Here is a 57671-nt window from a genome sequence, read left to right on the forward strand (position 1 = left end):
CGCCGCAAGGGCCCTCCCGGACCGGTGCGGACGTCGTCGTCCGCACCGGCCGGAAGGGCCCTCACCGGGACCGGCTCAGACCCCCTGTGCCTGCGGCAGCGGGGCGAACCGGCTGAGTCCGTTGGCGACCAGCCGGTCGAAGAAGGACTCGTCGAGCGCCACCGGCTCCGGGAACGAGCGGCGCAGGGTGTCGTAGGTGTGGTCGCTGTGGACCGGCGGCGGCGGGTACGCCGGCTCCAGCCCCAGCATCCGGCGGCCGATCGCCCCCAGGTGGATCAGCGGGGCGACCTCCGGGTCCTCGCGGCGCTGCGCCGCGAGCTCCCACCACGTGTCGCGCGGAACCTCCTCCAGCCGGTACCCGGCCCGGCGCAGCGCCTCGATGCCGTGCATCAGCGACACCGGCCGGGGCCTGACCAGGTGGTAGGCCTCGTCCCCGCGCGCGTCGACGGAGAGCCGGGTGATGTGGCGCGCGACGAGGTCGACCGCCTCCCCGGGCACCGCCTCCGCGTCGTCCGGCGCGCAGCCGATCGCGACGGCGGCGCGCAGCACCGGCATCAGCAGGTCCGAGGTGGAGGTGTCGCCGGTCACCGAGTGTCCGGTGACCAGCCCGGGGCGGTAGATCGTGCCGACGACCCCGTTGTCGGCGGCACGGCGCACCGCGCGTTCGGCGGCGACCTTGGAGCGCGGGTAGCCGAGCTCCCCCGCGGTGTCCATGGACGGCCGGGTGGACTCGTCCACCACGTCGATCCCGGCGCGGATCGCGTCGAGGAAGACCGCGAGCGTCGAGACGTAGTGGAACCGGACCGCGGTGCCCCGGCGTTCGCCGACGGCCGTGGCCAGCTCCAGCAGCTCCCGCGTGCCGCCGACGTTGGCGGGCGCGAGCTGCTGGTACGGCGCGGTGAGGTGGACCGAGGCGGCGCAGTGGAACACCTCGGTGACCTCGTCGGTCAGCCGGCTCCAGGCCTGCGGAGCCAGGCCCAGCCGGGGGGCCTCCAGGTTGGCCGGCACGGCGACCAGCCGGGCCGGGTCGTCGGTGCCGACCTCGGCCATCCGGGCCCGCAGCCGCCGGTCGGCGGCCGCGGGGTCCTTGGCCCGGACCAGGCAGTGGATGACGGAGTGGGGCAGGTCGAGCAGGGCTGCGGCCAGGTGGCCGCCGAGTGATCCGGTCGCACCGGACAGGACGATCGCGGTCATGCTTCCCCCAGGGGTTGCGCCGACGGGGACGGCGGCTCAGCTGCCGGCCGGCGTGTTGCCGATGAGGTCCGCCAGGTGCTGGGCCAGCGCCTGGGCCGAGTTGTTCTCGGCCACCGCCTTGGGGGCGATGCGGATGCCGAGGTTGGTCTCGATCCGGGTGCGCAGCTCCAGGTTGCCGAGCGAGTCCAGGCCGTAGTCGTTGAACGGCCGGCTCGGGTCGACGGAGCCCCGGACGATCGCCGCGGCCTCGCCCGCGACGAAGCGGCGCAGCCAGCCGAGCCGCTCCTCCGCCGGGAGCGCCTCGAACTCCAGCCGCAGCTCCGAGGACTGCGCCTGGTCGCCGCGGTTGTCCTGGAACGCCTCGGCGAACGGGCTGCGCTTGGCGAGCGCGGTCAGCCACGGCGCCCGGGCGAGCGGGAGGTAGCCGGTGTGGACCCGGGTGTGGCGCAGGAGGGCGTCGAAGGCGTAGGTGCCCTCCTCCGGGGTGATCATGGTGGTGTCCCCGGCCTCCGCGAGGACGGCGCCCTGGCCGATCTCGCCCCAGGCGCCCCAGGCGATCGTGGTCGCCGGCAGGCCCTTGGCGTGCCGCCAGGCCGCGAAGCCGTCGAGCCAGCTGTTGGCGGCGGCGTAGGCGCCCTGGCCGGGCGAGCCCAGCAGTGCGGCGGCCGACGAGAAGGTGCAGAACCAGTCCAGGTCGTCCTCGGCGGTGGCCTGGTGGAGGTACCAGGCGCCGTAGGTCTTCGGCGCCCAGTCCCGGTCGAGCAGTTCGGGCGTGATGCTCGGGACGGTCGCGTCCTCGACCACGGCCGCGGCGTGCAGGACGCCGCGCACCGCCAGCCCGGTGGCCCGGGCCGCGGCCGCCAGCCGTTCGGCGGTCCCGGGGTCCGCGATGTCCCCGCGCTCGATGTGCACCTCGGTGCCGGCGTCGCGCATCGCCTGGATCTCGCGGAGCACCGACTCGCCGGGCGCGGACCGGGCGTTGAGCACCAGCCGGCCGGCGCCGGCCGCGGCGAGGTGGCGGGCCAGGCGCAGGCCGAGGCCGCCCAGGCCGCCGGTGATGATGTACGCGCTGTCGGCACGGAACACCGGGACCCGCTCCGGCGGGAGCACCGCCGCCGTGCCCGGCTCCACCGCCGTGGTGAGCACGAGCTTGCCCATGTGCTGGGCGGAGGCCATCTGACGGATCGCGGTCGCCGCGTCGGCCAGCGGGAACGCGGTCGCCATCGGCGGCGCCAGCTCCCCGGCCGCCATCCGCTCGGAGACCTCCCGCAGCAGACGGCCGAGCCGGGCCGGGTCGGCGACGGCCATCAGTTCGAGGTCGACGCTGAAGAAGGCCAGGTTGCGGCGGAAGGGCGCCAGGCCCAGCTTGCCGTCGCGGTAGATGTCCCGCTTGCCGATCTCGACGAAGCGGCCGCCGAAGGCGAGCAGGTCGAGGCTGGCGCGCTGCGCGGCCCCGGTCAGCGAGTTGAGCACCACGTCGACGCCGGCGCCGCCGGTGTCCTCGCGGATCTGCTCGGCGAACTCCAGGCTGCGGGAGTCGTAGACGTGCTGGACGCCCTGGGCGCGCAGCCACTCCCGGCGCTCCTCGCTGCCGGCCGTCGCGTAGATCTCCGCCCCGACGTGGCGGGCGACCGCCATGGCCGCCTGCCCCGTGCCGCCGGTGGCCGAGTGGATCAGCACCCGCTCGCCGGCGCGCAGCCGGGCCAGGTCCATCAGCCCGTACCAGACGGTGGCGTAGACGGCGGGGACGGCCGCGCCCTCCTCGACGCTCAGGCCGGCCGGCAGCGGTGCCGCCAGCGCCGCGTCGAGGGTGGCGTGGGTGCCCCAGGCGCCCTCGGTGGCGGCGCCGGTCATCACCCGGTCGCCGGCCCGGAACTCGGTGACGCCCTCGCCGACCCGCACGACGGTGCCCGCGCAGTCGACGCCGAGCGCCGGCGTCACCCCCTCGAAGGCGAAGTAGTTGCCGTGGGCGAACAGGACGTCGTGGAAGTTGACGCTCGCGGCGCCGATCTCGATCTCGATCTGGCCCGCGCCGGGGGCGCGGCGGCCGACCAGCGTCAGTTCCAGCGTGTCCAGGTCGCCGGGCCGGCGGATCTCCATCCGCACGCCGTCGTCCTCGCGGCCGACCGCGGCCGACCGGCGCTCGTCGGCGGCGAGCGGCGTGTGCTGGAGCCGCGCGGTGTACCAGCGGCCGGCGCGCCAGGCGGTCTCGTCCTCGGCCGTGTCCGAGGTGAGCTCCGCCGCCAGGCTCTTCGCCACCGAGCCCCGGTCGGGATCGGCGTCGACGTCGATCTGGGTGACCCGCAGGTCGGCGAACTCGGCGCCGATGACCCGGAACAGGCCGCGGATCGCGGCGTGTTCGAGGTTGACCTGGTCGCCCGGCAGCACCGGCTGCGCGCCCTGGGTGATGCCGTAGAGCCGGGGCGGGGCGCCGTCGCCGGCGGCCAGCTCCTGCGCCACCTCGACGACCGAGCCGATCAGCTCGCGGCCGCGGGCGATGGCGTCCGCACCGGCGAGCCCGGTGGGCGGCGGGCAGAGCAGGACGACGCCGTGCCAGGTCGTGTCGGACACCGTCGGCCGGGTGCCGGCGGCCGGCCACGGCCGGACCACGCACGTGCCGCCCTGGTCCCGCAGCGCCTCCGCGAGCTCCTCGGGCGCGCTCCCGGCCGGGGCCAGGATCAGCCACGGCGCGGTGGCGGCCTTCGCCGGGGCGTCCGACAGCTCCGCCTGCTGCCAGCCGATGGTGAGCAGGCGCTCGTTGAGCAGCTGGCCGGCGTTCTCCTCGTCCCCGGCGCTGGTGCCCATGACCAGGCCGTCGACGCTCAGCAGCACCGAGCCGTACTTGTCGGTCAGCTGGAGGTCGGCGATCACCCGGTTGCTGTCGCTGGAGCGCAGCCGGACGAAGCAGTACCCGGCGGTGCCGGCCGGCGACCAGACCTGGAGCCGCTGCACCTCCAGCGGGAGCAGCAGGCCGCCCCCGCCCTCGCCGGAGACGGCGGGCAGCGCGGCGACGCACTGGAAGCAGGCGTCCAGCAGGGCCGGGTGGACGAGGAAGCCGTCCTGCGAGCTGCGCAGCTGGGACGGGAGCGCGACCTCGGCGAGGACCGTCTGGTCGCCGTCCGGCGTCGCGCGCCGGTGGGCGGTGACGGCGCCCTGGAAGGCGGGGCCGTACTGGATGCCGCGCTCGGTCAGGGTGCTGCGCAGCTCGTCGCCGGAGACCTGCTCGGTGTGTTCCTCCAGCAGCAGGTCGATGTCCAGCGGGACGGGCTCGACCCGGTCCGCCGGCGCGCTGTGCAGGGTGGCCGAGGCGAGGCGGGAGCGCTCGTCGTTCTCGGTGATGGACGCCTCCCACTGCGCCCGCCCCGGGATCTCCACGGCCGCGGTCGTGGTGACCTCGGTGTGGCCGCTGAGCAGCAGCATGCGCTCGAAGCCGAGGCCGTGGACCTCCGCGCCGGGCCCGAAGGCCTCGGCGGCGGCGCTGAGCGCGGACTCGCAGTGCCCCGCGCCCGGGTAGGCGGCGACGTCCCGGACCCGGTGGTCGGTCATCCAGGGCAGCACGGCGGTGCCGACGTCGGACTGCCAGGCGTGGCGCTCCTCGTCCTCGTCGAGGCGGACGTGCACACCCAGCAGCGGGTGGATCTTGACGGTGTGGGCGGGCCGCGACTGGCCGGTCCGCACCAGCAGGTGCTGGCGGGTCCAGGTCGGCAGCGGGGCGTCGACCAGCCCGCCGTCCGGGTGGAGGGTGGCGAAGTCGACGCCGCCGCCGGCCGCGTGCACCTCGACGAGGGCGTTGAGCAGGCCGTTCGGGGTCTCCTGGCCGCGGCGCATGCTCGCGATGGCGGCGGCCGGCAGGCTGGCGGAGCGGGCGCACTGGTCCACCGCGCGGGTCAGCAGCGGGTGCGGGGAGAGCTCCAGGAACACGCGGTGGCCGTCGTCGAGCGCGGCGGTCACCGCGCTGCCGAAGCGCACGGCGCGGCGCAGGTTGTTGACCCAGTACTCGGCGTCGAAGGACGGCCGGGCCCGCGGGTCGTCCAGGGCGGTCCCGTAGAACGGCACCGTCCCGGTGGCCGGGTCGAGGTCGGCGAGCACCTCGGCGAGCTCGTCCAGGATCGGGTCCACCTGCGGGGAATGCGAGGCGACGTCGACGGCCACCTCGCGGGCGAGCACGCCGCGGCGCTCGTACTCCGCGACCAGGCCGCGCACCCGCTCGGTGGCGCCGCCGATGACGGTGGACTCCGGCGAGGCGATGACGGAGACGACGACGTCGTCGAACGCGGCGAGTTCCTTCTCCAGGGTGGCGGCGGGCAGCTCGATGGAGGCCATCGCGCCCGCGCCGGCGAGCCTGGCGCACAGCTTGGAGCGGCGGCAGATCACCTTGACGCCGTCGTCCAGCGAGAGCGCTCCGGCGACGACGGCGGCCGCGACCTCGCCGAGCGAGTGCCCGATGACCGCGCCGGGGCGCACCCCGGCCGCCCGCCAGGCCGCGGCGAGGGCGACCTGCATGGCGAACAGGGTCGGCTGCACGCGGTCGATGCCGGTGACCGTCTCGGGCCGGGTCATCGCCTCGGTCACCGAGAAGCCGGACTCCCGCTGGACGAGCGGCTCGACCTCGGCCACCATCGCGGCGAACTGCGGCTCGGTCTCCAGGAGCTGGGCGCCCATGCCGGCCCACTGGGAGCCCTGGCCGGAGAAGAGCCAGACGGGGCCGCGCGAGTCGTCGCCGACCACCGGCGCCGGGGGGCGCTCGGCGACCTGCTCGCCGATGCCGCGCAAGCCGGCGAGCAGCTCGGCGCGGTCGGTGGCGATCACGGCGGTCCGCACGCCGCGGTGCTCGCGGCTGCGGGCGAGGGTGCGGCCGAGGTCGGCCAGCGCCGTGTCCTCGTGGGCGTCCAGCCAGTCCGCGATGCGCTCCGCGGTCGGCGCGAGCTCCTCGGCGGAGGTGGCCGAGAGCGGGAACAGCCGCCGCTGCGGGCCGTCCTCCGGCTCGGGGGCCGGCGCCTCGGCGACGGCCGGCGCCTCTTCGAGGATCACGTGGGCGTTGGTGCCCGACATGCCGAAGGAGGAGACCGCCGCGCGGCGCGGGCCCTGCCCGACCGGCCAGGACTGCATCCCGGCCGGCACGAACAGCTGGGTGTCGAGCGGGCTGATCTCCTTGTTGAGCTCCTTCAGGTGCAGCGTCCCCGGCACCACGCCGTGCTGCAGCGCGAGGACCGCGGTGATCAGGCCCGCCGCGCCCGCCGCGGACTCGGTGTGGCCGATGTTGGACTTCACCGAGCTGACGGCGCACGCGTCGTCGCCGCGGCCGTACACCTCGGCGAGGGCCCGGAACTCGATCGGGTCGCCGACCGGGGTGCCGGTGCCGTGGGCCTGGATGAGGCCGACGCTCTCGGCCGCGACGCCCGCGTCGGCGAGGGCCGCCCGGTGGACGGCCACCTGGGCGGACTCCGAGGGCATGGTGACCGTCTCGGTGCGGCCGTCCTGGTTGGAGGCGACGCCCTTGATGATCGCGAGGATGCGGTCGCCGTCGGCCACCGCGTCGCTGGCGCGCTTGAGCAGCACGATGCCGCAGCCCTCGGAGCGGACGAAGCCGTCCGCGCCCTGGTCGAACGGCCGGCAGCGGCCGGTGGGCGAGAGCATGCCGAGACCGGACGCGGACGTCGCCGCCTCCGGGACGAGCATGAGCATGCAGCCGCCGGCGAGCGCCATGTCGCTCTCGCCGCTGCGGATGCTCTGGACCGCGAGGTGCACCGACATCAGGCCCGAGGAGCAGGCGGTGTCGATGCTCAGGGCCGGACCGGCGAGGTCCAGCGCGAACGCGATCCGGCCGGAGCCCATGCTCAGGGCGGGGCCGGTGAACCCGTACGGGTGGACCTGCTCCTGCTCCTGGGGCCCGTGGCTGGCCAGCGCGTAGTCGATGTGGGCCATGCCGACGAAGACGCCGGTGCGCGTGCCCGCCAGCGCGGACGGCTGAATGCCGGCGTGCTCGACGGCCTCCCAGGCGGTCTCCAGCAGCACCCGGTGCTGCGGGTCGGTCGCCAGCGCCTCACGCTCACTGAGCTTGAAGAACTTCGCGTCGAATCCGGCGATGTCGGTGAGGAAGCCTCCCCACCGGGACACCGAGCGGCCTGGCACGCCCTGCTCGGGGTCGTAGTACTCCTCGGCGTCCCACCGGTCGGCCGGGATCTCGGTGATCGCGTCGCCTCCGCGCTCGATCAGGTCCCACAATGCCTCCGGCGAATCCACTCCGCCCGGAAATCGGCACCCGATGCCGATGACCGCTATGTCCCTCGGGTCCGACACGACGACTCCTTCTCAGAATTCATCTGTGGTCTGTACGTTGGGGTGATGCAGAAATGCCACAGCGATGGAGAGTTCCGGCTCGGAACGGACCCATACCGGCACCCGCGCGCCGCGGTAGGACGCTTCCAGTGCGTCGCCGGATCGGCTGAGCCCGACATGCCAGAACAACAGGTCGTTTTGGGTCTCCGGGCCGTGGAGCGCTTTGAAAGCGGCTTCCTTGGCGGCGAAGAGCTCACGTGAGGTGAATCCCGCCCGCGGCGCGAGCAGAGCGTGCCGCTCGGATTCGCGCAGCACGAAACGGGTGACGCGGGGGCCGATGACCGCGTCCTCGATGTCGACGCCGACCGCCGCGGCGGCGGGGGCGACCACCGCGACGGCCAGCCGGCCGGTGTGCGAGATCGAGCCGGCGAATCCGCGCGGGAAGCGCGGCCGTCCGTCGGGATCCCGCGGCACCACCCGGTCGGCGGCGCCGGCCGCGGCCAGCGCCGCCGAGGCGGCACGACGGCCGGCCGCGAACTCCTCGGCCGGCCCGTACGGCGGCCGCACCGGGCTCCAGGCGGCGCGGAGGTCTGGGGGCACTCCGGCCGGGAGCTCCAACGCGGCCACCGTCGGTCTCAGACCCGCAGCGCCAGCACGTGGTCGGCGAGCGAGTCGATGGAACGCAGGACCTCCGGGCGGACGTCGTCGTCCCACTCGAAGCCGAAGTCGTCCTCCATCGCCACCAGCAGGCTGACCAGGGCGTTCGAGGAGACCCCCGCCTGTCGCAGCGATGCGGAGTCGGGGACGGCCGCCAGGAAGCCCGCGTCGGTGAACAGCCCGACGAGCAGCTCCCTGATGCGCAGCCGCACCTCGGCCGCCTGCTCAGGCATCCGTGTCCACTCCCTGGATGAAGGCGTGGACCAGGTCCTGGAACGTCTCGGCGTCGTCCACGTACGGCACGTGGCCGGCGGTGGGCATGACCTCGGCGCGGCCGTTCGGGAACTGCTCGGCCAGCTGGCGGGCACCGGTGGGGCTGAGCAGGAAGTCGTCGTCGCCGACGACGACCAGCGCGGGCGCCTCGATGCCGGCGAGCAGCTCCGGCTTGTGGTCGTCCTTCATGGAGCGGCGCAGGCCGTTGCCGAGGTCCTCGACGGTGGAGAGCGCCGAGAAGGCCTCGCGGAAGCCGAGGAAGCCCGGGGAGCCGAGGAACTCGTTCATCTCGGCGCTGAAGACCTCCGGGTAGAGGTGCTCGTAGAGCGCGGCGATGCCGTGGGTCTCCAGGGTGCGCAGCCACGCCCGCTGGATCTGGCGCTGGCGCCGCATGCCCTTGGGGCCGAAGACCGGGCCCGCGAGCACGATGCCCTTGATCCGGTCCGGGTGCTTGATCGCCATGTCGCGCGCCAGGATGGTGGAGGTGGACACGCCGACGAGGTACGTCGACTCGATCTCCAGCGCGTCCAGCAGCCCGATCAGGTCGGCCATGTGCTCGTCCCAGGTGGGCTCCTCGGCGACGTGCGAGGACGCGCCGTGGTTGCACAGGTCGTAGCTGACGAGGCGGTAGTCCTTCTCCAGCTGCTCGGTGAAGACCCGCCACGAGGGGCTGGTCAGGAAGAAGGCGTTGAGCAGCGTGATCGGGGTGCCCTCACCACGGGACTCGTAGTAGATCTCCACCCCTTCCCGCGTCCGGACCCGAGGAACGTCCTCGCGGTACGTGAGGTCCAGGCGGGACAGGTTCTCGTACCCTGGCATGGTTCTATCCTTTCCCTGCTTCGAGGGCCCCGGGGCCCGGGAGCGTGCGAGCGAATCCGGCGACGATGTCGGCGGCCGGAACCTCCTGTGCGATGTCGCCGCAGGAGAGACCGCAGTACATCGCCATCTCCTCGATGCGGCCGCTGGTGGCGACGGTCGGCACCGCGGCGCTGAACCGCGGCACCACGTAGGGCTTGCCCTCCACCACGGTGCGGCCGATGAAGTTCTTGGGCTGGTCCGGGTCGCGGGTGACGTCCGTCGCGAGGACGCGGTGCCGCCGGCCCGGCCACCCGATCTCGTACACGTCGGTGATGACCGTGTCGTCCTCGACGGCGTCGCAGACCGCCGACTTGAAGTACGGGTGGGCCATCGACTCGCGGGCGACCACGAAGGCGGTGCCGAGCAGCACGCCGTCGGCGCCGGCGGCGACCGCCTCGGCCGCCGCCCGCGGGGAGCCGATCCCGCCCGCCGCGACCAGGCAGGCGTCGGGCAGCAGCGTCCGCAGCTCGCCGACCAGGGCGTCCCGGTGGGCCGTGCCGAGGAGGTGACCGCCGGCCTGGGTGCCCTGCACCACGACGACCGCGTCGTGCCCGGCCGCGCGCAGCCCCTCCTCGACCGTCCCGACCTGGACGACGAGCCGGCGCCCCGCGTCGGTGATCCGCTTCAGCACGGCGTCCTCGGCCGGGCCGAAGAGCGAGAGGTACACGTGCGGCGGCGTCTCGTCGAGCACCTGCTCGACCTGCTCGACGAGCGTCCGCGGCCCGACGACCTCCTCGATCAGGTTCACCCCGACCGGCAGGCCGGTCCCCGCGACCAGCCGCCCGAGCATCGCCGACAGCGCGTCGCCGACCAGCTTGTAGCCGCCCGCGCAGCCCGCCGCGCCGGCCTCGGACACCGCGCAGGCCAGGTCCGGGCCCGCGACGCCGCCCATCCCCGACTGCAGCAGGCTCACCCGGATCCCGAGCTTCTCGGCCAACGTGACGCGCATCAGCCCAGGCTCTCCACGGCGGCCAGCGCGGCGGCGGTGTCGCCGAAGCGCTGGGTCAGGGTGTGCACCCAGCGCTCCAGCCCGAAGGCCAGGCAGCTGGTGTGCGCCGTGTCGTCGCCGGCCTGGATGGAGCACCGCTCGCCGAAGAAGTTGCGGTGGTAGTTGATCGAGCCGATCGCGAGGCCGTTGACGACGAACTCCTCCTTGACCGGGAAGAGCCGCTGCATCTTGGCCTTGCCGCTGTTCTTGTCGAAGAACGGGTCGGTGGCCACCTCGACCCGGACGTCCAGGCCGAGCCGGTCCAGCAGCGCCAGCACGGTCTCCTTGGCCCGGCGCAGGTGCTCCTTGGCGCCGTCCTCCGGGCCGATGAAGACGATCTCGCGCATGGAGAAGCCGAGCAGCCGCTGCAGGCCGTCGTAGTGGTCCTCGTTGCGGAAGCAGGTGGCGACGGTGGTGCGCAGCACCCCGGCGTCGGGCAGCGTGCGGCCGGCCAGGTCCAGGTAGATGGCGTAGCAGGCCGCGGACGGCAGCGCGAACGCGGTCGGCTCCATGATCCCGGGCGGGACGCGGTCGAGCGGCCGCTCGGCCTCGGCCAGCAGCTTGCCGAGGCGCGCCGGGTCGAGCCGGGTGGCGGCCAGGCCCAGGTGCGGGAAGTTGTCGAAGTAGTCGAAGCGGTCCAGGTCCTGGGCGCGGATCAGGAACGGGAACCGGAACTCCGGTGCCTGCCAGCCGTCGGCCAGGCGCAGGAACGCCGCGTCCAGCGCCCTCAGCAGGCGCAGCTGGCCCGCGTCGAGAACGCCCAGGCCGTTGTCGGATACCGTGGTCATCAGGCCGCCTTCCGGCTGAAGAAACGCGCTTCGATCGCGTCGAGGGTGCGGAAGTCGTCCAGGTCGACGTCCTCGGGGTCGATCTGCTCGCCGGTCAGCTCCTCCAGCAGGAAGATGAACTCGACGAAGGCGAGCGAGTTGATCGCCCGGCTGTCGATCAGGTCCAGGTCGCCGTCGAGCTTTTCGAGCCCGGGGTTGCGGACCAGAATGAACTCGTGCACGCCCTTCATGGCTTCGGCACTCACTCGACCGGCTCCTTGAGGCTCACGCCCGACTTCGCCAGGAACTTGCGGGTCCGCTTGAGAATCCGCTCGTGCGCTTCCTGGCGGGCGGGGTGCTCCAGGGCGCGGCGACGCAGCGCCAGCGCGTCCGGGATTCCGGCGTCGCGGTAGGCGGCGGGGTTGTAGAGGGTGGCGATGCTGTACTGGAGGTAGCCCTCCAGGTACTCGGCGATCAGCGGGACCTCGTCGGGGTTGTTCCGCTTCACCTGCTCCAGCAGGTTGGTGAACATCATCCGGCCGAAGGCGACGTGACGGCTCTCGTCCTGGTGGTGGACCCGGTTCACCTCGCGGGCGATGTGGGGCAGCGTCATGTCGGTCGCCATGTGGGCGTTGAAGTGGTCGACGATCTCCTCGAAGATCAGGACCCGGGCGAACACGACCAGTTCACGGGCGAGCGGCGAGAGGTGGTCCACCGAGTCGGCCTGCAGCTTCGGCTGCGCCGGGTACAGCTTGCCGCCGTAGCGCAGGCAGAACTGGGCGAAGAACCACATGTGCTCGTTCTCTTCGCCGATGAAGTGGTGGAGGAACTCGGAGACGCCGGCGTAGGTGCGCTCGTGGATGCGCATCACCACCTCGCTCAGCAGCTCCCGGATGCCGTGGATGTTGAGGCTGAAGAAGTTGACGGCCTCGAACCTGGTGAGCGCGAGCTGCTGTTCGCGGGTCAGCTCGTCCCACATCTCCGTGCCGGCGAGCGTGGTCAGGCTCTCGCTCATCCACGGCATGTCGGACTCGATCGCGTCGGGCCACTCGAAGATCGTGTAGGGGTTGTAGTAGCCGGACTCGGCCATCTGCTCCAGCCGGTCCAGGTCCAGTACGACCGGCTCGATTTCACGTATCGCCATGTGCAATCGTCTCCTCAACGCACCGATCGGATGTCCGCGCGCACGTGGAGCGGCGTCCGCGAGCCGCACTCGTGATGGCCCAGGGGGGCGTTGCCCTGCGCCGTGGACGGAATGACTTTGTTGTAGATCGACCCGAGGCACAGCTCCCGGAACTCGCCGGTGTTCCCCGGGAGCCGGGCGGCCAGCTGCGACTTCGCGATGTCGATGGTCTTGACCTTGCCGTCGTCGTCCTCCAGCTCGACGCTGGCGTGCGGCAGGTCGAGGGCGCCGCCGAGCACCCCGCAGAACCAGCCCCGCCGGGCCTCGGCCCGGTAGCCGGCCTCCCGGAACCGCTCGGCCAGCAGCAGGCTGGCCGCGATGCAGCTGGTCGCGCCCAGCTGGTGCACCAGCCGGTAGTCGGCCTGCATCGGCACCGGGATCATCTGCCAGCGGTAGCCGGCCGCCAGGTAGTCGGCGGTCAGCTCCCGCAGGACCGGGGAGACCACCGGGGTGTGGGCACCCGTGGTGGTCACCGTGGCCGTCCAGGTGGCCGCCCCCGCCCCGGGCTCCGGCCGCGTCACGTCGGCGACGACGCCGCCGAAGCGCGCGATGTCCGGCTCCTCCAGGCGCCAGGGCGCCTCGCCCTCGCAGTCCGGGCACTCCAGCCGGACCTGGAAGTCCCAGGTCTTGTCGCGCAGCAGGGCGTCCACGGGCCGGCCCGCGAAGCGGAACAGCATCCGGAACGCGAGCTCCGGCTGCGTCTGCGAGGTGTCGGAGTACATGCCGAGGTTGTAGAGGTCGTTCGGGTCGAAGCAGCGGACGCCGTCCCGCTCCTCGAAGGGGAGGCCCGCGGCGACGAGCCGGTCGATCTCCGCAGGCCCGCAGCGCAGCATCTCCTGCGCCACCGATTCCGGCTGAATCCGCTCGGAATATTCTGCGGGAATGAATTCGATGGAGTTCGCGACCCTTTCCCAGGGTACTTCCACCACTACAGGCTGGCCCGGCACAGTCCATCTCCCCAAGGCAGGTTCGACGCTCGGATCCTCAATGACTCTTCCGACGATACAGCGCGCGGATAATTCCCGAAAGATTCATCCCGCACATTGACCCGTGCATTCTTCACAATGAAAAAGGAAATGGCAGAACGCCCCACCGGGACAGGGTCCCGCCGAGGCGATCAGCATTTTTCGGAACGTCGGATTCAGTTCGCCGACCGTCGGACGATCGTGCAGGAGAAGGTGAATCCACCGCCGCCCTGGACGAGCATGCCGACCTCGCCGGGCTCCAGCGCCTCCGCGATCTCCGCCAGGTCCGCCAGGTACTCCGCCGGGCCCAGGCAGCCGGTGTCGTGCTCCAGGTACTCCGGCCGGCGGCCGAGGAGCAGGTCGATGCCGGGCTTGAACACGTTCTCGCGCATGTGCCTGGTGAGCCGCGGGATCGTGACGCAGCGGATGTCCTCCGGCGTGACGCCGGCCTTGGCCATCGCCCGCTGCGCGGCGCCGAACAGCTTCTCGACCCCGCTCTTGCCGAGCTGCGCCGCCTGGCCCGAGGCCCGGAAGACGTTGTTGGGACGCACCAGGTCCACCGGGGCGCCGTGGTGGAGCGGGGCGGGGCCGAACGCGTCGTCGCCGCGCATCTGGATCTCGAACGCCGGGTCGGCGCCCATCTCCAGCGCCAGCAGGTCCAGCAGGTCGTTGCCCCCGCCGCTGCGCCCGAGCACCACCGCGACGCCCGAGTCCCCGTAGACGGCCTCGTCGTCGCTGCGCCAGCGGTCGAAGCCGGGCCCGCAGAACCGGTCCGCGGCCGTGACGAGGGCCGCGTCCGAGTCCGGCGTGGCGCTCAGCAGCACGGCCGCGAGGTGCAGCGCCAGCGCGGCGCCGTTGCAGGTCTGCTGCACGTTGATCGGCAGGCCGGCGACGGCCCCCGACTCCTGCGCGATGTAGTGGGCCGGCGACCAGACGTCGAAGCCCTGGTGGTAGAGGTTCGAGTGCAGCAGGTGGCCGATGGCGCCGGCCTCCACCCCGCTGCCCGCGATCGCCTCGCGCGCGGCCAGCACGGCCATCTCCGGCGCCGCCAGCTCGTTCGAGACGGCCAGTTCGGTCACACCGATGCGCTCGATGTCCTCCGGGCCGAACCCCTCGGGCACGGTCTCCTTGTCGGCCGGGTACCAGGCCACCGCCGCCTTGATGCTCAGCCCATTGCCCTGTTCAGCCATCGGCTTTTCGCCCTCTTCTCCCACTTGAACGCCCTGATGAAATACCCCGCGGCGACGATCCGCCGCGACTATCTCTTGCTACCCGGCCGCCGATGCCCGATCAACCCCTAACACACCCTTAGCCGTCCAGGTGAGAGCCGCACGTAGGGGTAACGGTGGGGTATCAGGGGGCAGGCCCGCGCAGTACGTTCGACGGGGAATCCGCGCGAGCGTGAACCATTCCCTCCGGGTGCGCCAATTGGGCCGGACAATTCACAGGGGAGCCGCACGACCGATGGCTGATGAAGAGAAGCTGCGTCAGTACCTGAAGAAGGCCACCGGTGAACTCCAGCGCGCCACCCGGAGACTGCGCGAGGCCGAACTCAGGGAGAACGAACCGATCGCGGTCGTCGGCATGGGCTGCCGCCTTCCCCCCGGTCTGCGCTCCCCGGAGGAGCTGTGGCGGTTCGTGGCCGGAGAGGGCGACGGCATTTCGCCGTTCCCGCAGGACCGGGGCTGGGGCGCCGTCGGCCTGTCCGGTCCGGACGCCGGTGCGGCGCCGGCCGCGCACCAGGGCGGGTTCGTCGCGGGCGCCGACCTCTTCGACGCCGGGTTCTTCGGCCTCGGCGAGCACGAGGCGCTGGCGATGGACCCGCAGCAGCGGCTGCTCCTGGAGACCGCGTGGGACGCGGTGGAGCACGCCGGGCTGGATCCGGCCGCCCTGCGCGGCACGCAGACCGGCGTCTACGCCGGCGTCTCCTACTCCCACTACGGTGCCGGCGCGCAGGCCGCCCTCCCGGCGGACGTCGCGGGCCAGCTGGTCGTCGGCGGCGCCCCGAGCACGACCTCCGGCCGGGTCGCCTACCACCTGGGACTGCACGGGCCGGCCATCAGCGTCGACACGGCGTGCTCGTCCTCGCTGGTCGCCGTCCACCTGGCCTGCCAGGCCCTGCGGCGCGGCGACTGCGAGCTCGCGCTGGCCGGCGGCGTCACGATCATGGCCACCCCGGACGTCGTCGTGGAGTTCGCCCGCCGCGGCGCGCTCGCCGGGGACGGACGGTGCAAGCCCTTCGCGGCCGCCGCGGACGGCATGGGCTTCGGCGAGGGCGCCGGACTGCTGGTGCTGGAGCGCCTGTCGGTGGCGCAGCGCGAGGGCCACGAGGTGCTCGCGGTGATCCGCGGGTCCGCGGTCAACCAGGACGGCGCGACCAACGGCCTGACCTCGCCGAGCCGTTCGGCGCAGGAGGCGGTCATCCGCCGGGCGCTGGAGACCTCCGGACTCACCCCCGACCAGGTGGACGCGGTGGAGGGGCACGGGACCGGCACGGCGCTGGGCGACTCGATCGAGGCCGAGGCCGTCATCGCCACCTACGGCGAGTCCAGGACGGCCGACCGGCCGCTGCGGCTGGGGTCGGTCAAGTCGAACATCGGCCACACCCAGTGCGCGTCCGGGGTGGCGGGCGTGATCACGACGGTGATGTCCATCCGCGCGGGAGTGCACGCGCGGACGCTGCACGTCGACCGGCCGTCCACCCATGTCGACTGGTCCGCCGGCACGGTCGTGCTGGCGAGCGAGGCGGCGCCGTGGCCGGACCGGGGCCGCCCCCGGCGGGCGGGCGTCTCCTCGTTCGGCATCAGCGGCACCAACGCCCACCTGATCGTCGAGCAGGCCCCGGCGGCGGAGGAGCCCGCCGCGGCGCCCGGCGGCGCGGCGGACCTCGCCACGCCCTGGGTGCTGTCGGCGAGGACCGAACCGGCGCTGCGCGCCATGGCCGCGGAGCTCTCCGCCGTCGTGTCCGCCCGGCCGGACCCCTCCGCCGCGGACATCGGGACCTCGCTCGCCCGGACCCGGGCCGGCCTCCGGCACCGCGCGGTCTGCGTGGGCACCTCCCGCGACGGCCTGCTCGCCGCGCTCGCGGCGCTGGCCCGCGGCGAGCAGGCACCCGGCCTGGTCACCGGCACGGCCGCGACCGCGACGCCGGCGGTGCTCTTCACCGGCGGCGAGCCGGGCTCCGGCGACCAGGCCCGGGCGCTGGCCGGGCGCTTCCCCGTCTTCGCCGAGGCGTACGAGGACCTGCGCACCCGGCTGGAGGCCTCGCTCGGCGGGCCGCTGACGGCCCACCGGGGCGCCGCGGCGTTCGCGCTCCAGCTCGCGCTCCACCGGCTGCTGTGCTCGTTCGGGCCGGCGCCGCAGATCGTCGCCGGCGCGGGGATCGGCGAGATCGCCGCGGCCTGCGCCGCCGGCGTGCTGTCGACGGAGGACGCCGCCGCGCTCGCGGCCGCGGCCTCCCGGGCGGCGGAGGGTGCGGACGGCGCCGCGGACGGACTGCGGGCCGTCGCCGACCGGATCGGCTACGCGGCCCCGGACCTCACCGTCGTCTCCCCCGCCGCGCCGGACGACCCGGGCCACTGGGCGAAGGGCGACTTCCTGCACGCCGCGGCCGTGGACCTGCCGGCCCTGGCGCGGGAGCGCGGCGCGACGGTCTGCCTGGTGCTCGACCCGGGCGCCCTCACCACCCCCGAGGCGGTGCTGGACCTGCTCGCCGGGGCCTGGACGGCCGGGGCGGCGGTCTCGTGGCAGACCGCCTTCACCGCGACCGGCGCCCGGCGGACCGGTCTGCCCGGCTACCCGTTCCGGCGCAGCCGGTACTGGATCGACCCGCAGAGCGCCCAGGACCCCGCGCTCCCGGCGGCCCCCGGGCCGCGGGACGCCGAACCGCAGGAGACCCTCCGGTGGGACGCCGACGCGCTGTCGCGGCTCGCCGTCGAGGAGCCGCGGACGGCCGGGCAGGCACTCACCGACCTCCTGTTCGACCGGGTGTCCGCGATGACCGGGCCGGCCGCGGCCGGCCGGGACGAGCTGCGCGCCCGGTTCCCCGACTCCCGGCTGGGAGAACTCGGCCTGGACTCACTGCGTGCGATGCGGCTCAGGGACCAGTTCCGCACGGAACTCCTCGTGGACGTCCCGCCGCAGCGCCTGCTCGGTGACACCACCGTCGCGGACATCGTCGACCTGGTCTGCCGCTCGCTCGCGGCCCAGCGTCTCGTCGTGTCCGGCGACGAGGCGCCCGAGGCCGCCGGCGACGTCGAAGAACTCATCCTCTAACGCCAGGAAGGCAGGCATGTGAGCACGGACCTCTTCGCCGAGTTGTACCGCCGCGGCATCAGGATGCGAGTGGTCTACGGCCAACTCCACCTGACGGCCCCACCCGGCGCGCTGACCTCCGAACTGCGCGAGGAGATCAAGCTCCGCCGGGACGAACTCATCGAGATCATCACGCGTTCCCAGAGCCGGGACGAGCCCGCGCGGATCGAACCGCAGCCGGCGCAGCGGCACGAGCCCTTCCCGCTGACGGACATCCAGCAGGCGTACTGGGTCGGCCGGACGCCGTCGGTGGAGCTCGGCGGCAACTCCACGCACTGCTACCTGGAGTTCGACGCCGCCGACCTCGACGTGCCGAGGCTGAGCCGCAGCCTCGACCAGCTGGTGCGGCGCCACGACATGCTCCGGGCGGTCATCCAGCCCGACGGCCGTCAGCGCGTCCTGCCCGAGGTCCCGCCGTACGACATCGCCGTCACGGACCTGTCCGGCCTCGACGGGGCGGCGCAGGAGGCGGGGATCGAGCGGATCCGGGAGCGGCTGGCGCACCAGGTGCTGCCCGCCGACCGCTGGCCGCTGTTCGAGGTCCACGCGACCCGGCTGGACGAGCGGCGCTGGCGGCTGCACCTGAGCCTGGACATGCTGGTCATCGACGGGTACAGCTTCGGCATCTTCCAGCGCGACTGGTTCCGGCTCTACAGCCGGCCGGACTCCCCGCCCGACCCCATCGAGGTCACCTTCCGCGACTTCGTGCTCGCCGAGCAGCGCCAGCAGGGCGAGGCCCGCTTCGAGGCCGACAAGCAGTACTGGCTGGACCGGCTCGACCAGCTGCCGCCCGCCCCGGAACTGCCGCTGGCCGTCCAGCCCGGGCAGCTCTCCCGCCCGCGGTTCGCCCGGCACCACGCCCGGCTGTCGCGCGAGCAGTGGTCCGCCGTCAAGGAGACCGCCCGCCGCCGGGGGCTCACCCCGTCCGCGGTGCTGGTCACCGTCTACGCCGACGTGCTGCGGCGCTGGTCCAAGCGGCCCGAACTCACCCTGAACCTGACGCTGTTCAACCGGCCGCCGCTGCACCCGCAGCTCGGCGAGGTGATCGGCGACTTCACCTCGCTGGTGCTGCTGGAGACCCGGGCCGACGCGGGCGACTCCTTCACCGCGCGGGCCAAGCAGCTGCACCACCAGCTGCTGGACGACCTCGGGCACTCCGCCTACTCGGGCATCCGCGTCCTGCGGGAGCGGGCCCGGCGGCTCGGCGGCCGGCCGGGGGCCGCGATGCCGGTGGTGTTCACCAGCATGATCGGCTTCGACTCCGCGGACGGGCCCGCCGGGACCGCCCAGGTGTTCGGCGACGTCGTGTACGGCGTCAGCCAGACGCCGCAGGTCTGGCTGGACTACCAGGTGCTGGAGGACCGCGGCGAGCTGCTGGTCAACTGGGACTTCGTCGAGGGGCTGTTCCCCGACGGCATGGTGGACGAGATGTTCCGGGCCCACCACGCGGTCCTGGAGCGGCTCGGCGACGAGGCCGCCTGGGACGAGCGGGAGCTCGTCCTGCTGCCGCGGGCCCAGGCCGAGGAACGCCGCCTGGCCAACGCCACCGCCGCGCCCATCCCCGACCGCACGCTCTGCGGCCTGGTCGAGGAGCAGGCGGCGCGCACGCCGGACGCGGTCGCGGTGATCGCGGCCGACGGCGAGCACACCTACGGCGAACTGCTCGACGACACCCATCGGCTGGCCCACGCGCTGCAGTCGCTCGGCGCGACGCCGAACACCCTGGTCGCGGTCATCGCCGAGAAGGGGTACGCGCAGGTCGCGGCGGCCCTCGGTGTCACCCGGTCCGGGGCCGCCTACCTGCCGGTCCAGCCGGGCTGGCCGGCCGCCCGGCGCGAGCAGCTGATCCAGCAGGGCCGGGTCGAGGTGGTGGTCACCACCCCGAAGCTGCGGGAGGAGCTCTGCTGGCCCGAGGGCGTGCGGCTGGTGACCCTGGACGACGAGGAGGTGCGCTCCGCACCGGCCACCGCGCCGGCCACCGGTCCCGCCCCGGACGACCTGGCGTACGTGATCTTCACCTCCGGCTCGACCGGCACGCCCAAGGGCGTCATGATCGACCACCGGGCCGCGGCGAACACCGTCCAGGACCTCAACGACCGCTACCGGGTCACGGCGCAGGACCGCGTGCTGGCGCTGTCCGCGCTGAGCTTCGACCTCTCGGTGTACGACGTCTTCGGCCTGCTGGCGGCGGGCGGCGCGGTCGTCCTGCCGGAGCCGGGCCGCTCCCAGGAGCCGCAGCACTGGTCGGAGCTGGTGGAGCGGCACGGGGTGACGCTGTGGAACAGCGTGCCGGCGCTGATGCAGGTGTGGATCGAGGCGCACGACCCGGCCGCCGCCCCGCCCGGCGACCGGCTGCGGCTGGTCATGCTGAGCGGCGACTGGATCCCGGTGGCCCTGCCGGACCGCATCCGCGGGTTCTACCCGCAGGCCGTGGTGATGAGCCAGGGCGGCGCCACCGAGGCGTCCATCTGGTCGATCGCGTACCCGATCGGCGCGGTGCCCCCGGAGTGGTCTCGGATCCCGTACGGCAAGCCGCTCGCCAACCAGACCATGCACGTCCTCGACCAGTGGCTGGAGCCCTGTCCGGTCTGGGCGACGGGTGAGATCCACATCGGCGGGGTGGGCGTGGCCCGCGGCTACTGGGCCGACCCCGAGCGGACGGCCGAGCGCTTCGTCACGCACCCGCGCACCGGGGAGCGGCTCTACCGCACCGGCGACCTCGGCCGCTACCTCCCGGGCGGGGACATCGACTTCCTGGGGCGCGAGGACTCGCAGATCAAGCTCAACGGCTACCGCATCGAGCTCGGCGAGATCACCGCCCCGCTGCGGCAGTACCCGGGCGTCCAGGACGCGCTGGTCGCCGTGGACACCAACCCCCGCACGGGCAGCCGGCAGCTGGTCGCCTACCTGGTGCCCGAGCAGGGGGAGGCCACCGCGGGACGGACCCACCCCGAGGCCGCCGCGCTGCGCGCCGCGCTGGAGGAGGTCCTCCCCGAGTACATGGTGCCGCGCCACTACCTGCTCATCCCGAAGCTGCCGCTGAGCGCCAACGGCAAGGTCGACGTGTCGGCCCTGCCCGCCCCGCGCGAGCAGCAGGCCGGCACCGGGCCGGCCGCCCCGCAGGACGACCTGGAGCGCACCCTGCTGCGGATCTGGCAGGAGGCCCTGGAGCGTGACGACTTCGGGACCGGGGACAACTTCTTCGAGCTCGGCGGGGACTCCCTGCACGCGATCGGCGTCCTGGAGCGGATCGGCCGGGAGTTCGGCATGACCGAGGGCCAGGAGGACGGCCTGCGCAAGCTCTTCGACAACCCCACGGTCGCCCGGCTGGCGGCCGCGATGCGCGCCGGCGTCTGAGCGGAGCGCCGCGAGAGCCCCGCCCGGTTCCGGGCGGGGCTCTCGCACGGGCTCTCGCATCGGGTCCGGCACGGGCTCCCGCGTCGGGGCCGCGCGCCGGCGGGGCCGGGCGGCGTCAGCCCTGCTTGCTGTAGAGGCGCAGGGTGACCGGGGCGCAGACGAGGACGATCAGGGCGGTCGCGGCGAGGGACCAGAGGACCGCGCCGCCGGCGTCACCGGTGTCGTTCATCAGGTCCCGGGCGGCGGTCGCGAGGTGGCTGAGCGGGTTGACGTCGACGAAGGCCTGGAGCCAGCCCGGCATGGTGGTGGGCGTGACGAAGATGTTGCTGGCGAAGGAGAGCGGCATCAGCACGGCGTTGGCGATGCTGAGGACGACGGCCGGGTCGCGGACGACCAGGGCGAGCATGGACCACACCAGGGACAGCGCGACCCCGAAGGCGATGACCAGGCAGACCGCGGCGAGCACGCCCACCACGCCGCCGTCGGGCCGGTAGCCCATGAGCAGGCCGAGGCCCACCACGATGGTGGAGGCGAAGAGGTAGCGCCCGGCGTCGCTGAGCAGTCCGCCGAAGACGAAGGCGCCGCGCCAGACCGGCAGGCCGCGGAAGCGGTCGAAGGCCCCGGTCTGCATGTCCTGGGCCAGCCGGGCCCCGCCGTACATGGTGACGATGGAGATGCTCATGCCCAGCACGCCGGGCAGCAGCGCCTTCAGGTACTCGCTGGTCGAGCCGCTGATCGCACCGCCGAAGAGGTAGGTGAACAGGACGGTCAGCAGGATCGGGATCGCGGTCGCGTCCACCAGCTGCTTGGGATCGTGCTTGATCTTGAGCAGGGCGCGCCGGCCGAAGGCGGCCGAGGCCGTCAGCGCCCCGGCGTGGTGGCGTTCGCGGCCCTCGGCGAGCAGGACGTCGATCGGGTCGGCCTCCGCCGTGGCGGGGCGGACGGGGACGGCAGGGGCACTCATGGGCCCGGCTCCTCACGGTCGTCGGCGCCCTGGCCGGCCCGGTGGCCGGTCAGGGTGAGGAAGGCCTCGTCCAGGCTGGGCTGGCCGAGGGAGAAGTCCGCGACGCCCACGCCCGCGTCGGCGAGCCGGGTCATGGCGTGCCCGACCAGCCGGGCCACGTCCGTGGCGTGCGGGCGGTCGGCGAGCAGCACGGACAGGCTGAGCGGGTCGGCGGCGAGCTGGACGGCGCCCTCGACGGTCGCGGCCAGGATCTGCAGCGCCTGCGGACGCTGTTCGCCGTCGAGCAGTCGCAGGTGCACGGTTCCGGAGCCGACCTGGGCCTTCAGCTGGGCGCTGGTGCCCTCGGCGACGATCCGGCCGTGGTCGATGACCGCGATCTGCTCGGCGAGCTGGTCGGCCTCCTCCAGGTACTGGGTGGTGAGCAGCACGGTGGTGCCGGCCGCGGCGACCCGGCGGACCAGCTCCCAGACCTGGTTGCGGCTGCGCGGGTCGAGGCCGGTGGTGGGCTCGTCGAGGAACAGCAGGTCGGGGGTGATGATCAGGCTGGCGCCGATGTCGAGCCGGCGCCGCATGCCGCCCGAGTAGCCGCCCACCGCGCGGCCGGCCGCCTCGGTCAGGTCGAACGCGGAGAGCAGGGCGTCGGCGCGCCGGCGCGTGGCGGCCCGGGACAGGCCGTGCAGCCTGCCGAGGATCAGCAGGTTCTCGTAGCCGGTCAGGTCCTCGTCGAGGGAGGCGTACTGCCCGGTCAACGCCACCCTGGAGCGGATCGCGTCCGCCTCGGTCCGCACGTCGTGGCCGAGGACGCGGGCCGTGCCGCCGTCCAGCCCGGTCAAGGTGGCCAGGATCCGGATCGTGGTGGTCTTGCCCGCCCCGTTGGGGCCGAGGAACCCGAAGACCTGACCGCGCGGGATCGTGAGGTCGATCCCGTCCAGTGCCCGGTTGCCCTTGTAGACCTTGACCAGACCGTGTGCCTCGACCGCCGGATGATCTCCACCCAAGCTTTTCTTTGACATGACGTAAGACTTGGACATCTCTTACGTCTTGTCAAGTCTTCGGTGGAACGCTTACCGTCGATCCATGGACGACCCGCACCAGACCGCCCCCCGACGCCGCCTCCGGGCCGATGCCAGGCGCAGCATCGCCGCCATCCTCGACGCGGCCGGAGTGCTGCTCGCCGAACGGCGCGACGCGAGCATGGAGGACATCGCCGCCAAGGCCGGCGTCACCCGGCAGACCGTCTATGCCCACTTCGCCTCGCGCGACGCCCTGGTGTCCGCCCTCGCCGAGGCCGCATCGTCCGAGTACCTCGCCGCGCTCGACGAGGCGGACCTCGACGCCGGCCCGCCCGCCGAGGCCCTGGCCCGCTTCCTCGGCGCCGGCTGGCAGTTCCTGCTGCGCCATCCCCTGCTGCTCGACCCCACCGTCCCCGGGGCCCCGCGGCCGGGCCAGAACGCCCTCTCCGAGGTCGTGCCGCCCCGGCTGGAGCGCCTCGTCCACCGGGGCCAGCAGGAGGGCGTCTTCGACCGCTCCCACCCCGCCGGCTGGCTCGCCGCCGCCGTCATCGGCCTCCAGCACACCGCCGCCGCGGAGGCCGCCGCCCACCGCCTCACCACCTCCGCGGCGGAGGCGCTGTGCCTGGAGAGCGCCCAGCGCCTCTGCGGCGGGAGCGGAGCGCTCTAGGGCTGGGGTCTGTCTCTTGGATCCTTGCCGGGTCCGCGACGTCCGGGACGCGGCTCGAACCCCCCGTCGGCCGGACGGCGGGGGGTTCGAGGACGGACCTCAGGGCGTGTCGGGGAAGTCCCCGTCGAGCAGGGCGAACAGCTCGTCGTCGCTCGCGGAGTCGACGGCGACCTCCGCCGCCCCGGACGACGGCGCCCCGGACGGCGGGCGGGCGTCGTCCCAGCGGCTCAGCAGCGCCCGCAGGCGCCTGGTGATCCGCTCCCGCAGCTCGTCGTCCGGCGCCTCCCCCAGCAGGGACCGCTCCAGGCCGTCGATCGCGTCGAGCACCGGCTCCGACCTCGGCGCCGCCTCGGGGACGAGCGTCGCCCGCAGGTGGCCGGCCAGCTCGGCCGGGGTCGGGTGGTCGAAGACCAGCGTCGCCGGGAACCGGCCGCCGGTCGCGCCGGCCAGCCGGTTGCGGAAGTCGACGGCGGTGAGCGAGTCGAACCCGAGGTCGCGGAACGGGCGGTCCGGCTCCATGGCCTCCGCGTCGCCGCCGCCGAGGGCGGCGACCGCGTGCGAGCGCACCAGGCGGAGCAGGAACTCCAGCCGCTCGGCCTCCCCCAGCGACGCCAGCTGCCGCGCCACCCCGGTGGCGGGGTCGGCGCCCGCCGCCCGGACCTGGACCGGCGTGGCGATCAGACCGCGCCACAGCGACGGCAGGTGGCCGTCGCGGGCGAGGGCCCGCAGCCGGTCGGTGCGCACCCGCGACGCCAGCAGGACCGGCTCGGCGCAGCCGCGGGCGGCGTCGAGGATCGCCAGCGCCTGCGGGGTGGACAGCGGGGCGAAGTACCCGGTGATGCGGGCCCGGTTGGAGCCGGTGATGCCGGCGGTCAGCGCGCTGGTCTCCTCCCACAGGCCCCACGCCGTCGACGTCGCCGGCAGGCCGGCGGCCCGCCGGTGGGAGGCGAGCGCGTCCAGGAACACGTTCGCGGCCGCGTAGTTGCCCTGTCCGGGGGCGCCGGTCAGCCCGGCGCCGGAGGAGAACAGCACGAACTCGGCGAGATCGGCGCCCGCGGTGAGCTCGTGCAGGTGCAGGGCGCCGTCGGCCTTGGGCCGCATGACCGCGTCGATCTTCTCCGGGGTGAGCGAGGGCAGCACCCCGTCGTCGAGGACGCCGGCCGCGTGCACCACCGCCGTCAGCGGGCGGTCCGCCGGGACCGCGGCCAGGGCCTTGGCGAGATCGGCCCGGTCCGCGACGTCGCAGGCGACCAGGTCGACGCTCGCGCCCAGCTCCGCCAGCCCGGCCCGCAGCTCGTCCGCGCCGGGCGCCGCGGGGCCGCTGCGGCTCAGCAGCACGAAGTGCCGGGCACCGCGCCCGGCCAGGTGCCGCACCACCAGCCCGGCCAGGGTCCCGGTGCCGCCGGTGACCAGCACCGTCCCCTCGGGGTCCGGCGCCTTCGGGACCGTCAGCACGATCTTGCCGACGTGCCGGGCCTGGCTCATGTGGCGGAACGCCGGGACGGCGCGGCGCACGTCCCAGGTGGTCAGCCGCGGCAGCGCCAGCGCACCGGCGCGGAACAGGTCCATGATCTCGGTCAGCATCTCGCGGATCCGCTCCGGGCCGACCTCGTTCAGGTCGAAGGCCCGGTAGCCGACCCCCGGGTGGCGGCCGGCGACGTCCTCGGCGTCCCGGACGTCGGTCTTGCCCATCTCGACGAACCGCCCACCGGGCCGCAGCAGCCGCAGCGAGGCGTCGACGAACTCCCCGGCCAGGGAGTTCAGCACGACGTCCACGCCCCGGCCCCCGCTGGTCCCGGCGAAGTGCCGCTCGAAGTCGAGGGTGCGGCTGGACGCGATGTGCGCGTCGTCCAGTCCGGCGGACCGCAGGACCGGCCACTTGCCCTCGCCGGCGGTCGCGAACACCCGCGCGCCGCGGTGCTCCGCCAGCTGGACGGCGGCCATGCCGACCCCGCCGGCCGCGGCGTGCACGAGCACCGACTCGCCGGAGCGCAGCCCGGCCAGCCCGTAGAGCGCGTAGTGTGCGGTGAGGAAGGCCACCGGCACCGAGGCGGCCTGCTCGAACGACCACCCCTCGGGGACCTTGGCGAGCAGCCGGTGGTCGGTCACCGAGACCGGGCCGAACGCGTGGGTCAGCAGGCCCAGGACCCGGTCCCCCGGCGCCAGGTCGTGGACCTCGCTGCCGACCGCCGTCACCGTGCCCGCGCCCTCGCCGCCGAGGTCCGTCTCCCCGGGGAGCAGCCCCAGCGCGACGACCACGTCGTGGAAGTTGAGGCCGGCCGCGCGCACGGCCACCCGCACCTCGCGCGGGCCGAGCGGTCCGGCGGGCGCCGGGGCCGGCGCCAGCCGCAGCCCCTCCAGCGTCCCGGTGCCGCCGCACTCCAGGCGCCAGGCGTCCACCCCGGCGGGCGGCGTCAGGCTCTCGCCGCCGTCGGCCCGGGCGAGCCTCGGTGCCAGCAGCCGGCCGGCCCGCACGGCGAACTGGGGCTCGTCGCTGTCCGCGACCGCCGCCCAGTGCTGCGCGGATCCGGTGTCGTCCGCCCCGGTGCCGTCGTCGACCAGGACGAACCGGCCCGGGTGCTCCGTCTGCGCGCTGCGCACCAGGCCCCACACGGTGGCGGAGGCCAGGCTCGTCAGGCCGTCCCCGTCGGCCGCCGCGACCGCGTCCTGCGTCCTGAACACCAGGCGGGCGGAGGCGAGTTCGTCGGCCGCCAGCCATTCCTGGGCGACCGCCAGCGCATCCGCGGCGACCACCCGGACGCGGGCGGGCAGCGGGTCCTCGCCGTCCCCGGAGAGCGGTCCGGCCGGCTCGGGGACGCCCAGGACCACCAGGTCGGGCGCGGGCGCGCCGCCCGTGACCGCCGTGCGCAGCCCCGCCAGGTCGTCGTACCCGTCGACCGCCGCGCCGGCGTCGACGAGCCGCCGCACCAGCGCCGCCCGGTCCGCGCCCAGCACCGCCCAGCGCGGCCGGGCCGCGCCCGGGCCGGACCCGGCCGCGGTGACGGGCGCGGTGACGGGCGCGGTGACGGGCGTCCAGTCGAGCCGGAAGAGCGCGTCACGCCGTGCGCCGGTGTCCTGCGCCCGCAGCTGCTCGGCCGAGACCGGGCGCACCACGATCGTGCCCACCGAGACGACCGGCCGGCCGTCGAGGTCCGCCGCCGTCAGCGCCACCCGGTCCGGTCCGATCCGCCGCACCCTGACCCGCAGATCGGCCGCGCCGGACGCGGCGAGGGCGACCTCGCTGAACACGAACGGCAGCCACAGGCCCGTGCCGGCCCCGTCGCCCTGCTGCGGCATGAGGATCCCGGCCGCCTGGGCCGCCGCGTCCAGCAGGGCCGGGTGGACCCCGAACCGCCCGGCCTCGTCGCGCTGCCGGGAGGGCAGGCCGACCTCGGCGAAGACCTCGTCGCCGCGGCGCCAGGCCCGGCGGATCCCGCGGAAGGCCGAGCCGTACTCGTAGCCGCGCTCCGCGAACCCCCCGTAGATCCCCTCGGTGGACAGCGCCTGCGCACCGGCCGGCGGCCAGAGCACGAGGTCGGCGAAGTCCTCCGCGAGCGGTGCGGCGGTCAGCTCGCCGACGGCGTTGGAGGTCCACTCGCCGTCCACGGAGGTGTCCTCCGGCCGCGAGTGGACCGTCACCCGGCGCTTGCCGGAGTCGTCCGGCGCCCCGGCGACGACCTGGAGCTGGACCGCGCCCGCCGAGGGGATCAGCATGGGGGCTTCCAGCGTCAGTTCCTCGATGCCGGAGCAGCCGGTCTCGGCCGCGGCGCGCAGGGCCAGCTCCACGAAGGCGGTGCCGGGCAGCAGGACCTGGTCCTGGACGGCGTGGTCGGCCAGCCACCCGTGGGTCTGCGGCGACAGCCGGCCGGAGAGCACCACCGAGCCGGTGCCGGCGACGTCGATCGCGGCGCCGAGCATCGGGTGCGCGCCGGCCCGCAGTCCCGCGCGGCCGAGGGCGTCCTTGGACGGCGCGGCCGGGTCCTGCCAGAAGTGCTCGCGCTGGAAAGCGTACGAGGGCAGCCTGACGCCGCCGTCCCCGTCTCCGCTTTCGCCCTCGCCCTCGCCCTCGCCCTCGCCGAGCAGCGCCTCCCAGGCGACCGGCACGCCGCGGACGTACGCCTGCGCGACCGAGCCGAGGAAGTCGTCCGGGCCGCCGCGGTCGCGGTGCGTCGTCCCGATGACGACCGCGGCGGCGTCCACGGCGGCGAGCGTCTCCTCCACGCCCACGGTGAGCACCGGGTGCGGGCTCGCCTCCACGAACAGCTCGTAGCCCCGGTCGGCCAGGGTCCGGACGGCCTCGTCGAAGCGCACCGGCTGCCGGAGGTTGCGGTACCAGTAGTCCGCGTCCAGCCCGGTGGTGTCCCACTGGCCGCCGGTCACCGCCGAGTAGAACGGGATGCGCGAGGGGCCGGGGGCGATCCCGGCCAGCCGGGCGAGCAGTTCCTCCCGGATCCGCTCGACGTGCGGCGAGTGCGAGGCGTAGTCGACGGGCAGCAGCCGCACCCGGACCTCGGAGTCCTGGTGCTCGGCGACGAGCTCGGCGATCGCGTCGGCGTCCCCGGACACCACCACGGAGCCCGGCCCGTTCACCACCGCGACCACCAGCCGGCCGTCCCACCGGGACAGCCGCGCCTCGGCCTCCTCGGGCCCCAGGCCCAGCGAGGCCATCGCCCCCAGGCCCGAGAGCGAGCGCAGGGCGCGGCTGCGCAGCGCCACCACCCGGGCCGCGTCCTCCAGGGACAGCCCGCCCGCCACGCAGGCGGCCGCGATCTCGCCCTGGGAGTGCCCGACCACCGCGGCGGGCTCGATGCCCGCGGACCGCCACAGGGCGGCCAGCGACACCATGACGGCGAACAGCACCGGCTGGACGACGTCCACCCGTTCGAGGTCCGGGGCGCCGGGCGCCTCCCGCAGCACGTCGCGCACCGACCAGCCGGTGAACGGGGCGAGCGCCTGCTCGCAGGCGGCGAGCCGGTCGCGGAAGACCGGGGACGTCTCCAGCAGCCCCAGCGCCATCCCCCGCCACTGGGATCCCTGGCCGGGGAAGACCAGCACCGCCTCCCCGGACCGGGTGCGCGCCGTTCCCCGGACCACGGCGGCCGAGGGCTGCTCGGCGGCCAGGGCGTCCAGTCCGGCGAGCAGCTCGGCCCGGGTGGAGCCGAGCACGACGGCCCGGTGGGACAGCGCCCCGCGCCGCAGCAGCGCGCGGGCCGTGTCCGGCGCGGTCACCTCCGGGTGGGCCCCGGCGAACTCCGCGAGCCGGGCGGCCTGCCCGCGCAGACCCTGCTCGCCGCGCCCCGACAGCACCCACGCCAGGACCGGCAGCCCCTCCCCCGCCGGGGCGCCGGCCCCGGGGGCGGACGGCCGGGCGGCGGGAGCCGTGCCCTCGCCGGCCGGGGCCTGTTCGACGACGAGGTGGGCGTTGGTGCCGCTGACCCCGAACGAGGAGATGCCCGCCCGGCGCGGATGTCCGCCGTCGGGCCACGGCACCGGCTCGACCGCCAGCTCGATGTCGCCCACCGACCAGTCGACGTGCCGGCTCGGCGCGTCGACGTGCAGCGTCCTGGGCACCACCCCGTGGCGCATCGCCAGCACCATCTTCATCACACCGGCCACCCCGGCCGCGGCCTGGGTGTGGCCGATGTTGGACTTCACCGAGCCGAGCAGCAGCGGCCGCCCGGCGGGCCGGTCCTGTCCGTAGGTGGCCAGCAGCGCCTGCGCCTCGATCGGGTCGCCCAGCGTCGTGCCGGTGCCGTGCGCCTCCACCACGTCGACGTCGCGCAGCGTCAGGCCGGCGTCCGCCACCGCCTGGCGGATCACCCGCTCCTGGGACGGCCCGTTCGGCGCCGTCAGCCCGCTCGACGCGCCGTCCTGGTTCACCGCCGAACCCCGGATCACCGCGAGCACCTCGTGCCCGCGCCGCCGGGCCTCGGAGAGCCGTTCCAGCAGCACCAGGCCGACGCCCTCGGCGAACCCGAAGCCGTCCGCGGCGTCGGCGAACGCCTTGCACCGGCCGTCGGCGGACAGCGCCCGCTGGCGGCTGAACTCGACGATCACCTTCGGGCTGCACATCAGCGCCACGCCGCCGACCACCGCCATCGAGCACTCGCCGGCCCGCAGCGCCTGCCCCGCGAGGTGCAGCGCCACCAGCGAGGACGAGCACGCGGTGTCCACGGTGACGGCCGGGCCCTCCAGCCCGAACACGTAGGACAGCCGGCCCGACAGCACGCTCGGGGTGGTCCCGGCGACCGCGTAGCCCTCGATGTTGTGGGGGTAGTCGGTGGGACCGGCGCCCACGAACACCCCGGTCCGGCTGCCCTTCAGGCCCGCCGGGTCCACCCCGGCGTTCTCGAACAGCTCCCAGGTGGTCTCCAGCAGCAGCCGCTGCCGGGGGTCCATGGCGAGCGCCTCGCGCCGGGAGATCCCGAAGAACTCCGCGTCGAAGCCCGCCACCCCGTCCAGGAAGCCGCCCTCGCGGACGTACGAGGTCCCCGGGTGGTCGGGGTCCGGGTCGAACAGCCCGGCGAGGTCCCAGCCCCGGTCCGCCGGGAAGCCGGCCACCGCGTCCCGGCCCTCGGACAGCAGCCGCCAGTACTCCTCCGGCGAGTTCACCCCGCCGGGCAGCCGGCAGGCCATGGCCACGATCGCCATCGGCTCGCCGAGCTTCGCCTCCAGCTCGTCGTTGCGCAGCCGCAGCCGCCGGGTCTCCTTGACCGATTCCCGCAGCGCGTTGGTGATCTCTTCGACTGATGCAGGCATCGCGGCCTCACTCTCCGGGGTTCTGCTCGTGGCCGCCGGCGGCGAGCGCGGCGTTGATGAGTTCGTCCACGTCCATGTCGTCGACGGTGCTGATCTCGGCCTCCGCCTCGGCCCTGGCCGCGGCCTCCGCGCCGTCCTGTCCGGCCGGTTCCTCCTCGACCGGGCTGAGCCGCTCGTGGAGCCGGCGGGCGAGCTCGACGGGCGTCGGGCAGTCGAAGACGACGGTGGCCGGCAGCCGCAGTCCGGTGGCCGTGGCCAGCCGGTTGCGCAGCTCGACCGCGGTCAGGGAGTCGAATCCCATCTCGACGAACCCGCGGTCGACGTCCACCGCGGACGCCGAGCCGTGGCCGAGCACCGCGGCCGCCTGCTTCCTGACCAGGTTCACCAGCGCCTGGCGCCGCTCGGCCGCCGTCATCCCGGCGAACTGGTCGGCGCCCCCGGCGGAGGCCGCGCTCTCGGCGGAGGCCCGGCCCGGCCGGGCGGCGGCGCCCCGGGGAACCAGCTGCCGCAGCACCGGCGGGAGCGTGCCCTGGGTGTCCTGGACGCGCAGCGCCGCGCGGTCGATGTGGGCCGTGACGACCAGCGGCAGCCCGCTGCGCACCCCCAGGTCGAACAGGGCGAGGCCCTCGGCGGCGGACATCGCCTGAGCCCCGGCCCGGGAGAGCCTGCCCCGGTCCAGCTCGTTCATCTGGCCGGTCAGGGAGCTGTCGTTCGCCCACAGGCCCCAGGCGAGCGAGGAGGCCGCCTGGCCGCGCGAGCGCCGGACCGCCGCGAGCGTGTCCAGGAACACGTTGGCGGCGCCGTAGTTGGCCTGTCCGGCGTTGCCGAGCAGACCGGCGGCGGAGGAGTACATCGCGAACATCCCGAGGTCGAGACCGGCGGTGAGCTCGTCGAGGTGCACGGCGGCGTCGACCTTGGGGCGCAGCACGGGCGCCAGCCGCTCGCCGGTCAGCGAGGTGAACACGGTGTCGTCCAGCACGCCCGCCGTGTGCACCACCGCGGTCAGCGGGTGCTCCGCCGGGATCCCGGCGAGCAGCTTGGCCAGGGACTCCCGGTCGGCGATGTCGCAGGCCACCACCCGGGCGTCGGCGCCGAGCGCGGCGAGTTCCGCGCACAGCTCCCCGGCGCCCGCCGCGCCCGGGCCCTGACGGCTCGCCAGCAGCAGGTGGCGCATCCCCCAGGGGCCGGCCAGGTGCTTGGCCACCAGGGCGCCCAGCGTGCCGGTCCCGCCGGTGATCAGGACCACGCCCTCGGGGTCGGGCGTGGGCGGGACGGTCAGGACGAGCTTGCCGACGTGCTTGGCCTGGGCCATGAACCGGAAGGCCTCCGGCGCGTCGAGCACGTCCCAGGTGCGGACGGGCAGCGGCTGCACCGTGCCGTCGCGCAGCAGGGCGACGATCTCGCCCAGCATCGCGCGCACCGACTCCGGGGTGGTGTCCGGCACCAGGTCCACCGGCCGGTACCGCACGCCCGGACACGCGGCCGCGACCTCCTCCGGGTCCCGGCGGTCGGTCTTGCCCAGTTCGATGAAGCAGCCGCCCTCGGGCAGCAGCCGCAGCGAGGCGTCGATGAGGTCGCCGGCCAGCGAGTTGACCACCACGTCGACCCCCGCGCCGCCGGTGGCGGCGAGCACCCGGTCGGCGAAGTCCGCGTCCCGGGAGGAGGAGATGTGGTCGTCGTCCAGGCCCAGCTGCCGCAGCGCGTCGTGCTTGGCCGGGCTCGCCGTGGCGAACACCTCGGCGCCCAGGTGACGGGCGAGCCGCACCGCCGCCGTGCCGACGCCGCCGGCCGCCGAGTGGACCAGGACGCGCTGCCCGGCGCGCAGACCGGCCACCTCGGTCAGCGCGAAGTACGCGGTCAGGAAGGCGGAGGGCACCGCGGCCGCCTGCTCGAACGACCAGTCCCCGGGGAACCGGACCAGCCAGCGGTGATCGGTCACCGCCTCGGTGCCGAACGCGCGCGGCATCAGCCCGAGGACCCGGTCACCCGGCTCGATCCCGGTCACGCCGGGGCCGGTCGCCTGGACCACGCCGGCGCCCTCGCCGCCGATGAACAGGCCGTCGTCCGGCGGCAGCCCCAGCGCGACCAGGAGGTCGTGGAAGGCGATCCCGGCCGCCCGCACCCGCACCCGCACCTGACCGGCGCCCAGCGGCTCCCCGGTCTCCGGGCAGGCCACCACGGACATCGCGTCGAGCACACCGGCCGGGTCGGGTTCGAGCCGCCAGCGTCCGCCGAGCGGCGGCGTCAGCCGGCCCGCCGGCCGGACCGCCGGAGCCACCCGGGGGATCAGCAGCGCCCCCGCCCGGACCGCGAGCTGCGGCTCGTCGCCCGCCAGGGCGTGGGCCAGCGCGTCCGCGCAGTCCTGGTCGTCCAGGTCGACCAGGACGATCCGGCCCGGGTTCTCGGCCTGCGCCGAGCGGACCAGGCCCCACACCGGGGAGGCGGCGAGGTCGCCCACGTCGCCCGCGTCCGTGACCGGCAGCGCGCGGCGGGTGACCACCACCAGCCGGGTGTCCAGCGTCGCGTCGTCGGCCAGCCACGCCTGGAGCTCGTCCAGCACCCGGGCGGTCAGCCCGAGGGCCGCGGCGGCCGGCTCGGCGCCCGGCTGCGTCGCGCAGGGGAGCAGCGCGATCCGGGGAGCCGGAGCGCCGCCGGCCGTCGCGCCGAGCAGGGCGGCCACATCGGGCCGGGCGTGCACGGCGATCCCCGCCGCGCGCAGCGAGCCGGCCAGGCCGAACGGGTCCGCGCCGAGCACCGCCCACTCGCCGTCGGCCCGGGATCCGGGCGTCGCCAGCGGGACCCAGTCCAGCTGGAACAGCGAGCGGTTGACCGGGCTCGCGGCCACCGAGAGCTGCTCGGCCGAGACCGGCCGGGTCACCAGCCGCTCGACCGCCAGCACCGGCGCGCCGGTCTCGTCGGCCGCGGTCAGCTCCACCGCGCCCGACTCGGCCGGGGCGATCCGCACCCGCAGGGAGCGCGCGCCGGCCGCGAACAGCGACACGCCGGAGAGCGTGAACGGCAGCCGCACCTGGCGGTCGTGGGACGGGATGAGCACCATCGCGTGCAGCGCCGCGTCGAGCAGCGCGGGGTGGACGCCGTACTGGTCCGCCTCCTCGCGCACCGGCGACGGCGGCGACACCTCGGCGTAGACCTCGTCGCCGTTGCGCCACGCCCTGACCAGCCCCTGGAACGAGGGCCCGTAGGTGTAGCCGGCCTCGGCGCCCTCCGCGTAGAAGGCGGCCGGGTCCAGCGGCACCGGTTCGGCGCCCGGCGGCGGCCAGTCGCCGGACGCGGCCGGGGCGGGCACCTCCTCCGCCGTCAGCACGGCCGAGGCGTGCCGCGTCCACTCGGCGTCCGGACCGCTCTCCCCGGACGGCCGGGAGTAGACGGCCAGCGACCGCGCGCCCGTGTCGTCGGGCGCCCCCACCACCAGCTGGAGGGAGACCGAGGCGTCGCCGCGCAGCAGCAGCGGTGCCTCCAGGGTCAGTTCGTCGACCCGGGGGCAGCCCGCCTCGATGCCGGCGCGCAGCGCCAGCTCGGCGAAGCCCGTTCCCGGGAGCAGCACCACGCCGTTGACCGCGTGGTCGGCCAGCCACGGCCGGCTCGCGACGGACAGCCGCCCGGTGAGCACCAGACCGCCGGTGTCCGCGAGTTCGACCGCGGCGCCGAGCAGCGGGTGGTCCGGCGCGGTGACGCCGAGGGCCGCCGGGTCCACCGCGGTGTTCTCCTCCGCCAGCCAGAAGTGCTGCCGGTCGAAGGCGTAGGTGGGCAGCGGGACGCTCGTGCCGCCGGGGATCAGCTTCGCCCAGTCCAGGTCCACGCCGTTCACCCAGGCCTCGGCGAGCGAGGCGGCGAAGCGGGCGGGGCCGCCCTCGTCGCGGCGCAGCGAGCCCAGCGTCACCGGCTCGGGGCCGTCCTCCACCGATGCGGCGGTGTCCAGCACGGCGCCGGTCAGCACGGGGTGCGGGGTCGCCTCGACGAAGGTGGTGAAGCCGTTGTCGAGCAGGGCGCGGGTGGCCCGGGCGAAGAGCACCGGCTCGCGCAGGTTGCGGTACCAGTACTCCGCGCCGAGCTCGGTGGTGTCGATCGGCTCGCCGGTCACCGCGGAGTAGAACGGGATCCGCGCCCGCCGGGGGGCGATGCCCGCGAGCTTCGCCACCAGGCCCTCGCGCATCGGCTCGACCTGCGGCGAGTGGGAGGCGTAGTCGACGTCGATCCGCCGGATCCGGATGCCGCGGCGCTCGCACTCCCCGGTCAGCCCGTCCAGCGCCTCGGTGTCGCCGGCGACGACGACCTGCGAGGGGCTGTTGACCGTCGCGATCGACACCCGGCCCTCCCAGGGCGCGAGCAGCTCGGCCGCCCGCTGCTCGTCGGCGTGCAGCGAGGCCATGCCCGAGGAGCCGGTCAGCCGGGCCAGTTCGCCCGCCCGGACGGCCACCACCCGGGCGGCGTCCTCCAGCGACAGCGCGCCGGCCACGTACGCGGCGGCGATCTCCCCCTGGGAGTGGCCGACCACCGCCGACGGGTTCACGCCGTGGTGCTGCCACAGCCGGGCCAGCGAGACCATGACCGCGAACAGGGCGGGCTGCACCACGTCGACCCGGGTGAGGCCGGGCGCGCCGTCGCTCCGGCGGAGCACCTCGGTCAGCGACCAGTCGGTCCAGGGCGCCAGGGCCCGCTCGCACTCGCCGATGTACTCGGCGAACTCGGGGCTGGCGTCCAGCAGTTCGGCGGCCATGCCGGGCCACTGGCTGCCCTGGCCGGGGAAGACGAAGACCACCCGCGGCTTGCGCTGCGCGGTGCCGAGGACGAGCCGGGGGTCCGGCTCGCCGTCGGCCATCCGGGTGAGCGGGCCGAAGTAGTCGCCCCGCTCGGCGCCGAGCAGCACCGCGCGGTGCGGCAGCGCCGCGCGCGTCGTGGCCAGGCTCCAGCCGATCTCGCGCGGCAGCGGCGCGGACCCGTCGGCCAGCAGCCGGCGCAGCCGGTCGGCCTGCAGCCGCAGCGAGACCGGCGTGGCGGCCGAGACGGGCCAGGGGACGAGCGAGGTCGCCGGAGCGGGCCCGGCGGCGGGCGCCGGCTCCTGCTCCCGCTCCTCGGCCGGGGCCTCTTCGAGGATCAGGTGGGCGTTGGTGCCGCTGACGCCGAACGAGGAGACGCCCGCGCGGCGCGGCCGGCCGCTCTCGGGCCACGGGACGGCGTCCACGACGAGGTCGACCTCGCCCGCCGTCCAGTCCACCTGCCGGCTCGGCGCGTCGACGTGCAGCGTCCTGGGCACCAGCCCGTGGCGCATCGCCAGCACCATCTTCATCACGCCGACCACCCCGGCCGCGGCCTGGGTGTGGCCGATGTTGGACTTCACCGAGCCGAGCAGCAGCGGCCGCCCGGCGGGCCGGTCCTGGCCGTAGGTGGCCAGCAGCGCCTGCGCCTCGATCGGGTCGCCCAGCGTCGTGCCGGTGCCGTGCGCCTCCACCACGTCGACGTCGCGCAGGGCCAGGCCCGCGTTCGCCACCGCCTGGCGGATGACCCGCTGCTGGGACGGTCCGTTCGGCGCGGTCAGGCCGTTCGACGCGCCGTCCTGGTTCATCGCCGAACCCCGGATCACCGCGAGCACCTCGTGCCCCAGGCGCCGGGCCTGCGACAGCGGCTCGACCAGGATCAGACCGGCGCCCTCGGCGAAGCCGGTGCCGTCCGCGGCATCGGCGAACGCCCGGCACCGGCCGTCGGCGGACAGCGCCCGCTGGCGGCTGAACTCGACGAAGACCTTCGGGCTCGACATCACCGCCACGCCGCCCACCACCGCCATCGAGCACTCACCGGCCCGCAGCGCCTGCCCCGCGAGGTGCAGCGCCACCAGCGAGGAGGAGCACGCGGTGTCCACGGTGACGGCCGGGCCCTCCAGCCCGAACACGTAGGAGACGCGTCCGGAGATCACGGCCGGCGTGCTGCCGGTGACCGCGTAGCCCTCGGCGCTGTGCGGCGCCAGCGGGGCGCCGGTCGCGTAGTCGGTGGGGCCCGCGCCGACGAACACCCCGGTCCGGCTGCCCTTCAGGCTCAGCGGGTCCAGCCCGGCGTTCTCGAACAGCTCCCACGCGGTCTCCAGCAGCAGCCGCTGGCGGGGGTCCATGGTCACGGCCTCGCGCGGGGAGATCCCGAAGAACTCGGCGTCGAAACCCGCCGCGTCGTCCAGGAAGCCGCTCTCGCGGACGTAGGACGTCCCGACCCGGTCCGGGTCGTCGTCGAACAGTCCGGCGAGGTCCCAGCCGCGGTCCGCCGGGAAGCCGGAGACCGCGTCGCGGCCCTCGGCCAGCAGCCGCCAGTAGTCCTCCGGCGAGGCCACGCCGCCGGGCAGCCGGCAGGCCATGCCGACGATCGCCATCGGCTCGTCCGGGGCACCGGCGGTCACGGCCGGCGCGGTCTCCTCCGGGCCGGCCGACTCGCCGAGGGCGAGTTCGAGCAGGTAGCCGGCGACGGCCGCGGCGGTCGGGTAGTCGAAGGCGAGGGAGGCCGGCAGGCGCAGCCCGGTCGCCGTGTTCAGCCTGGTCCGGAACTCGACCGCGGTGACGGAGTCGGAGCCCATCTCGGTGAACGGGCGCTCCGGGTCCACCTCGCCCGCCCGGCCGTAGCCGAGCACGATCGCGGCCTCGGTCCTGACCAGGTCGAGCACCGCCCACTCCCGCTCGGAGTCGGGGGTCTGCGCCAGCAGCCGGGCGAGGTCGCTCTGCCCGGCCGCCGGCTCGCCGGTCCCGGACCCGCCGGCGCCGCCCTGGACGTCCGGCAGCGCGTCGAGGAACGGCCGGGGGCGGGCCGCCGTGTAGAGCGGGGCGAAGCGCTCCCACTCCACGTCGGCCACCGTGACGGAGGTCTCGTCCCGGTCGAGCACCTGGCGCAGGGCGCGCAGCGCCTGCCCGGGCTCCAGGAGCGGCAGGCCCTGGCGTTCCGACTGACTGCGGAACATGTCCCGCACCGCCGGGTCGTCGGCGTCCTCGCCGAACGCGTTCCAGAAGCTCCAGGCGACGGTGGTGGCCGCCAGGCCCCGGGCGCGGCGCCGCAGGGCCAGCGCCTCCAGGTGGGCGTCGGCGGTCGCGAACGCGCCGTTCTCGGCCGCGCCCCAGACACCGGCGACGGAGGCGAACAGCACGAAGGCGTCCACCGCGTCCTCGCCGAGCAGTTCGTCCAGGACGCGGGCGCCGGTCACCTTGGCGCGCAGCGTTCCGGCGAGCCGTTCGAGCGTCGTGCCGGCCAGCGGGCCGGGCTCGGGGACGACCGCCGCGTGCACGACGGTGCGCACCGGCCGTCCTGCGGCGCGGGCCTCCTCCAGCAGGGCCGCCATCGCGGTCCGGTCGGCCGCGTCGCAGGCCGCCAGCGTCACCGGCGTGCCGGAGCCCACCAGTTCGGCCTCCAGCCCGGCCGCGCCCGGGGCGCCGGGCCCGCGCAGGCCGGTGAGGATGACGTGCTCCGCCCCGCAGGCCGCCAGCCAGCGGGCCAGGCGCCGGCCGAGGCGGCCGGTGCCGCCGGTGACCAGCACGCTGCCGCCCGGCTGCCAGGTGCGCGTCGCGGGCCGGTCGGCCACCGGGTCGCGCACCAGGCGCCGCACGTGCGCGCCGCTGTCGCGCAGCGCCACGTGGTCCTCGGCGCCGAGACCGCCGCCGAGCACCCCGCACAGGCGCCGCACCGCGTCCTCGTCGGGTGCGGCCGGCAGGTCGACCAGGCCGCCCCAGCGCTGCGGGCTCTCCAGGCCGGCCACCCGGCCCATGCCCCAGACCTGGGCCTGGGCGGGCGACAGCGGGTCGTCGCCGTCCGCGCCGACCGCACCGCTGGTGGCCAGCCACATCGGGACGTCGGCCGCGACATCGCCCAGCGCCTGCACCAGGGCCAGGGTGGCGGCGGTGCCGGCCGGGACGTCCGGGAAGTCCCGGTGCGGGCGTTCGTCCATCGCCAGCAGCGACAGCACGCCCGCGGCGTCCGCGGCGTCCGCCTCCGCGAGGAGGGCGGCGAGGTGCTCGCGACCGTCGCGCGCCGGGTCGAGCGGGAGCTCCCGGGCCTGCGCGCCGCCGTCGGTGAGCGCCCGGCACACGGCCGCCGCCCACTCCCGGCCCGGGCCGTCGCCGGGGGCCAGGACCAGCCAGCGGCCGGCCGGCCGCGCGTCGCCGGGCTCGGCGGCGGGCTGCCAGTCGACCCGGTAGCGCCAGGCGTCGAGTTCCCGGCCGGACAGGTCGGGGATCACGGCCGGCTGCGCCCCGCCCCAGGCGGGGACCCGCTGCCAGTCGACCTCGGCGCCGCGGGTGTAGGCCTCCGCGAGGGAGGTCAGGAAGCGCCCGGCGCCGCCGTCGTTCCTGCGCAGCGTGCCGAGCGCGCTCGCGTCGGCACCGGCCTGCTCGACGGTCGCCTCGATCGCCGAGGTGAGCACCGGGTGCGGGCTCGCCTCGACGAACAGCCCGTGGCCGCTCGCCAGCAGGGCGCGCACCGCCTCCTCGAAGCGGACCTGCTGACGCAGGCTCAGGTACCAGTAGTCGGCGCCCAGTTCGGTGCCGTCCAGCAGGCCGCCGGTGGCCGAGGAGTAGAACGGCACGGTGCCCGCACGGGGCGTGATCCCCTGGAGGACCTTCCCGAGCCGCTCACGGAGCTGCTCGACGTGCGGCGAGTGCGAGGCGTAGTCCACGTCGACCCGCCGGAACCGGATGCCGCCGTCCAGGCAGCGGGCCTCCAGCTCCTCCAGGGCGTCGGCGTCGCCCGCCACCACGACGCTCTGCGGGCCGTTGACCGCGGCGACGGACAGCCGCCCGGCGAACCGGTCCAGCAGGCCGGTGACCTCCGCCGCCCCCAGGGCGACCGAGGCCATCCCGCCGCGGCCGGACAGCCGGGACAGTTCGGCGCTGCGCAGCGCCACCACCTTGGCCGCGTCGCGCAGGGACAGCGCCCCGGCGACGTACGCGGCGGCGATCTCGCCCTGCGAGTGACCGGCCACGGCCGCGGGCACGACGCCGTAGGAGCGCCAGAGCCCGGCCAGCGAGACCATCACCGCGAAGAGCGCGGGCTGCACCACGTCGACCCGGTCGAGCGACGCCGCGCCGGCCTCGCCGTTGATCACCGCGCCGAGCGACCAGTCGGTGAACTCGGCCAGGGCCTCCTCGCATGCGCGCATCTGTTCGGCGAAGACCGGCTCGGCCGCCATGAGTTCGGCGGCCATGCCCTGCCACTGGGCGCCCTGCCCGGGGAAGATCAGGGCGGTCCTCGGGCCGTCCGAGGCCGGGCCCCGGACCAGGCTCGCCGCGGTCCGGCCGTCCGCGAGCGCGCTCAGCGCGTCGCCGAAGCCCGCGCCGTCACCGGCCAGCACCACGGCCCGGTGGGCACCCCCGCCCGGCAGCGCGGCCAGCGCGGCGCCCACCTCCACGGGGTCGGTCTGCGGGCCGCGGGCCACCAGGTCGCGGAGCGCGGCGGCCCGGGCCCGCAGACCGGTCGCGCTGGAGGCGGCGACCGCCCACGGCAGCACCGGCCGCTCGCCGGGGACCTCGACGGCCTCCCGGTACCAGTGGCGGCGGCGCTGCCAGGGGTAGGCAGGCAGGCTGACGGGCAGGCGGCCGGCCTGGACGGGCGCGGGAAGGGCGCCGGTCACGAAGAGTTCCGCCGCACCGAGGGCGAACCGCTCCAGCGGGTCCTCGGCGTCCACCGCCACGCCGAACCGCTCGGCCAGCGCGGCGGGCAGGGGCCGCGCCAGGACGTCGAGGAGGGCGTCCACGCCCGCGTCGCCGAGGGCGTCGGCGAGCGAGGGCGCCGGCTCGCCGGGCACACCGCCGGCCAGCCGGGCCAGCTCCTCGGCCGACCCCGCGACGTCCTCGCCGTCGCCGGACACCTCCGGCAGCACGCCGGGCCGCAGCTCCACGCCGGAGGACCGCCCGACGGCGAGCCGCAGGGCGTCGTCGAGGTCCAGCCGGCCCGCCGCCCAGGCGGCGCCCAGCCGGCCGGCCCCGGCTCCGGCCACGGCCTGCGCCGCGAGCCCGACGGCGGCCCACAGCCGGGCCGCCGCGACCTGGTGGCACAGCAGGTGGGCCGCGGCCTGCCCGTCCGCCGGTTCGGCGAACGGGTCGAGGGCCACGCCGGTCAGCGCGGTCAGGCGCTCGGCGCAGGAACGCAGCGCGGCCGCGTACTCCGGCAGCCCGGCCAGCCGCTCGCGCAGGGCGGCGGCCGGCGGCTCGGCGCCGAACCAGAGGCCGACGGTGCGCACCTCTCCCCCGGTCACCTCCCCGGTCCGGGCGGCCGGCGTGCCGCTCCCGCGCGCGACCGCCTCCAGGGCCGCCGCGAGCGAGGCGGCGTCCCGGCCGGTGACACCGATCCGGTGGCTGAGCCAGCTGCGCCGGTAGGCGGCGGTGAAGACGATGTCGTCCAGCTCGGCCGGGGCCCCGCGCAGCCGGGCGGCGAGCCGGCCGGCCGCCTGACGGGCCGCCGGCTCGGCCTCCGCGGTGACCATCAGGACGTAGGGCGCGCTGCGGGGCGCGGGCGCCGCCGGCTCGGCGGGTGCCGACGCCTGCTCGACGACCACGTGCGCGTTGCTGCCGCTGAAGCCGAACGAGCTGATGCCCGCGCGGTGCGGACGGTCGCGCCGCGGCCACTGGCGCCGCTCGGTCACCACCGAGACCGGCAGCCGGTCCCAGTCGATGTTCGTCGAGGGCCGGTCCAGCGGGTGCGGCGGAAGCTCCCCGTGGTGGAGCGAGAGGACGACCTTGAGGAGTCCGGCGACACCGGCCGCGGCCTCCAGGTGGCCGATGCTGGCCTTGGCGGAGCCGATCAGCAGGTTCTCGTCCGCCGCGCGCCCGGAGCCGAGCGCCTCGGCGAGGGCGCGGACCTCGATCGGGTCGCCGAGCGGGGTCCCGGTGCCGTGCGCCTCGACGTAGTCGACGTCGCGCGGCGCCCAGCCGGCGGACTCCACCGCCCGCCGCACGACGGCGACCTGCGCGTCGGCGCTGGGCACCGTCATCCCGCCGCTCGCGCCGTCCTGGTTGACCGCGGTGCCCCGGATCACCGCGTAGACGCGGTCCCCGTCGCGCCGGGCCGCGCTCAGCGGCTTGAGGATGACGGCCGCCGCGCCCTCGCCGCGGCCGTAGCCGTCGGCCGCGTCGTCGAAGGTCTTGCACCGGCCGTCGGGGGCCAGGGCGCCCGCCCCGGCCATGGAGACCGACACGCTGGGGGCGACGATCACGTTGGCGCCGCCGACGACGGCGATCTCGCAGTCCCCCTGGCGCAGGCCCTGGCAGGCCAGGTGGACCGCGGTGAGGGAGGAGGAGCAGGCGGTGTCGACCGCGATGCTGGGGCCGCGCAGCCCGAGGAAGTACGACAGGCGTCCGACGGCCGCGGCGAAGGTCGTGCCGGTCCCGTAGAAGTGGTCGACGTCGGCCATGTCGCGGGTCAGCAGCTGCTGGTAGTCGCCGGTGTTGAGGCCGAAGTAGACGCCCGCGGGCCGGCCCTCCAGCGCGAGCGCGGGCTGCCCGGCGTCCTCCAGCGCCTCCCAGGCGACCTCCAGCAGCAGGCGGTGCTGCGGGTCGAGCGACTTCGCCTCGCGCGGCGAGACCCGGAAGAACTCCGCGTCGAAGCCCTCCACCTCGTCCAGGAAGCCGCCCCGGGTGGGGACGTCCGCCCCGGCCTCGGCCCACACCGGGTCGGCCAGCCGGACCGCCGGGATGTCGCGGATCGCGTCGCGGCCCTCGGTCAGCAGCGACCAGAACTGCTCCGGCGAGTTCGCCCCCGGCAGCCGGCAGGCGATGCCGATCACGGCGACGGCGTCGTCCGCGGATCCGTCGTCACCGGCCGCGGCGTCCGCGCCGGGGACGGTCGCGACGGACGCGGCGTCCGCCGCGGCGGTCGCCTGCGCGGCCGCCGCGGGGGCCGCCTCCGCCAGGTAGCCGGCGAGCGCCTCGATCGTGGGCCGCTCGAAGACGATCGTCTTGGGGAGGTCCAGGCCGAACTCGGCGGACAGCCGGTCGCGCAGCTCCACGGCGGTCAGCGAGTCCAGGCCCTGGTCGAACAGGCCGCGACGGCGGGCGAGCCGCTCGTCCGCGGCGAGGCCGAGGACCGCCGCGAGGTGCTCCTCGACACGGCGCAGCGCGCCACCGGCCGGCGCCGCCGGGGCACCGGCGGGGGCGGGGGCGACCGCCGGGGCGGGCGCGGCGGACGGCGCGGACAGGATGGCGGACGGCGCGGCGGACGGGGCCGCCGCCGGCGCGGACGGCAGGGCGTCCTCCGGGCGGGCGACCAGCTCGCTGATCACCCGGCCCTCGGCGTCGAGCAGGCTCACCCGCACCTGCGCGGGAGCCTCGGCGCCGGGAGCGCGCCCCTGCTCGCCGGGCTCGACACCCGGCAGCCAGTGCCGCTCGCCGCCCCAGGAGGGCACCGGCAGCGTCCGGTACCGGCCGGGCGTCCCGGTGATCCGCGTCCAGTCCACCTCGACGCCGCCGACGTGCAGTTGGGCGAGGGTCCGGTGCAGTGCGAGCGGCCCGGCCTCGCCGCGGCGCAGCGTGGCCGTCACCGGGCCCCGCCGCTCCCTGCGGCGCAGCGCGTCGGTGAGCGGCCGCAGCAGCGTGGGGTGCGGGCCGATCTCGACGAACGCGCCGTCCGTCGCGGCGAGCAGGCCGTCGACCGCGGGCCAGAACAGCACCGGGTCGGTGAGGTTGCGCTCCCAGTAGGCGGCGTCGCGCGCGACGTCGGGTTCGTCCGGCCGCACGGTGGAGAGCAGCCGCACCGAGGGGTCGGCGCAGGCGAGCCCGGCCAGGGCCTCGCGCAGCAGCGGGCCGCGGTCGGCCACCACCGGGCTGTGGAAGGCGTAGGCACCGGCCAGCCGCTTGCACCGCAGGCCGCGGCCTTCGAGCTCGGCGGCGGCCGCGTCGACGGCGTCACCGGGGCCGCTCAGCACCACCGCCTGCGGTCCGTTGACCGCGGCGACCACCACCGGCAGGCCGCCGTCGGCCAGCGCGGCGAGGACGGTCTCGCGGTCCGCGCGCACGGCCAGCATGGCGCCGAGGCCGGCCGTCCCGTGCAGGATCTCACCGCGCCGGACGGCCAGCCGCACGGCGTCGGCGCGGGACAGGGCGCCGGCCGCGTGCGCGGCGGCGATCTCCCCGACGCTGTGGCCGACGACGGTCGTGGGCCGGATCCCGCACTCGGCCAGCCAGTCGGTCAGCGCCACCTGGACGGCGAGCAGGGCCGGCTGGGCGATGTCGGTGCGGTCGAGCCGGCTCTCGCCGTCCGCGCCGTCCGCGCCCCGGCGCAGTTCCTCGACCAGGGACCAGGGGGCGTCGCGCCGGATCAGCGCGTCGCACTCGTCGAGGGCCGCGCGGACCACCGGCGAGGACGCGTACAGGTCGGCCGCCATGCCCGCCCACTGCGAACCCTGCCCGGAGTAGACGAAGACCGGCTCGACGGCCGCGTCGGGGTCCACGGAGCCGAAGTAGGCGCCGTCCGGCCCCTCCTCGATCCCCTCCAGGGCGGCGGCCAGCTCCTGCGGCCCGGCGGTGACGGCGGCGAACCGGTGGCGCTCGTGGGTGCGCCGGGTGGCGGCGGAGGCGAGCAGGTCGCCGAGCGCGCCCTCGTCGTCCCCGGTCACCCGCCGCGCCATCCCGGCGACCTGCTCGTCCAGGCCCGGCCGGTGGAAGGCCGAGGCGAGCAGCACGCAGGGGCCCTCCGGGCGGACGGCCGGCGGCTCGGCGGCGGGCTCGACGCCCTCCACGATCACGTGGACGTTGGTGCCGCTGAGCCCGGAGGAGCTCACGCCCGCGCGCAGCGGCCGGCCGGCCTGCGCCAGGTCGACCGGGCCGAGCGGCACCGCCAGCTCGCCGCGGTCCCAGGAGACGGCCGAGGTCAGCCGGCCGGGGTCGGGCTGGCCCGGGACCTCCCGCGCGTTGACGACCCACAGGCTCTTCAGCAGTCCGGCGACCCCGGCCGCGCCGTCGGTGTGGCCGAACACCGCCTTGTTGGAGCCCACGTAGAGGGGCGCGCGGCCGGACTCCCGGCCCCGGCCGAAGACCTCGTTCAGCGCCATCAGCTCGACCTGGTCGCCGAGCGGGGTCCCGGTGCCGTGCGCCTCCACGTAGTCGAGGTCCGACGGGGCGAGGCCCGCGCCGCCGAGCGCGGTGCGCAGCAGTTCGGCCTGGGCGGCGCCGTTGGGCGCCGTGATGCCGAGGCTCAGGCCGTCGTGGTTGACGGCCGAGGCGCGGATCACCGCGTAGATCCGGTCCCGGTCGGCGAGCGCGTCGGGCAGCCGCTTCAGGACGACCACGCCGCAGCCGTCGCCGCGCAGGATGCCGTCGGCGTCGGCGGCGAAGGGCCGGCAGCGTCCGGTCGGCGAGATCGCGCCGATCCGGCTCATGAAGACGCTCAGCTCCGGCGTGATCATCAGGCTGACGCCACCGGCCAGGGCGATGTCGCTGTCGCCGGTGCGCAGGCTCTGGCTCGCCAGGTGGACGGCGAGCAGGGAGGAGGAACAGGCGGTGCTGACCGAGGCCATCGGCCCGTGCAGGTCGAAGGCGTAGGCCAGCCGGCCCGCCGCGAAGCTGAATTCGTTGCCGCCGCCGAAGTGCGGCCCGATGCCCTTGATGCCGAGCGTCTTGGCGTGCAGCGTCGCGTAGTCGTGGGCGAACATCCCGAAGAAGGCCCCGGTGCGGGTGCCGCGCCAGAGGTCCGCGGGGCGCCCGGAGTCGCTCATCGCCTCCCAGGCCACCTCCAGCAGCAGCCGCTGCTGGGGGTCCATCGCGGCGGCCTCGCGCGGCGAGATCCCGAACCAGGCGGCGTCGAAGCGGTCGATGTCCTCCAGGAAGCCACCGGCGTCGCTGGAGGTCCCCTGGCCGTCCGGACCGGCGAAGTCCCGGCGCCAGCGGGTCGGGGGGACGTCCTGGAACACCGGGCTCGCGGACCTGAGCGCCGCGCCGAAGGATTCGAGATCGCGGGCGCCTCCGGGGAACCGGCAGCCGATGCCGACGACGGCGATCGGGGTGTCGTGATGGCTCGTCAGCGATCGTTCTACCATTGGAGATTGTCCTTGCTCTACAATGATCTTCGAATTTTTCGGCAGCGGTGCCCGCGGGGCACCGGAGGGGGCGGCGATGACCGGGAACCAGCTCGCCGGTCCCGGTCATGTCGCCGTCTGGGTCGCGCTGGGCGCGGCCGCGCCCGGGGGCGGACCGCTCGGACTCGACGAGCGGGCCCGGCGCTACCGCCGGGCCCGGGCCGCCGCCCGCCGGGTCGGCCGGGCGCTCGTCGCCGCGCACACCGGGTGTCCGCCGGAGCACCAGGCCTGGGAGCGCGACGAACGCGGACGCCCGGTGCTCGCCCGCCCCGCCGGCCTCCAGGTGAGCCTCAGCCACGCCGAGTCCGTGGTGGCGGCCGCGCTGGCCGGGGACGGCCCGGTCGGCGTCGACGTCGAGCGGCTGCGGCCGCTGGCCGCCCGTGACGCGCTGGCCCGGGCGGCCCTGTCGGACTCCGAGCAGCGGGCCGTGGACGAACTGCCCGAGGCGCGGCGCGACGCCCAGGTGATCCGCTTCTGGACCCGCAAGGAGGCCGTGGCGAAGGCCCTGGGCACCGGGCTCGCCACCGACCTGCGCGGCATCGTCACGACGGCGGACGGTGCCGTCGTGACGCTCCCGCCCCAGTGCGGCGACCCCGCCGGCTGGACGCTGGCCGGGCTCCCGGTGCACGACGGCGTGATCGCCACCGTCGCGGTCCGGGCGCCCGGCGTCCGGGTGGTGGCCCGGACGCTCGCGCTGCCCGCCGACGAGGACCCGGACGGTCCCGCCGTCTAGCGCCCTCCCTGCGGAACCCCGCCGGGCCCGGCGGGATCCGCGGGGCGCGCTAGAACGACGGCGCCACGAACGGCGACCGCAGGTTGCCCAGGTACGGGTGCCACAGGTGCGTCGGGTCGTTCTCGACGGCGGTCACCGTCTCGCGCATGATGCGCAGCACCTCCGGCTCCTCCTCGTCGTAGAGGTCGCCCTGCAGCAGCCGCAGGACGTCCAGCCGGTAGCGCGGGTCCGCCACGTAGGTGGTGAACAGGATGTTCAGCCGGTAGTAGACCGCGATGAACTCGTACCAGTTGCGGGTGCCGTTGCGCAGCTGCCGCTCGTAGTCGGCGAACATGCCCTTCGAGAAGTCGTCGGCCTCGACGGCCTTCAGGATGTCCTTGCAGGCCAGCCGGGCGCTGTTGAGCGCGACGCTGACGCCGCTGGAGAAGATCGGGTCGACGAAGCGGGCGGCGTCGCCGAGCAGCACGTACCGGTCGCCGCAGATCTGGCTCATGGCGTAGCTGTAGTCGCCCTCGACCTTGAGCGGCGTCACCTGCTCGGTCTTCTGCAGGGCCTCGTACAGGTCCGGACGGCTCTCCACGAAGCTCCAGAAGAACTTCTCGCGGTCCATGTTCGCCTCGGCGAACCGGTGCTTCTGGGTCACCACGCCGATGCTGGTGACGGTCTCGCTGATCGGGATCTGCCAGACCCAGGTGTCGCTGATCGGCAGGAAGTGCACGTAGATGTAGTCGACCTTCTCGGGGCTGTTGGCGACCGCGGCGCGGTCGAGGCCCTCGAACCAGGCGTGCACGGCGTACTGGTTGAAGACCGGGTCCGCCTGCTTGATCCCGAGCTGCCGGCCCAGCATGGTCTGGCGGCCGGAACCGTCGACGATCATCTTCGCGGTGAAGTCCACCTCCCGCGAGCCCAGGCGGCAGGTCAGGGTGACCTTGTCCGGGTCGTCGAAGTCCGCGCGCAGCGCCCGGACGCCCTGGAACACCTTGGCGCCCAGGCTCTCCGCGTGCTTCAGCAGGATGAGGTCGAACTTGCTGCGGTCGACGTGGAAGGTGTAGTCCCGGTCGACGCCCGGCTGGTCGCGCTCGCTGAACAGGACGTCCGCGACGCCGAGTTCGTGGGTGAACTTGGTGACCTGGGGGGAGGTGACGTTGACCGGGAGGGAGGAGGTCCAGGCCGCGCCGTACTTGCGCGGGAAGCCGGCCGCCTCGATCTTGTCCATCGCGCCGGTCTCCAGCAGCACCCGGGTGGTCGCCGGGACCAGCGACTCGCCCACGTGCGGCCGGGGGAAGTTCTCGCTCTCGAAGACGGCCACCGACAGACCGGCCTTGGCGAGGTAGGCGGCGGCGCTGGAACCGGCCGGCCCGCCACCGACGATCACGACGTCATAGTCGACACTCATGGTTATCGGACACCTTCCACAGGGGCGGCCTTCAGACCGGAAACGAGCTTGCTGATGGCGGCGATGTCACGGAAGTTCGCCGCGTTGATCTTCGCAAGGGGCACGTCGACCCGCAGTTCCTCCCGCAGGAAGTTCAGCAGGAGCGCGCTGTTCATAGAGTTGAGGACCTCCCACTCCAGCAGCGGTGTGGTCTCGGTCAGTTCGCCTCTCGGGTCACCGTCGAGAAAACTCTCACTGATGAAGGTGGTGATCCGCAGCGTGACCTCGTCCTGGGTCATGGCGCCGCCTTTCCGTTGAAGGGTGACTGTCGGGTCCGCTCACGCACGGTGCGCCGCGGAGCCGCCGGCGTGCGTCTTCAGCGCCCGCCGGTCGATCTTTCCGTTGCCGTTCCTCGGCAACGGGGAGAGGAAGCGCACCTCGTCCGCCACCATGTAGCGCGGCAGGTGCTGGGCGAGGTGCCGCCGCAGGGCCAGCACCCCCGGTTCGCGCCCGGCCTGCGGGGCCACGAAGACCACCAGCCGGGTGTCGACGCCCTCGTCCACCGCCACGGCGGCGGCCTCCGCGACGTCGGCGTGGTTCTCCAGCACGGCCTCGACCTCGGCGAGTTCGACCCGGTGGCCGCGGATCTTGACCATGTGGTCGCGGCGGCCCAGGTAGTCGAACGCGCCGTCGGGCAGGACCCGGACCAGGTCGCCGGTGCGGTAGGGGCCGCTCTGCGGCGGGTGCCCCCAGTAGCCGGCCATCACGGTGGGACCGTCCACCACGAGCTCGCCCTCCTCGCCGGCGGCCGCGGTCCCCCCGTCGTCCTGCTGCGCCCACACCCGGTCACCGGCGGCCGCGATCCCGATCGGCACCGGCCGGTCGCGGTCGAGGTCCTTCCCGGTGACCTCGTGGTAGGTGCACACATTGGTCTCGGTCGGGCCGTACAGGTTCATCAGCCGGGCGCCGGTCCAGCCCGCCAGGTCGCGCAGCTGCGCGATCGGGAACGGCTCGCCGGCGAACAGCACCGTGTGCAGGGACTCCGGCGCCGGGCGGTCCAGCAGGCCGCCGAAGCGCATCATCACCGCGAGCGCGGACGGCACCGAGTACCAGACGCTGATCCGCTCCTGGTGGAGGAACTCGACCAGCTGGCCCGGGGCGAAGGACAGCTCCGGGGGGATCAGGTGGACCGACGCGCCGGCGCGGAACGCCACGTACAGGTCGAGCACCGACAGGTCGAAGCCGAAGGGCGCGTGGTTGGCGAACCGGTCGTCCTCCCCCGGCGCCAGCAGCTCGTACGCCCAGTCGACGAACGCCAGGGCGTTGCGGTGGGTCAGGCAGACGCCTTTGGGCGTGCCGGTCGATCCCGAGGTGTAGAGGATGTACGCCAGGTCGTCGGGGGTGACGGCGGCATGGGCGGCCGGGGCCGGCTCGTAGGGGCCGTCGAGCTCCTGGTAGCCGGCCCCCTCGCCCAGCTCGGCGGAGATCCGGGGGATCCAGGCGGCGGCGGTCACCACGAGGCGCGCCGCGCAGTCCCGGGCGATGGTCGCGACCCGGGCCACCGGGCTGCCGCCGTCGACGGGCACGTAGACCGCGCCGCACCGCAGCACCGCCTGCATCGCTGCCACCGTGGCGGGGCTCTTGCCCGCCCAGATCACGACCCGGTCGCCGGGCCGCACGCCCCGGCGGATCAGCCGGGCGGCGATCGCGTCCGCCATGGCGTCGAGTTCGCCGTAGCCGACGGACCCGGCGGGCCCGCTCACGGCCGGAGCGTCGGGCCGTCGCGCGGCGGCGTCGACGACCAGTTGGTGGAGGGTCACAGCCCGGACTCCCGTGCGATGAGTTCCAGCTGGATCTCGGTCGTCCCGGAGAAGATCGTCGTGGGCAGGCAGTCGCGCAGCTGCTGCTCGATGCCGTGGTCGGCCAGGTAGCCGGCCGATCCGAACAGCTGCATCGCGTCGAGGCTGTTGGCGACCGCGGCCTCGGACACCGCGGTCTTCGACAGGGCGATCGCGCGGACGTCCGTACGGCCCTGTTCGAGCAGCCAGCAGGCCCGGTACAGCAGCAGCCGCGCGCCCTCCAGGCGCTGCCGCATCCGGGCGATCCGGTGCGAGACGGCCTGGAAGTCGGCGATCCTGCGCCCGAACTGGCGGCGCTGCTTCACCCGGGCCACGCACTCGTCCAGCTGGCGTTCCATCAGCCCGAGGTAGCCGGCGAACAGGCAGCCGCGCTCCCACGCCATCGAGTGCTGGAAGATCGCCGCTCCGCTGCCCTCCTCGCCGAGCATGAACTCGGCCGGCACCTCGCAGCCGTCGAACCGCACCCGGGCCGCCAGGCAGCCCTGGAGTCCCGCCTTCTGCAGCGGCGGGCCGACCTCGACGCCGCTGAGCTCCCTCGGCACGGCGAACGCCGAGACGCCGAGGAAGCCGGCGGACGCGTCGGTGACGGCATAGGTCACGTACACGTCCGCGATCGGGGCGTTGCTGACGAAGGACTTCTCCCCGTCGAGCACGTACCCGCCGCCCCGGCGGGTGGCGGTGGTGCGGATCCGGCTGATGTCCGAGCCCGCCTCGTCCTCGGTCATGGCGTTGCCGGCGACCAGGTCGCCCGCGGCCATGCCCGACAGCAGCGCGAGGGCCGCCTCCGTCCCGAACTCCCGGACCGGCACGGCGCAGGAGAGCAGGTGGGCGGCGACCCCGAAGACCAGGCCCATGTCGGGACAGGAGCGTCCGAACGCCTCCAGGGCCAGCGCGGTGTCCAGGGCGCCCAGGCCGGCCCCGCCGTACTCCTCGGGCAGGCACAGCCCGGTCAGACCGATGTCCGCCGCGTCCTTCCACGCCAGCCGCGCCGACTCGGGGTCGGCGCTCGTCACGTGGTCGGCGAACCGCTCGGAAACAGCCGCGCTGATATCGGCGCAGCGTGCACGTTGAACCGGCGAAGGGTCGAAATCCATCAGTCAGCTTCCGGCGTGTAGTCGACCGTTTCCAATTCCGTCCCCTTCAGAAAGTGGCGTCGCCGCACCGTGTTTTTCTTTCTCCCCGGCACACTCCGCAACGGTATGTTCGGACCGGGCGCACCCCAACCCTTACCGCACCCTTAGGCAGGCCGGGGGGCGCGGCTAGGGGTTCGTTAGGGGTGCCGGTCAGGGCAGCAGCGACGTACCGTCCTGGCGCACCCCGGAAAGCACGGACGAGATGACGTCGAGAACTCCGGCCCGGCAGTCCTCCAGATAGAAGTGACCACCGGGGAAAATCCGTAGGTCGAACCGGCCGAGCGTGTGCTGCGTCCAGGCGGCCACCTCGTCGACGGAGGCCCGCGGGTCGCGGTCGCCGGTCAGTCCGGTGATGGCGCAGGACAGCGGCGGTCCGGGCTCGTACCGGTAGGTCTCGATGGCCTCGTAGTCGGCGCGGACCGTCGGCAGGACGAGGTCCAGCAGCTCCTCGTCGGCGAGGATCCGCGGGTCGGTGCCGCCCAGCCGGCCCATCTCCGCGACGAAGTCGGCCCGGCTCGCCCGGTGCAGCTCCTCGTGCTTGACCAGGGAGGGAGCCCGCCGGCCGGAGACGAACAGGTGCGCCGGGGCCGGCCCGTCCTCCCGGGCGATCCGGCGCGCCACCTCGAAGGAGAGGATCGCGCCCATGCTGTGGCCGAAGAACGCGTACGGCGCGTCCAGCAGCGGGCGGACCGCCTCGTGGATCCGGTCGGCCAGCTCGGGGACGGAGCGCAGGTGCGCCTCGGCGCCGCGGTCCTGGCGGCCCGGGTACTGCAGGGCCAGCACCTCGACGTCGCCGGGCAGCGCCGCCCCCCACGAGAAGAACGAGGTGGCGGCGCCACCCGCGTGCGGGAAACAGAACAGGCGGATGCCTTCGGGTGCCTGGCGGTAGACGCGGATCCAACTGCCGCTGTCGGTATTTCCCACGGCGGTCACCTTTCTGAGCGCAGCACGAACAACCGATTCATCGGCCGGGTCCGACCTTATCCCCGGGGGTCGCACGGCGGACCCCTAGCCGACCCCTAAACGCCCGGCCCGGCATTGCCCGGCATTCCTCCCGTTCCCTACGCTCGGTTATCCGGCGCTCGAATCGGACAGGGTGACAGCGAACAACGCAGGCGGGACGGGCGAATGCTCAGCGCGGAACTCACCAACGACGAAGTCGGCGAACTGCTGACCCGGCAGTGGCGCTTCCCCGGCCAGGCGGACGATGCCGCGCTGGCCCGGCTGTGGCGGCTCGCGGCGGCCCGGGGCTGGTTCGGCCCGCGCGGCCTCGACGCCGCCGTCGGACTCCTGCGGGCCACCGGAGCGGCCGCCTGCCCGCTGCCCGTCATGGACGGCCACGTCGCCGCGGACCTGCTGGCCAAGGCCGCCCCGGGGATCGTCGACGCGATCGCGTCCGGCGACGTCCGGATCCTGGTGGCGGTGCCGGCGGACGCGGCGGACGGCTCGCTCCCCTTCGCCGAGGGCGGATCCGCCGCCTCGCACGTCCTGCTGCTGCCGCCCGGGGGCGGAGTCGCCTCGGTGCGGCCGGTGGAGTTCGCCGTCCCGCAGCCCGGGCTGGCCTCGCCCGCCTGGACCCGGCTCGAACTCGGCGATCCGGAGGCGGAGTTCACCGTCGCGCCGGAGGCGGCCGGCCGGGCCCTGTCGCTGCTCCGGCTGGGGCTCGCGGTGCGGGCGCTGGCGGCCGCGCGGCACACCCACCGGCAGTCGGTCGCCCACGCCAAGGTCCGCCGGCAGTTCGGGCAGACGATCGGCAGCCTCGGCGCGATCCAGCAGCGCACGGCGACCCGCGAGATCGAACTCGTCGCGGGCGAGCTCCTGATCGAGGACGCCGTCCGCCGGCACGCCGCGGCGCCGGACGCCGGGGCGGCGCTCCTCGCCACCGAGCTCGCGGTCTGCCACGTGGCCGCCGTCGCGCCGCGCATCCAGTTGACGGCCCATCACACGCTCGGCGCGGGCGGGTACTTCGAGGGCCACGAGGCCCCGTGGCTGTTCCGCCGGGTGCACGCCGACGTCGCCCGGCTGCCCTGCTACCCGGCCCCGGGCGGCACCGTCGCCGACCTCCTGATCGCAGGCCCGGCCGGTCTGCCCGTCGTGGACCTCACCGCCGAGGCGGCGGAGGTCCGCGCGCAGGCCCGCGCCTTCGGCGCCGAACACCGGGCCCCTGTGCGCAGGTTCAGGGAGTGCGACGACCCCGCCCTGGTGGCGGCGATGGCCGGGCGCCGGTGGTTCGGGATGGCCTGGCCCGCCGCCGAGGGCGGACGCGGGGCCACCGTCCCCGAGCAGCTCGCGATGCAGGAGGAGTGCGCCTACAACCAGCTGCCGGCCGCCAACGCGCTGGCGGCCGTCTCGGTGGTCGGCGCGCCCGTCGTCCGGTACGGGACGGAGGAGCAGAAGGCCCGCCACCTCCCGCGGATCCGCGCCGGGGAACTGACCTTCTGCCTGGGCTACAGCGAGCCGGAGGCCGGTTCCGACCTGGCCTCGCTGACCACGACCGCGACCCGGGACGGCGAGGGCTGGGTGATCAACGGGACGAAGTCCTGGATCGCCAACGCCGACCGGGCCGAGTACATCTGGCTCGCCGTGCGCACGAACGTGGACGCCAGGCCCGCGATCGCCGGGATCAGCATGTTCATGGTCCCGATGGCGACCCCGGGGATCAGCACGGAGCCGCTGCGGGGCCTGTCCGGGCAGACCTGCTGCACGGTGCGCTTCGACGACGTCCGGGTGAGCGGCTCCGCGCTCGTCGGCCCGGTCGACCGCGGCTGGCACGTCATCACCGAGACGCTCGCCGGTGAACGGCTGCTGCTGGCCGGTGAGGTGGCCGGGCAGTCCCGCCGGCAGTTCGACGAACTGCTGGCCGTGGTGCGCGCCGACCCGGACGCCGTGGCCGGTCCGCCGGGCTCGGCCGCCCGCGCCACGCTGAGCCGGATGGCCGTGCAGGTCCGGGCGGTGAACCTGCTGCTCGCCGAGGCCGCCGAGCGGGCCGAGTCCAGCCCCGCCCACGTCGCCCGCCTCGCCTCGTCGATCGCCGGCGTGCAGGCCGCCGAGGCCTCCGAGCAGCTGAGCCGCGACGCCCTGGACGTGCTCGGCCCCGCGGCGGCGCTCGGCACGCCGGACGCCCCCGGTGCCGGCATCTTCGAGCAGGGCCTGCGGCTGTCCGTCCTCGCCTTCCTCGGCGGCGGCACCAACGACGTGCAGCGCGGGCTGATCGCCCGCGGGCTCGGCCTGGTCTGAGCCGGCCCGGGCGGGCCCGGGCGGGCCCGCTCCGGGGCGTCCGGGCCGCTCAGCGGCAGGCGGCGCGGCGCGGCCAGGCGATCTCGTCCACCGCCAGCCAGGGCGCGCCCGCCAGCGCCGCCGGGGTCGCCCCGGTGAAGGCCGCCACGTCACGGTGCAGATGGGACTGGTCGGCGTAGCCGCACTCCGCGGCGATCCGGGCGACGCCGTGGCCGGCGGCCAGGCGGTGGGCCACGTGGTCGAAGCGGACCAGCTGCGCCGCGCGCTTGGGCGTGACGCCGACCTGGGAGCGGAAGCGGGACCACAGGCGCTTGCGGCTCCAGCCGACCTCCGCCGCCATCCGCTCCACCCGGGCCCCGCCGTGCTCCGTCACCATCCGCCGCCACACCTCGGCGACCTCGGGGTCGACCCGGCGGCTCTCCGCGCACCGGCGGGCGAGTTCGGCCTGCGCGATCGCGAACCGGCACTCCCAGGACCCGGCGGTCCGCAGCCGCTCCAGCACCCGCGCCGCGTCACGGCCCCACAGCGCGTCGAGCGGGACCACCGACCCGCCCGCCTCCGCGGCGGCGCCGCCCAGCACCGCGTGCGCGGCCGGCGGCGACAGCCGGACCTGAAGGCAGTCGACGCCGCTGCCGCGCCCGCGCACCGGTCCCGGGTCGAGACCGACCAGGACGCTGCCGCGCTCCCGGCCGCCGGAGGCGTCGTCGACGGCGAGTGGCGCCTCGCCCAGGTCGAGGGCCAGGGTGACGGCGGGAAAGGGCACCACGCCGAGGTCGACGGGATCGGCGGCGCGGGCGCGGAATCCCGCCATGCCGACCCCCGGGACCGGGCCGGCCCCCGAGGGGGTGGCGATCTCCCACACCGCGACCACGTCGTAGGCCGAACGAACCGCACGCATGACGTCCAGGCTACGGCCGGAGCGGGCCGCGCATCATGCGAATTCCCCGCCGCACTCCCGCGCGCGCCCCCTCCGCACGTCCCCGCCCGCCGTCACCGGCCCCGGCGCCATCACTGTGCAAAACGCATGCATATCAAAGTACTTGACTAGTCATGCCTCGTGCAAGAAGGTTCCTCTAGCGCCTCGCGAAGCGGCCGTCTCCCTTCGCGCACCCCGCTCAGCAACCCTTCCACGCAGGAGGTGTGCTCTTCCATGACCTCGCCCGACGTCCCGGATCCCGCCGGGGCCGACCGTCCGTTCTTCGTCCTGCTGGGCCCGGACGGGGCCGGCAAGTCCTCGGTCATGTCCGCGGTCGAGGCCGGGCCGTCCGGCTGGCGCACCCTGTCCACCGACGGCGGACTGGTCCGCCCCGAACACGCGCTGATCGACCGGCTGCGGCGCGGCGTGTTCGAGGACGTCCTGCCGGGCCTGGGCAGCGCCTACTCCACGGAGTTCCTGGCCAGCCTGCTGCAGACCGCCGTGGTCCACCTGCGGGACGAGATCCGGCGCCAGGATCCGGAGGTCCCGCTCCTGATCGACTCCTACTACTACAAGATCCTCGCGAAGTGCCGGCTGGCCGGCGTCGACGAGAACCCCATGTACTCCTGGTGGCGGTCGTTCCCCCAGCCCCGCGCGGTGGTCTACCTGGACGTCTCCCCCGCCTCGGCGTGGCAGCGCCTCGGCCACGGGGCCCGGCTCAACCCCCTGGAGCACTTCGGCCGGCTGCCCGACTGGGGCGGGTTCGAGAGCTATCAGAAGAGTCTTCGCAAGCTGATGCTGGAAGAGGTGCGGCACGTGCCGGTGGCGATGATCGAGGAACAACCCAGTGCCGAACGGACGGCCGACGCCGTCCTGGAGGTGCTCGCGCGGTGACCACGGAACACGGCTGGGCCTCCCCCGGGCACGCCGACCGCTACCGGACCAGGGTGCTCGCCGAGCGCGACGCCCTGCGCGCGGCCCTCCCCGACCTGCGGGAGCGGCAGCAGCACGTCCTCACCGACCTCCTGGAGTTCAACGCGGGCACGGAGTTCGGGCGCACCCACGACTTCGGGCGGATCCGCGACCTGGACGACTTCCGCAAGGCGGTCCCGGTCCAGGACTACGCCGCCCACGCGCCGCTGATCGAGCGCATGGCCGCCGGGGAGCAGAACCTGCTCTCGGCCGACCGGCCCGTCGTCTACTTCACCAGCAGCGGCAGCACCGGCGCCCACAAGAAGATCCCGATCACCCCGCGCTTCATGCGCACGGTCTTCTTCCCCTTCTACTACGCCGCCTGGGCGCCGCTGATCGAGAACTTCCCCGAGGTCGCGCAGCGGCCCGACGCGGTGCTCAACCTCAAGCACGACCCGCTCGCCGCGCCGCCCACCACCCGCGACGGCCATCCGCACGTCGGCGCGAGCCAGGTCGACTTCGGGGAGAAGTTCGGCGAGCCCCTCTCGGCCGAGCTGGGCACGGCCGCCCCCTGGGCCACCCTCCCGGTGGAGGTCGCGCCCGGCGACCACCTGGAGAAGATGTACCTGCGGCTGCGGCTGGCGGTCCAGAGCGACGTGCGCTGCCTGATCGGCATCAACCCGGCGATGATCGCGGCGGTGCCGTACCAGCTGAACCTCTGGTGGGAGCGGATCGTCCGGGAGGTGCGCGACGGCACCCTGGGCGGCGTCCGGCACGGCCGCCCCGACCCCGCGCGGGCGGCCGAACTGGAGCGGCTCGCCGAGTACTTCGGCACCGTCACCCCCGCCCTGGTGTGGCCCCGGATCCGCGCCCTGTTCGGCTGGACCACCGGCGTCGCCTCGCTCTACCTGCCCGCCCTGCGCGAGGACTTCGGCACCGGCGTCAGCGCACTGCCCGCACCGGTGGCGGCCTCCGAGGGGCCGGTCGGCGTACCGCTCGACCGGCACGGCTCGGCCGGCAGCCTGGTGGCCACCGCCGCGGTGTACGAGTTCGTGGACGCCGACGCCGACCTCACCCCGGACGTCGCGACCCTGCTGCCGCACGAGGTCGAGCCCGGGCGCGAGTACCACGTGGTCTTCAGCCACGTCGGCGGCCTCTACCGCTACGCCGTCGGCGACGTCGTCCAGGTGGTCGACTCGGCGGACGGCGCGCCGCGGGTGCGGTACGCGGGCCGGGCCAACCGCTCCGACGCGGTGGGCGAGCGGCTGCGCGAGTCCCAGGTGGTCCGGGCGCTGCGCACCGCCCTGGAGAGTACCGGCCTGGGGCTGCGCAACGTCGCCTGTCGGGTGGAGCCGGCCGGGGGGACGGCCCGGCGCTACGTCTTCGCGGTGGCCCCCGCCCTCCCCTGGCAGGACGCCGAACGGACCCGCTTCACCGCCCTGCTGGACGCCGCCCTGCGGCGGGAGTCGGCGGGCTACCACCGGGCGCGCGCCGAAGGACGGCTGGACCCGCCCGCCCTGCTGCCGCTCGCCCCCGAGGCGTTCCACCGCGACTGGCACACCGCCGTGGGCGGCGGCGTCCGCCCCACCCAGGTCAAGGACCGCCTCTTCCGGCAGGACGACCTGCTGTGGCAGCGCCTGACCGGCACCCCGGCGGCCTGAACCGGACCGAACACGAGGAGCAACGAGATGGCAGACCTGAACCCGGTGGAGCGCACCGCGCTCCTCACCGCCGCCCTGCGCGCCGCGGAGTCCCGGCGCGACGACCGCCTCTACGAGGACCCCTACGCGGCGCTGCTGGCCGGCGACATCGGCCCCGAACTGCTGACCGAGGTCCGCGCCGCGACCTTCCCGCCCGACCGGCCGCGGTCGCTGCCCAGCACCCCCGACTACAACGCGATCCGGACCCGGTTCTTCGACGACTTCCTGCACGGAGCGGCCGAGGACCCGGGGATGACCCAGATCGTGCTGGCCCCCTCGGGCATGGACTCGCGCGTCTACCGGATGCGCTGGCCCGAGCACGTCCGCTACTTCGAGGTCGACCGGCCGGCGGTGCTGCGGTTCAAGGAGGAACGGCTGGCCGGCGTCGCCCCGCAGGGCGCCCTGCGGACCGTCGCGGTCGACCTCACCTCGGACGACTGGGAGGCCGAGCTGATCGCGGCCGGGTACGACCCGGCGCTGCCCTCCACCTGGCTGCTCGAAGGGCTGCTGTACTACATC

Annotated in this window: 29 protein-coding genes (1 of these 29 running past the window's edge); 8 read left to right on the forward strand and 21 right to left on the reverse strand. The window is 75.0% G+C overall.

The genetic code is table 11. The features are described 5' to 3' along the window. Positions 1-75: 75 nt before the first annotated feature. From ACFXAM_RS05965 to ACFXAM_RS06015, 11 genes are all read right to left on the reverse strand, one after another. Positions 76-1194 (reverse strand): thioester reductase domain-containing protein, encoded by a 1119-nt coding sequence (locus tag ACFXAM_RS05965; RefSeq protein ID WP_380287822.1) that lies wholly within the window; start codon positions 1192-1194, stop codon positions 76-78. Between the two features lie 36 nt (positions 1195-1230). Then, positions 1231-7494 (reverse strand): SDR family NAD(P)-dependent oxidoreductase, encoded by a 6264-nt coding sequence (locus tag ACFXAM_RS05970; protein WP_380287824.1) that lies wholly within the window; start codon positions 7492-7494, stop codon positions 1231-1233. A 12-nt stretch (positions 7495-7506) separates the two neighbouring features. Continuing rightward, positions 7507-8040, reverse strand: a complete 534-nt coding sequence (locus tag ACFXAM_RS05975) for a 4'-phosphopantetheinyl transferase superfamily protein (protein WP_380287826.1) — start codon at positions 8038-8040, stop codon at positions 7507-7509. Positions 8041-8108: 68 nt separating this feature from the next. Beyond that, complete coding sequence (locus ACFXAM_RS05980) at positions 8109-8363, reverse strand: hypothetical protein (protein ID WP_380287828.1); 255 nt, start codon at positions 8361-8363, stop codon at positions 8109-8111. After that, a complete protein-coding gene (locus tag ACFXAM_RS05985) occupies positions 8356-9222 on the reverse strand; it encodes an alpha/beta fold hydrolase (RefSeq protein ID WP_380287830.1) in 867 nt (288 codons plus the stop codon). The genes ACFXAM_RS05980 and ACFXAM_RS05985 overlap by 8 nt, the downstream gene beginning before the upstream one ends. 4 nt (positions 9223-9226) lie before the next feature. Next, the gene (locus tag ACFXAM_RS05990) at positions 9227-10210 is read right to left on the reverse strand and encodes an NAD(P)H-dependent flavin oxidoreductase (protein WP_380287832.1); all 984 of its coding nucleotides are present in this window, start codon (positions 10208-10210) and stop codon (positions 9227-9229) included. After that, positions 10210-11037: a hypothetical protein gene (locus ACFXAM_RS05995; RefSeq protein WP_380287834.1), complete on the reverse strand. Its 828-nt coding sequence runs from the start codon at positions 11035-11037 to the stop codon at positions 10210-10212. The genes ACFXAM_RS05990 and ACFXAM_RS05995 overlap by 1 nt, the downstream gene beginning before the upstream one ends. Beyond that, a complete protein-coding gene (locus tag ACFXAM_RS06000) occupies positions 11037-11282 on the reverse strand; it encodes an acyl carrier protein (protein ID WP_380287836.1) in 246 nt (81 codons plus the stop codon). The genes ACFXAM_RS05995 and ACFXAM_RS06000 overlap by 1 nt, the downstream gene beginning before the upstream one ends. Next, entirely contained in the window at positions 11279-12160 is an 882-nt protein-coding gene (locus ACFXAM_RS06005; RefSeq protein ID WP_380287838.1) for a diiron oxygenase, read from the reverse strand. The genes ACFXAM_RS06000 and ACFXAM_RS06005 overlap by 4 nt, the downstream gene beginning before the upstream one ends. A gap of 14 nt (positions 12161-12174) precedes the next feature. Beyond that, positions 12175-13044 (reverse strand): hypothetical protein, encoded by an 870-nt coding sequence (locus ACFXAM_RS06010; protein WP_380287840.1) that lies wholly within the window; start codon positions 13042-13044, stop codon positions 12175-12177. A 296-nt stretch (positions 13045-13340) separates the two neighbouring features. Further along, positions 13341-14354 (reverse strand): hypothetical protein, encoded by a 1014-nt coding sequence (locus ACFXAM_RS06015; RefSeq protein ID WP_380287842.1) that lies wholly within the window; start codon positions 14352-14354, stop codon positions 13341-13343. A 274-nt stretch (positions 14355-14628) separates the two neighbouring features. Between ACFXAM_RS06015 and ACFXAM_RS06020 the strand changes: the two genes are divergently transcribed. After that, the gene (locus tag ACFXAM_RS06020) at positions 14629-17439 is read left to right on the forward strand and encodes a type I polyketide synthase (protein ID WP_380287844.1); all 2811 of its coding nucleotides are present in this window, start codon (positions 14629-14631) and stop codon (positions 17437-17439) included. Between the two features lie 18 nt (positions 17440-17457). Continuing rightward, positions 17458-20835 carry an amino acid adenylation domain-containing protein gene (locus ACFXAM_RS06025; protein WP_380287846.1) on the forward strand — a complete coding sequence of 1126 codons (3378 nt, stop codon included), beginning with the start codon at positions 17458-17460 and terminating at the stop codon, positions 20833-20835. Positions 20836-20950: 115 nt separating this feature from the next. On the opposite strand, the gene ACFXAM_RS06030 is transcribed toward ACFXAM_RS06025, so the two are convergent. Both ACFXAM_RS06030 and ACFXAM_RS06035 read right to left on the reverse strand, forming a co-directional pair. Next, on the reverse strand, positions 20951-21799 hold the full coding sequence (locus ACFXAM_RS06030) for an ABC transporter permease (RefSeq protein WP_380287848.1): 849 nt from the start codon (positions 21797-21799) through the stop codon (positions 20951-20953). After that, positions 21796-22812: an ATP-binding cassette domain-containing protein gene (locus tag ACFXAM_RS06035; protein ID WP_380287850.1), complete on the reverse strand. Its 1017-nt coding sequence runs from the start codon at positions 22810-22812 to the stop codon at positions 21796-21798. The genes ACFXAM_RS06030 and ACFXAM_RS06035 overlap by 4 nt, the downstream gene beginning before the upstream one ends. Before the next feature lie 64 nt (positions 22813-22876). On the opposite strand from ACFXAM_RS06035, the gene ACFXAM_RS06040 reads away from it, so the two are divergent. Then, complete coding sequence (locus ACFXAM_RS06040; protein WP_380287852.1) at positions 22877-23479, forward strand: TetR/AcrR family transcriptional regulator; 603 nt, start codon at positions 22877-22879, stop codon at positions 23477-23479. Between the two features lie 99 nt (positions 23480-23578). Here the strand turns inward: ACFXAM_RS06040 and ACFXAM_RS06045 are convergent, their stop codons facing one another. Beyond that, positions 23579-30217 (reverse strand): SDR family NAD(P)-dependent oxidoreductase, encoded by a 6639-nt coding sequence (locus tag ACFXAM_RS06045; RefSeq protein ID WP_380287922.1) that lies wholly within the window; start codon positions 30215-30217, stop codon positions 23579-23581. A 28-nt stretch (positions 30218-30245) separates the two neighbouring features. Continuing rightward, positions 30246-45248: an SDR family NAD(P)-dependent oxidoreductase gene (locus tag ACFXAM_RS06050; protein ID WP_380287854.1), complete on the reverse strand. Its 15003-nt coding sequence runs from the start codon at positions 45246-45248 to the stop codon at positions 30246-30248. 76 nt (positions 45249-45324) lie between these two features. Between ACFXAM_RS06050 and ACFXAM_RS06055 the strand changes: the two genes are divergently transcribed. Next, entirely contained in the window at positions 45325-46020 is a 696-nt protein-coding gene (locus ACFXAM_RS06055; protein ID WP_380287856.1) for a 4'-phosphopantetheinyl transferase family protein, read from the forward strand. Positions 46021-46069: 49 nt separating this feature from the next. Here the strand turns inward: ACFXAM_RS06055 and ACFXAM_RS06060 are convergent, their stop codons facing one another. The 5 genes from ACFXAM_RS06060 to ACFXAM_RS06080 form a co-directional block, all read right to left on the reverse strand. Next, a complete protein-coding gene (locus ACFXAM_RS06060; RefSeq protein ID WP_380287858.1) occupies positions 46070-47416 on the reverse strand; it encodes an NAD(P)/FAD-dependent oxidoreductase in 1347 nt (448 codons plus the stop codon). 2 nt (positions 47417-47418) lie between these two features. Next, on the reverse strand, positions 47419-47694 hold the full coding sequence (locus tag ACFXAM_RS06065; protein ID WP_380287860.1) for an acyl carrier protein: 276 nt from the start codon (positions 47692-47694) through the stop codon (positions 47419-47421). 39 nt (positions 47695-47733) lie between these two features. Then, positions 47734-49215, reverse strand: a complete 1482-nt coding sequence (locus tag ACFXAM_RS06070) for an amino acid adenylation domain-containing protein (protein WP_380287862.1) — start codon at positions 49213-49215, stop codon at positions 47734-47736. Beyond that, a complete protein-coding gene (locus ACFXAM_RS06075) occupies positions 49212-50348 on the reverse strand; it encodes an acyl-CoA dehydrogenase family protein (protein WP_380287864.1) in 1137 nt (378 codons plus the stop codon). Before ACFXAM_RS06075 ends, ACFXAM_RS06070 begins: the two co-directional genes overlap by 4 nt. Positions 50349-50537: 189 nt before the next feature. After that, positions 50538-51311 (reverse strand): thioesterase II family protein, encoded by a 774-nt coding sequence (locus tag ACFXAM_RS06080; RefSeq protein ID WP_380287866.1) that lies wholly within the window; start codon positions 51309-51311, stop codon positions 50538-50540. 204 nt (positions 51312-51515) lie between these two features. Between ACFXAM_RS06080 and ACFXAM_RS06085 the strand changes: the two genes are divergently transcribed. Next, a complete protein-coding gene (locus ACFXAM_RS06085; RefSeq protein ID WP_380287868.1) occupies positions 51516-53624 on the forward strand; it encodes an acyl-CoA dehydrogenase family protein in 2109 nt (702 codons plus the stop codon). 49 nt (positions 53625-53673) lie between these two features. Here the strand turns inward: ACFXAM_RS06085 and ACFXAM_RS06090 are convergent, their stop codons facing one another. Further along, on the reverse strand, positions 53674-54522 hold the full coding sequence (locus ACFXAM_RS06090) for a helix-turn-helix domain-containing protein (RefSeq protein ID WP_380287870.1): 849 nt from the start codon (positions 54520-54522) through the stop codon (positions 53674-53676). Positions 54523-54774: 252 nt separating this feature from the next. Here ACFXAM_RS06090 and ACFXAM_RS06095 point away from each other — a divergent pair, with 252 nt between their 5' ends. The 3 genes in view from ACFXAM_RS06095 to ACFXAM_RS06105 are tightly spaced (at most 27 nt apart) and all read left to right on the forward strand, a layout consistent with a single transcriptional unit that may run on beyond the window. Continuing rightward, positions 54775-55434 carry a hypothetical protein gene (locus tag ACFXAM_RS06095; RefSeq protein ID WP_380287872.1) on the forward strand — a complete coding sequence of 220 codons (660 nt, stop codon included), beginning with the start codon at positions 54775-54777 and terminating at the stop codon, positions 55432-55434. After that, positions 55431-57113, forward strand: a complete 1683-nt coding sequence (locus tag ACFXAM_RS06100) for a GH3 auxin-responsive promoter family protein (RefSeq protein WP_380287874.1) — start codon at positions 55431-55433, stop codon at positions 57111-57113. The genes ACFXAM_RS06095 and ACFXAM_RS06100 overlap by 4 nt, the downstream gene beginning before the upstream one ends. A gap of 27 nt (positions 57114-57140) precedes the next feature. Beyond that, a protein-coding gene (locus tag ACFXAM_RS06105; RefSeq protein ID WP_380287876.1) for a class I SAM-dependent methyltransferase crosses the window boundary here: on the forward strand, positions 57141-57671 show its 5' portion. It continues 324 nt past the right edge of the window; only the first 531 of its 855 coding nucleotides appear in the window; its start codon is at positions 57141-57143; its stop codon lies beyond the right edge, outside the window.

This window comes from Kitasatospora sp. NPDC059462 (assembly GCF_042749955.1).
GTDB lineage: Bacteria > Actinomycetota > Actinomycetes > Streptomycetales > Streptomycetaceae > Kitasatospora.

Coding starts and splice junctions, on each gene's coding strand:
- ACFXAM_RS06040 (WP_380287852.1), top strand. CDS start 22,877: ATGGACGACCCGCACCAGACCGCCCCCCGACGCCGCCTCCGGGCCGAT.
- ACFXAM_RS06020 (WP_380287844.1), top strand. CDS start 14,629: ATGGCTGATGAAGAGAAGCTGCGTCAGTACCTGAAGAAGGCCACCGGT.
- ACFXAM_RS05985 (WP_380287830.1), bottom strand. CDS start 9,222: ATGCCAGGGTACGAGAACCTGTCCCGCCTGGACCTCACGTACCGCGAG.
- ACFXAM_RS05995 (WP_380287834.1), bottom strand. CDS start 11,037: ATGACCACGGTATCCGACAACGGCCTGGGCGTTCTCGACGCGGGCCAG.
- ACFXAM_RS06030 (WP_380287848.1), bottom strand. CDS start 21,799: ATGAGTGCCCCTGCCGTCCCCGTCCGCCCCGCCACGGCGGAGGCCGAC.
- ACFXAM_RS06055 (WP_380287856.1), top strand. CDS start 45,325: ATGACCGGGAACCAGCTCGCCGGTCCCGGTCATGTCGCCGTCTGGGTC.
- ACFXAM_RS06050 (WP_380287854.1), bottom strand. CDS start 45,248: ATGGTAGAACGATCGCTGACGAGCCATCACGACACCCCGATCGCCGTC.
- ACFXAM_RS06090 (WP_380287870.1), bottom strand. CDS start 54,522: ATGCGTGCGGTTCGTTCGGCCTACGACGTGGTCGCGGTGTGGGAGATC.
- ACFXAM_RS06005 (WP_380287838.1), bottom strand. CDS start 12,160: ATGGCGATACGTGAAATCGAGCCGGTCGTACTGGACCTGGACCGGCTG.
- ACFXAM_RS06065 (WP_380287860.1), bottom strand. CDS start 47,694: ATGACCCAGGACGAGGTCACGCTGCGGATCACCACCTTCATCAGTGAG.
- ACFXAM_RS06075 (WP_380287864.1), bottom strand. CDS start 50,348: ATGGATTTCGACCCTTCGCCGGTTCAACGTGCACGCTGCGCCGATATC.
- ACFXAM_RS06035 (WP_380287850.1), bottom strand. CDS start 22,812: ATGTCAAAGAAAAGCTTGGGTGGAGATCATCCGGCGGTCGAGGCACAC.
- ACFXAM_RS06085 (WP_380287868.1), top strand. CDS start 51,516: ATGCTCAGCGCGGAACTCACCAACGACGAAGTCGGCGAACTGCTGACC.
- ACFXAM_RS05965 (WP_380287822.1), bottom strand. CDS start 1,194: ATGACCGCGATCGTCCTGTCCGGTGCGACCGGATCACTCGGCGGCCAC.
- ACFXAM_RS06060 (WP_380287858.1), bottom strand. CDS start 47,416: ATGAGTGTCGACTATGACGTCGTGATCGTCGGTGGCGGGCCGGCCGGT.
- ACFXAM_RS06015 (WP_380287842.1), bottom strand. CDS start 14,354: ATGGCTGAACAGGGCAATGGGCTGAGCATCAAGGCGGCGGTGGCCTGG.
- ACFXAM_RS06095 (WP_380287872.1), top strand. CDS start 54,775: ATGACCTCGCCCGACGTCCCGGATCCCGCCGGGGCCGACCGTCCGTTC.
- ACFXAM_RS05980 (WP_380287828.1), bottom strand. CDS start 8,363: ATGCCTGAGCAGGCGGCCGAGGTGCGGCTGCGCATCAGGGAGCTGCTC.
- ACFXAM_RS05990 (WP_380287832.1), bottom strand. CDS start 10,210: ATGCGCGTCACGTTGGCCGAGAAGCTCGGGATCCGGGTGAGCCTGCTG.